Source organism: Flavobacterium sp. XS2P24 (genome assembly GCF_030010285.1).
In the GTDB taxonomy this organism is placed as follows: Bacteria; Bacteroidota; Bacteroidia; order Flavobacteriales; family Flavobacteriaceae; genus Flavobacterium; species Flavobacterium algoritolerans.
The window spans coordinates 1-53,789 of sequence record NZ_JASCRU010000021.1 but is presented as its reverse complement, the minus strand read 5'-3'; the positions used below and the strand labels follow the sequence as shown (position 1 = coordinate 53,789).

47 protein-coding genes and 1 tRNA gene are annotated in these 53,789 nt (G+C 32.9%); 21 read left to right on the top strand and 27 right to left on the bottom strand.

Features of this window, described 5'->3' with window-relative positions; genetic code table 11:
- Positions 1–148: 148 nt before the first annotated feature.
- The 6 genes from QLS31_RS12585 to QLS31_RS12560 form a co-directional block, all read right to left on the bottom strand.
- A complete protein-coding gene (locus QLS31_RS12585) occupies positions 149–2,245 on the bottom strand; it encodes a peptidylprolyl isomerase (RefSeq protein WP_282744162.1) in 2,097 nt (698 codons plus the stop codon).
- A gap of 108 nt (positions 2,246–2,353) precedes the next feature.
- Positions 2,354–3,613 (bottom strand): hemolysin family protein, encoded by a 1,260-nt coding sequence (locus tag QLS31_RS12580; protein WP_282744161.1) that lies wholly within the window; start codon positions 3,611–3,613, stop codon positions 2,354–2,356.
- Positions 3,614–3,616: 3 nt separating this feature from the next.
- Positions 3,617–3,811 (bottom strand): hypothetical protein, encoded by a 195-nt coding sequence (locus tag QLS31_RS12575; protein ID WP_282744160.1) that lies wholly within the window; start codon positions 3,809–3,811, stop codon positions 3,617–3,619.
- 12 nt (positions 3,812–3,823) lie between these two features.
- Positions 3,824–4,378 carry an LPS export ABC transporter periplasmic protein LptC gene (gene lptC, locus QLS31_RS12570; protein WP_282744159.1) on the bottom strand — a complete coding sequence of 185 codons (555 nt, stop codon included), beginning with the start codon at positions 4,376–4,378 and terminating at the stop codon, positions 3,824–3,826.
- Positions 4,379–4,425: 47 nt separating this feature from the next.
- Positions 4,426–5,676, bottom strand: a complete 1,251-nt coding sequence (locus tag QLS31_RS12565) for a hypothetical protein (RefSeq protein WP_282744158.1) — start codon at positions 5,674–5,676, stop codon at positions 4,426–4,428.
- Complete coding sequence (locus QLS31_RS12560; RefSeq protein ID WP_282744157.1) at positions 5,669–6,403, bottom strand: type III pantothenate kinase; 735 nt, start codon at positions 6,401–6,403, stop codon at positions 5,669–5,671. The genes QLS31_RS12565 and QLS31_RS12560 overlap by 8 nt, the downstream gene beginning before the upstream one ends.
- Positions 6,404–6,501: 98 nt before the next feature.
- Between QLS31_RS12560 and QLS31_RS12555 the strand changes: the two genes are divergently transcribed.
- Positions 6,502–6,574, top strand: a tRNA-Phe gene (locus QLS31_RS12555).
- Between the two features lie 104 nt (positions 6,575–6,678).
- Here the strand turns inward: QLS31_RS12555 and QLS31_RS12550 are convergent.
- A complete protein-coding gene (locus tag QLS31_RS12550; protein WP_282744156.1) occupies positions 6,679–7,152 on the bottom strand; it encodes a thermonuclease family protein in 474 nt (157 codons plus the stop codon).
- A 106-nt stretch (positions 7,153–7,258) separates the two neighbouring features.
- On the opposite strand from QLS31_RS12550, the gene QLS31_RS12545 reads away from it, so the two are divergent.
- The 4 genes from QLS31_RS12545 to QLS31_RS12530 all read left to right on the top strand — a co-directional run bounded on the left by QLS31_RS12545 (position 7,259) and on the right by QLS31_RS12530 (position 11,400).
- Positions 7,259–8,062 (top strand): hypothetical protein, encoded by an 804-nt coding sequence (locus QLS31_RS12545; protein WP_282744155.1) that lies wholly within the window; start codon positions 7,259–7,261, stop codon positions 8,060–8,062.
- 1,710 nt (positions 8,063–9,772) lie between these two features.
- Entirely contained in the window at positions 9,773–10,120 is a 348-nt protein-coding gene (locus tag QLS31_RS12540; RefSeq protein ID WP_282744153.1) for a helix-turn-helix transcriptional regulator, read from the top strand.
- Complete coding sequence (locus QLS31_RS12535) at positions 10,113–10,859, top strand: ImmA/IrrE family metallo-endopeptidase (RefSeq protein ID WP_282744152.1); 747 nt, start codon at positions 10,113–10,115, stop codon at positions 10,857–10,859. Before QLS31_RS12540 ends, QLS31_RS12535 begins: the two co-directional genes overlap by 8 nt.
- Positions 10,852–11,400, top strand: a complete 549-nt coding sequence (locus QLS31_RS12530) for a hypothetical protein (protein ID WP_282744151.1) — start codon at positions 10,852–10,854, stop codon at positions 11,398–11,400. Before QLS31_RS12535 ends, QLS31_RS12530 begins: the two co-directional genes overlap by 8 nt.
- A gap of 48 nt (positions 11,401–11,448) precedes the next feature.
- Here the strand turns inward: QLS31_RS12530 and QLS31_RS12525 are convergent, their stop codons facing one another.
- Positions 11,449–11,874: a hypothetical protein gene (locus QLS31_RS12525; RefSeq protein WP_282744150.1), complete on the bottom strand. Its 426-nt coding sequence runs from the start codon at positions 11,872–11,874 to the stop codon at positions 11,449–11,451.
- 144 nt (positions 11,875–12,018) lie between these two features.
- On the opposite strand from QLS31_RS12525, the gene QLS31_RS12520 reads away from it, so the two are divergent.
- The 6 genes from QLS31_RS12520 to QLS31_RS12495 are packed head-to-tail and all read left to right on the top strand — an operon-like array spanning position 12,019 to position 17,308.
- Positions 12,019–12,231, top strand: a complete 213-nt coding sequence (locus QLS31_RS12520; protein WP_282744149.1) for a helix-turn-helix transcriptional regulator — start codon at positions 12,019–12,021, stop codon at positions 12,229–12,231.
- A gap of 11 nt (positions 12,232–12,242) precedes the next feature.
- Positions 12,243–14,477: a DEAD/DEAH box helicase family protein gene (locus QLS31_RS12515; RefSeq protein WP_282744148.1), complete on the top strand. Its 2,235-nt coding sequence runs from the start codon at positions 12,243–12,245 to the stop codon at positions 14,475–14,477.
- 1 nt (position 14,478) lies between these two features.
- Complete coding sequence (locus QLS31_RS12510) at positions 14,479–14,688, top strand: hypothetical protein (protein WP_282744147.1); 210 nt, start codon at positions 14,479–14,481, stop codon at positions 14,686–14,688.
- Positions 14,689–14,690: 2 nt separating this feature from the next.
- Positions 14,691–16,868 (top strand): AAA family ATPase, encoded by a 2,178-nt coding sequence (locus QLS31_RS12505; protein ID WP_282744146.1) that lies wholly within the window; start codon positions 14,691–14,693, stop codon positions 16,866–16,868.
- A gap of 4 nt (positions 16,869–16,872) precedes the next feature.
- On the top strand, positions 16,873–17,115 hold the full coding sequence (locus QLS31_RS12500) for a hypothetical protein (protein WP_282744145.1): 243 nt from the start codon (positions 16,873–16,875) through the stop codon (positions 17,113–17,115).
- Positions 17,102–17,308, top strand: coding sequence for a helix-turn-helix transcriptional regulator (locus QLS31_RS12495; RefSeq protein ID WP_282744144.1), 207 nt, complete (start codon positions 17,102–17,104; stop codon positions 17,306–17,308). Before QLS31_RS12500 ends, QLS31_RS12495 begins: the two co-directional genes overlap by 14 nt.
- Positions 17,309–17,337: 29 nt before the next feature.
- Here QLS31_RS12495 and QLS31_RS12490 read toward each other — a convergent pair whose 3' ends face one another.
- The 9 genes from QLS31_RS12490 to QLS31_RS12450 all read right to left on the bottom strand — a co-directional run bounded on the left by QLS31_RS12490 (position 17,338) and on the right by QLS31_RS12450 (position 27,496).
- A complete protein-coding gene (locus tag QLS31_RS12490) occupies positions 17,338–18,198 on the bottom strand; it encodes a bifunctional class I SAM-dependent methyltransferase/HIT family protein (RefSeq protein WP_282744143.1) in 861 nt (286 codons plus the stop codon).
- Complete coding sequence (locus QLS31_RS12485) at positions 18,191–19,255, bottom strand: HNH endonuclease domain-containing protein (protein WP_282744142.1); 1,065 nt, start codon at positions 19,253–19,255, stop codon at positions 18,191–18,193. The genes QLS31_RS12490 and QLS31_RS12485 overlap by 8 nt, the downstream gene beginning before the upstream one ends.
- Before the next feature lie 68 nt (positions 19,256–19,323).
- Positions 19,324–21,456: an AAA family ATPase gene (locus QLS31_RS12480; RefSeq protein ID WP_282744141.1), complete on the bottom strand. Its 2,133-nt coding sequence runs from the start codon at positions 21,454–21,456 to the stop codon at positions 19,324–19,326.
- Positions 21,453–22,817 carry a DNA phosphorothioation system sulfurtransferase DndC gene (gene dndC / locus QLS31_RS12475; protein ID WP_282744140.1) on the bottom strand — a complete coding sequence of 455 codons (1,365 nt, stop codon included), beginning with the start codon at positions 22,815–22,817 and terminating at the stop codon, positions 21,453–21,455. The genes QLS31_RS12480 and dndC overlap by 4 nt, the downstream gene beginning before the upstream one ends.
- A gap of 238 nt (positions 22,818–23,055) precedes the next feature.
- Positions 23,056–23,961, bottom strand: coding sequence for a hypothetical protein (locus tag QLS31_RS12470; protein WP_282744138.1), 906 nt, complete (start codon positions 23,959–23,961; stop codon positions 23,056–23,058).
- Positions 23,962–23,982: 21 nt separating this feature from the next.
- Positions 23,983–24,264 carry a helix-turn-helix domain-containing protein gene (locus QLS31_RS12465; protein WP_282744137.1) on the bottom strand — a complete coding sequence of 94 codons (282 nt, stop codon included), beginning with the start codon at positions 24,262–24,264 and terminating at the stop codon, positions 23,983–23,985.
- A 3-nt stretch (positions 24,265–24,267) separates the two neighbouring features.
- Complete coding sequence (locus QLS31_RS12460; RefSeq protein WP_282744136.1) at positions 24,268–24,555, bottom strand: helix-turn-helix domain-containing protein; 288 nt, start codon at positions 24,553–24,555, stop codon at positions 24,268–24,270.
- A gap of 86 nt (positions 24,556–24,641) precedes the next feature.
- Complete coding sequence (locus tag QLS31_RS12455) at positions 24,642–26,180, bottom strand: hypothetical protein (RefSeq protein WP_282744135.1); 1,539 nt, start codon at positions 26,178–26,180, stop codon at positions 24,642–24,644.
- Between the two features lie 62 nt (positions 26,181–26,242).
- Positions 26,243–27,496 (bottom strand): tyrosine-type recombinase/integrase, encoded by a 1,254-nt coding sequence (locus tag QLS31_RS12450; protein WP_282744134.1) that lies wholly within the window; start codon positions 27,494–27,496, stop codon positions 26,243–26,245.
- A gap of 191 nt (positions 27,497–27,687) precedes the next feature.
- Between QLS31_RS12450 and QLS31_RS12445 the strand changes: the two genes are divergently transcribed.
- The 7 genes from QLS31_RS12445 to QLS31_RS12415 all read left to right on the top strand — a co-directional run bounded on the left by QLS31_RS12445 (position 27,688) and on the right by QLS31_RS12415 (position 36,366).
- Entirely contained in the window at positions 27,688–28,038 is a 351-nt protein-coding gene (locus QLS31_RS12445; RefSeq protein WP_349238940.1) for a GIY-YIG nuclease family protein, read from the top strand.
- A gap of 353 nt (positions 28,039–28,391) precedes the next feature.
- A complete protein-coding gene (gene nirB, locus QLS31_RS12440; protein WP_282744133.1) occupies positions 28,392–30,899 on the top strand; it encodes a nitrite reductase large subunit NirB in 2,508 nt (835 codons plus the stop codon).
- A 118-nt stretch (positions 30,900–31,017) separates the two neighbouring features.
- The gene (gene nirD / locus QLS31_RS12435) at positions 31,018–31,395 is read left to right on the top strand and encodes a nitrite reductase small subunit NirD (RefSeq protein ID WP_282744132.1); all 378 of its coding nucleotides are present in this window, start codon (positions 31,018–31,020) and stop codon (positions 31,393–31,395) included.
- 29 nt (positions 31,396–31,424) lie between these two features.
- A complete protein-coding gene (locus QLS31_RS12430; RefSeq protein ID WP_099713641.1) occupies positions 31,425–32,012 on the top strand; it encodes a DUF4202 domain-containing protein in 588 nt (195 codons plus the stop codon).
- Between the two features lie 12 nt (positions 32,013–32,024).
- Positions 32,025–33,833, top strand: coding sequence for an ATP-binding protein (locus QLS31_RS12425; protein ID WP_282744131.1), 1,809 nt, complete (start codon positions 32,025–32,027; stop codon positions 33,831–33,833).
- Between the two features lie 103 nt (positions 33,834–33,936).
- The gene (locus QLS31_RS12420; protein ID WP_282744130.1) at positions 33,937–34,596 is read left to right on the top strand and encodes a response regulator transcription factor; all 660 of its coding nucleotides are present in this window, start codon (positions 33,937–33,939) and stop codon (positions 34,594–34,596) included.
- 288 nt (positions 34,597–34,884) lie between these two features.
- A complete protein-coding gene (locus QLS31_RS12415) occupies positions 34,885–36,366 on the top strand; it encodes an MFS transporter (protein ID WP_282744129.1) in 1,482 nt (493 codons plus the stop codon).
- Positions 36,367–36,900: 534 nt separating this feature from the next.
- Here QLS31_RS12415 and QLS31_RS12410 read toward each other — a convergent pair.
- The 5 genes from QLS31_RS12410 to QLS31_RS12390 all read right to left on the bottom strand — a co-directional run bounded on the left by QLS31_RS12410 (position 36,901) and on the right by QLS31_RS12390 (position 42,569).
- Entirely contained in the window at positions 36,901–37,707 is an 807-nt protein-coding gene (locus QLS31_RS12410; RefSeq protein ID WP_099713645.1) for an ABC transporter ATP-binding protein, read from the bottom strand.
- A 227-nt stretch (positions 37,708–37,934) separates the two neighbouring features.
- Positions 37,935–38,822, bottom strand: coding sequence for a nitrate ABC transporter permease (gene ntrB, locus QLS31_RS12405; RefSeq protein ID WP_282744128.1), 888 nt, complete (start codon positions 38,820–38,822; stop codon positions 37,935–37,937).
- 28 nt (positions 38,823–38,850) lie between these two features.
- Complete coding sequence (locus QLS31_RS12400) at positions 38,851–40,080, bottom strand: CmpA/NrtA family ABC transporter substrate-binding protein (protein ID WP_282744127.1); 1,230 nt, start codon at positions 40,078–40,080, stop codon at positions 38,851–38,853.
- A gap of 26 nt (positions 40,081–40,106) precedes the next feature.
- On the bottom strand, positions 40,107–41,558 hold the full coding sequence (locus QLS31_RS12395) for an alginate export family protein (RefSeq protein ID WP_282744126.1): 1,452 nt from the start codon (positions 41,556–41,558) through the stop codon (positions 40,107–40,109).
- Positions 41,559–41,864: 306 nt separating this feature from the next.
- The gene (locus QLS31_RS12390; protein WP_099713648.1) at positions 41,865–42,569 is read right to left on the bottom strand and encodes a Crp/Fnr family transcriptional regulator; all 705 of its coding nucleotides are present in this window, start codon (positions 42,567–42,569) and stop codon (positions 41,865–41,867) included.
- Between the two features lie 180 nt (positions 42,570–42,749).
- Between QLS31_RS12390 and QLS31_RS12385 the strand changes: the two genes are divergently transcribed.
- From QLS31_RS12385 to QLS31_RS12375, 3 genes are all read left to right on the top strand, one after another.
- Positions 42,750–46,262, top strand: coding sequence for a nitrate reductase (locus QLS31_RS12385; protein ID WP_282744125.1), 3,513 nt, complete (start codon positions 42,750–42,752; stop codon positions 46,260–46,262).
- 76 nt (positions 46,263–46,338) lie between these two features.
- Complete coding sequence (locus QLS31_RS12380; protein WP_282713165.1) at positions 46,339–47,778, top strand: rubredoxin; 1,440 nt, start codon at positions 46,339–46,341, stop codon at positions 47,776–47,778.
- 32 nt (positions 47,779–47,810) lie between these two features.
- Positions 47,811–48,359, top strand: coding sequence for an acyl-CoA thioesterase (locus QLS31_RS12375; protein ID WP_099713651.1), 549 nt, complete (start codon positions 47,811–47,813; stop codon positions 48,357–48,359).
- Between the two features lie 69 nt (positions 48,360–48,428).
- Here QLS31_RS12375 and QLS31_RS12370 read toward each other — a convergent pair whose 3' ends face one another.
- The 5 genes from QLS31_RS12370 to QLS31_RS12350 all read right to left on the bottom strand — a co-directional run bounded on the left by QLS31_RS12370 (position 48,429) and on the right by QLS31_RS12350 (position 53,690).
- Entirely contained in the window at positions 48,429–48,752 is a 324-nt protein-coding gene (locus QLS31_RS12370) for a cupin domain-containing protein (protein ID WP_282744124.1), read from the bottom strand.
- A gap of 5 nt (positions 48,753–48,757) precedes the next feature.
- Positions 48,758–49,720: a bifunctional helix-turn-helix transcriptional regulator/GNAT family N-acetyltransferase gene (locus QLS31_RS12365; protein ID WP_282744123.1), complete on the bottom strand. Its 963-nt coding sequence runs from the start codon at positions 49,718–49,720 to the stop codon at positions 48,758–48,760.
- Between the two features lie 182 nt (positions 49,721–49,902).
- The gene (locus QLS31_RS12360; RefSeq protein ID WP_282744122.1) at positions 49,903–51,213 is read right to left on the bottom strand and encodes a M20/M25/M40 family metallo-hydrolase; all 1,311 of its coding nucleotides are present in this window, start codon (positions 51,211–51,213) and stop codon (positions 49,903–49,905) included.
- Between the two features lie 352 nt (positions 51,214–51,565).
- Complete coding sequence (locus QLS31_RS12355) at positions 51,566–52,132, bottom strand: transposase (RefSeq protein WP_282744121.1); 567 nt, start codon at positions 52,130–52,132, stop codon at positions 51,566–51,568.
- A 76-nt stretch (positions 52,133–52,208) separates the two neighbouring features.
- A complete protein-coding gene (locus QLS31_RS12350) occupies positions 52,209–53,690 on the bottom strand; it encodes a hypothetical protein (RefSeq protein WP_282744120.1) in 1,482 nt (493 codons plus the stop codon).
- Positions 53,691–53,789 lie beyond the last annotated feature (99 nt).

Sequence of the window (53,789 nt, the reverse complement as noted above, 5' to 3'; positions counted from 1 at the left end):
GTACCGAATGTTGCTTGAAAACGGGTTGCATAATCTTTGTTTTTAGTACTTAAAAATACTAATAATCAAGATTAAAAACAAAAAAACTGTCCGAAAATTACCTTTTCGGACAGCCTCTTTTTATTTTGATTAATTACTTCTTATGAAATTAATAATTGAAATCTATTCTGTTGTCTTCAATTTTAGCATTAGCTTTCAATGCAGGAATTACTCTATTTGCATCTGAAGCGCTTTGTGCTTTTAATTTAGTCACATAAGCAGCATGGCTTTTCAAAACCGGTGCTTTTACTGTGCTCATATTTTTTACCACATAAACTCCTGTATTTCCTTCGATTGGAGCAGATAATTTGTTTACTGCTAATGCAAATGCATTCCCAACTACTTTTGGCTCTTGACCCACACCAGGTAACATAGTGTTTTCCATAGTAAGAGCAGTCGCTTGTTGTACTGTTCCTCCTACTGCTTTTGCAATTGCTTCAAGAGAAGAACCTGACATTTTTGCTTTGATAAGTTCTGCTTTTTTCTTGTTTTTAAGAATTGGCTCCACATAAGGTCTAACTACTGAAACGGCTACTAAACCAGAATCGTCAATACTTTTCAGTTTTGCAATAACGTGACCTACATTAGCTACTTCAAATCTTTTTACAGCTCCTACTTTAACTCCATCTTCAAAAGCCCATCTTACAATTGTTCTTTGATTTCCTAATGTTCCAAAGTTCTCATCCATTCCTTTTACAGAAACAGCCGGAGCAACTTTAAGTGCCATGTCTTTTGCTACTTTATTAAAATCTTTATCAGCAGCATCCATTTCTAATTTAGTTGCCTGAGTAAATATTTTATCAGAAGTTGCTTCTGAAGCTTCAATTTTTTGCGCTACAGTCGCCAAACGAATTCCGTCTTGTTTGTCCGTAATTTTAATAATATGAAAACCAAAATCAGTTTCTACTAAACCAACTTTACCGATAGCACTATTAAAAACAAAATCATTAAAAGGTTTTACCATTTGGTTTTGACCAAAATAACCTAAATCACCACCTTGTTGTGCTGATGAATCATCCGAATTTGTGAAAGCCAACATCATGAAACTATCTGGATTAGCATTTACTTGTGCCAAAATACTTTCTGCTTTTGCTTTTGCTTGTTCTTTTGTTCTTTTTTCTTTTTGATTAGGAGTTTGTGTTCCTTCGTAACTAATTAAAATATGACTTGCTTTAGCATTAACTCCTGATTTCATTCCCATAGATTTTGAGATACAGTAGTATTTTCCAAACATGTAAGGTCCATAAACTGCACCTGGAGCTAGGTTAAATAATTTATCAGCATCTACAGCCGGCAAATCTTTCTTAGCGATATAAGTAGAATCATAAGGAACATCTGAATTTGAATTTACAAATTCTACAGTGTTTGTAGTAGTTCTAAACCCTGGCAATGTATCGTTTTTACCTGTAGCTTGGTTGTAAACCACACTTCCAGTTAACAACGCATTTATTTTTGTTTTAACTTCAGTTTCATCAGCAGCAGAAGCTTTGTCTTCGATCAAAACATATTCTACTTCACGAGACTCGTCAGCTTTGTATTTTTTTTCATTTTTCTTCATGAATTCAACAATCTCAGCATCAGTAATTTTTACTTCACTGTCTTTAATTGTAGAATATAAACCTGCAACGTAAGCAAAGTTTACTTTGTTTGCTTCCATTTCATATTTTAACTTTCCTTCGCTTTCAGTTGTGTAAACCGCTGCTTTAATCAAAGTATTATACATTTGGTATTTAGCATTCAAATCAGCATCCTTCTCTCTATCTTTCAAGAATTGAGCTTGTGCAGGATTTGCTTTGAAGTATTCTTTGAATTTTACAACATCAAAAACACCGGCAGCATTTAAAAACAATGGATTTCCCCCAATATTTTGATCCGCTTTCAAAACTTCCAATAAGTGTTTTTCACCAACTCTAAGTCCCAATTTATCAAATTCAGAAGTTAATAAGGCTATAGAAACTTCTTGTTCCCAAACTCTGTTTGCTGCTTCAGTTGACGTAATCCCTTGACCACTTTTTTCAACATTACTTACTTTAACTCTAAAATCTTCGAATGAAATATCTTTTCCATCAATGCTTCCTACATCTTTTGATGTACTGCTGAAACCACCGCTATTGAATATATCACCTATGATAAAAGCTAATAAACAAAACCCGATAACGAGTATCAGAAGAAGTGAACGTTGTCTAATTTTTTGTAAAACTGCCATTTTATTGTTGTTAATTTTTATATTCAGTTTGCGAAAATACAATTATCTAATTAATAATTATACTAGTAGCGTTTTATTTTGCAAGAAATTTTATTTTCCTAAAAAAAATCAGTCTTGTACGGTCATTTTTACTAATTCTATTTTCTTATTTGTGGCTTCTTCAATTATAAAATGATAATTGCCTATAGAAATCGCATCGCCTTTTTGAGGGATTTCTTTTGTAAAATCGACAATAAAACCGCCAAGTGTTCCGTAAGAATCATTTTCAGGAATAGCCAATTTATAGGTGTCGTTTAAGTATTCTACATCAAAACGAGTTGAAAAAACAAAAACTCTGTCCCCTAATTCTTTTTCTATCAATTCTTCGTCTGAATCGTGTTCGTCTTCAATTTCGCCAAAAAGCTCTTCTACAATATCTTCTATGGTAATAATTCCTGACGTTCCTCCGTACTCATCTAACACTACTGCGACACTTTTTCGCTTTTTAGTAAGCAAATTCATGGCGTCTTTTATGAATATTGTCTCCGGAACAAACTCAACCGAAATCACAATTTCCTTGATCTTATTTGGTTTTTTAAACAAATCAAACGAATGTACATAACCAATAATATCGTCCAGTGAATTTTGATACACCACAATCTTAGAATAACCCGTTTCGATGAATAATTCCTTGAGATTTTCTATTGAGTCAAACACCTCAACTGCAATAATTTCGGTTCGGGGACTCATCACATCTCTGGCTTTCACACCGGAAAACTCTAATGCGTTTTGAAACATTAATATTTCAGAATCCACCATTTCATTATCCTCAACACTACTCATTTGTTCGGTAATGTAATTCCCAAGTTCTATTTTACTGAAATACAACTGAATATTATCCCCTTCCGTTTTGAAGAATTTCTTCAAAATAAAATCAGAAATTCCAATAAAAAAAGTAGAAATAAAATAGAAAAACTTATAATAAACATACGCCGGAACTGCAAAAATCTTAATTAATGAGTTGGCATAGATTTGAAAAAAAACTTTAGGAAGAAACTCGGCAGTGATCAAAATCACTAGTGTCGAAACCAGAATTTGAAGCAGTAAACTGAACCAATCCGACAAATGATATCCTAAAGCCGCAAACCTGCGTAATAACAGTTCGCCCATAAAAAAACCATACACCACCATCGCTATAGTATTGCCAATAAGCATGGTTACTATAAAGTTAGTTGGTTTTTCAGTAAGCTTAGTAAGTATTTTTGAAACGAAATTATCTTGTTTTTTTTCAATCTCAAGATATATTTTATTAGAAGAGACAAAGGCTATCTCCATTCCTGAAAAAAAAGCACTTAGTATTAGACACAATATGATAATACTAATCTCCATTAATTAGGAATTTTTGTTTCGATCATCAAATTTTTTGGCAAATTTCCTTCTAAAGAAAAACATAAAAATAGCCAATCCTGCAATCATGAAACTCAACCAAAACGTTCCTTCGGGCTCATTTAATTTAGTGACACCATCGTAAATGAAATAGGCTCCAAAAACAAGGTAAACGTATTGTGTATATTTTAGGTAATTCATAATGTATTTATATTAATCGGCGGATTCTATTTCGCCAGTTATTTTTTGAGAATTAATCACTTTGAAATCTTTACTAAAATCGATTCCTTGTCCATTTGAAGTTCCTTTTGGATCTGATAATTTAAATTTTCTTTCTGTAAAGAACCATTCATTTTTTTGATCAAAATACAATTGCTCGGTTTCTAAAGTCTGACCATCTTCCGTGAAAATTTTTACTTTTCCCTGTAAATCGATAATGTTTGTGCTTTTATACGAAATAGCATAATTAGACTTTATAAATGTTTTCTTCGCTTTTTTATCGAATAAAGTAACATCGATTCCTTTTGGAAATTCCGTAAAGGGAAAATCAACACTAGTATAATCTAGCATTTTAGCACTTACCAGAATTGCCGTAATTCGTCCTGAATCAGTGTATTTCAAATTTACCAAATCAGCGTCACTATTTGGAATAAATTCCGAAAAATTAATCTTCTGAATTTCCTTAAAATTACTTTCGCAACCAAAAAACAGTGTCACAGCAAAAACTGTGACAACTGATTTAAGATACTGTTTTTTGACTAAAGTCATACGCTGAACTTGACCAAGATATTTGGCACTACTACCAATTCTTGTTATTAGTTGAATTTTCGTTTTTCAAACCATTTGTCATTAAGTGAAAAACTCACACTTAAGTTTGCATAGTTCTCCTGAACAAGATTTGCTTTTGTAGTTCCTTTTTTTCCTAATTCGAAACCAAAATTCACATTTGAGAAACTACCTGTTATAGGAAGTCCCAAACCAAAAGTTAATCCCATATCATTTATAGATTCAGAGTTTATAACCAATCCTGTTTTTTCATATTTAAGACCCGCTCTGTAAACAATTCTTTTTGCATAATTAGAAAACGAATTGTAATTAGGAATGTAATATCCTCCTAAACTAACGCTGCCATATTTTCCATAACCTACATTAGCTGCATCATTGTATTCATTTGCCTGACCTGAAGTTTTACCGTAAGCTATCTTACCACCAACAAGCCATTTTCTAGCCTCTCCAATTCCTGCGCTCAACGATATTTTACTTGGCAATGTTAAACTAGCCTCTGTTTTGACATCATCAAGAGCATCAACAACAGCCAAATCAAAATTTGAATTATAGATTACTGTCGAAATATTTCTAGTGTTTTTAGATGTCAAAGTACTTTCCAATGAATAAGTCAAACTACTGAAAACAGATATTTTTTTGTAAATCTTAGTTTGATACATCATTCCAAGATTAAAATTCACTCCTGATAAATCTGCTGAATTCAATTCGCGTGTCCCAATAGGAACTCCAGTAATGAATTCAAGGTTATTGCTTTCAATTTTTCCAAAATTATAATTCACATCAGCACCAATGTTAAAATTTGGAGCAATTTTATATCCAACACCAAAAAAAGCTTTATTCAAACCACCTGTACCATTAAAACGTTTGTTGTTTTCTGTTCCACTGTCCGAAATAGATTCAATTTTATAACCAACAGAAGAATATGGAATCAATCCAAAACCAAAACCAAACTTACCCAAAGGCAGACCAACTGCTAGATAATCCAAAGTAGTTCTTGTCGCATTAGCTGATTCAGTATTGTTTTTTAAAGTTGTAGTCCCGTAAGTTCCTCCTAAAGTAAACGTAGTTAATTTAAGATTTGCGTAACTGGCTGGATTTTGTAAGTTCATGTGTATACTATCCTGCTCAACAGCCACTCCTGCCATAGAGCGGTTTTCAAGCGTTCCTTTGAACCTTACATCCCCAATTCCGTAAAAAGAATATGGAGAAGATGTTCCTTCTTGAGCAAAAGACACTAATGATAAAAGCAAACATGCGCTTATTATAATTTTTTTAATCATTTTTGATTTTATATTGAAATGTTTGATTCAAACTTTCCAGAAGAAAATTTGAATTGGCAAATATGGTATTTTTTAATCGTTTAGCCAAAAAATCTGTGTCGCCACCCGTTAAAATTATTATAAAATTTGAATACCTTGCTTTATATTCATCGATAAAACCGTCAATCTCATAGACGAAACCGTTCACCACGCCAGAATGAATCGATTCAGAAGTGGAAGTTCCAATGAAATCTTTTGGACTTTCTAATGATAACAAAGGAAGTTTGGCCGTAAAATTATGCAACGCTTCGTAGCGTAATCGCAATCCTGGCGCAATGGCTCCGCCCAAATAATTATTCTCTTCATCAATAAAATCGTACGTAACACACGTTCCGGCATCAATAACCAACCGATTCTGATTTGGAAACTGAAGCGTTGCTCCTGCTGCAAGAACCATCCGGTCAATTCCCAAAGTTTTAGGAGTCGCATAGCAATTTTGGAACGGAAAAGGATCTTCATGAGACAGGAAATGCACATTAAGCACTTCATTATAGACTAAAAAAGACTGTTTTTCGACATCTCCTACAGAGGAAACGACCAAATCAGTTATTTTTTCGAAAATTTTTAAAATATTTTCAATATTTTTTTGAAGTTCTATTTTAGAAAAAACAAAAATTTCAAAAAGGGTAGCATCCTCAAAGACAGCCGCTTTAATTCTGGTATTTCCAACATCGACAACTAAAATCATAATTTGGTTTTTGATGTTGCGAAGGTACGAATTGATTTTTTTTAAAAAATGTTTTGGATAAACTAAAAATCATTCTATATTTGCACCCGCAATAGCGAGGTACCTTAGCTCAGATGGTAGAGCAATGGACTGAAAATCCATGTGTCCCTGGTTCGATCCCTGGAGGTACCACTTTAAAAATCCGTAACATACTTGACAAACAAGGAGTTACGGATTTTTTATTTATATTTTGTACGATTACTGTACGGTAAAATCTATTTGTATTGTAATAATATTTAAAACCTGTCTACTATGGAATACAATCCTTTTAAGTTGGCTTTAGCTTTTAAATTCCATTCCTGATACATTGGAAGCATTTCGCAAAAAACTTCACTATACGGCTTCGCATAACCTTCTTTTATCATAATTTCGTTCAAAACTCTACCATCATTTAGAATTAAATAGCCTAAATGTCTACCGTATTTATCTACTAAATTATTTTCTTCCTGTACTAACGTGCAAACGTCACCCAAATTAATTTGATCCTTTAAGAAATTAAAAGATAAAAAACCTAATTTAATTAATAGTGCTGCTGGTATTTGAAGCTCTCTTTCATCTTTTTTAATCTTGTTGCAATAATTCATCTCAGGAGCATCAATCCCATATAATCTAATTTCAAATTCCTTTTTGGTAATAAAATCTTGAACAATCAAACCATCGCCATCAACAAATTTTTTAGTTTTCAGAAGAACATTTTTTGTTATTGTCATAATTACTTTAAATCGCCTTGTATTGCCTCATTTATGTTGTTGCCTGTCAATTGTTTAGAGTGTAAATTTACTAATAAAATTGTATAACTGTTAAAACAAACAACAAATGGCAAGACAGAAAGGACATATTAAATATGTCGGAACTCTAGGGGAAGTAAGACACTTCAAAATTAAAGGTAACGAAGGTTACTTTGCAGGTCTAAAAGGTGGACCAACTGCCGAGCAAATAAAAACCGCTCCTGGCTTTATTCGTACTCGTGAAAATATGAGTGAATTTGCAGCTTGTGCAAATGCAGGTAAATCATTAAGAGTTGGTTTATCAGCATTAATGAAACAAATGTCTGATAGTCAACTAACAGGACGACTTACTGCCATTATGAAGAAAATAAATATTGAAGATGGTTCAGAAGCGAGAGGGCAAAGAGCTGTTTTGGTTTCACAACAACCACAATATTTAAAAGGTTTGGATTTTAATCGTAACATTTCTTTTAATGGTGTTTTTAGAGCTCCATTTACATTAACTGCTACGGTTGACAGAAACGAGAGTACATTAAGCATTCCAGAGTTTAATCCTCTTAATTTTTTAAACATCCCATCAGGTGCAACACACTTTAGAATTATCAATGCTTTGTCTGTTGTTTCAGACACTGTTTATAATCCTATTACTGGAGCTTATGAACCTGCTGAACCTACTTTAAATGAAGTGTCCAACATTGCTTATTCGGATTATACTCCCGTAAATGAAGGTACATCATTGATTGATGTTACCGCTGCCCTACCTAATGCTCCAACAATGACAATCAATGTGGCTGTTTTGGGTAGTATTGGAATAGAGTTTTATCAAATGGTAGGTTCTAATTATTACCTATTTAATGCCGGTAATGCTTTAAAGATCCAAGAGACTTTCTAAAAAACCATCAGTTTGCAAAGTTGCAAATTAAGCCCTTTCACTTGAGAGGGCTTTTTATTTTGCGCTAATTTATCTATAACGGGGACTTATATGTGAGATATAGTGCAAATAACTACGGAATAAAGATTAAACAAACTACTGTTCTACATTTTGTAATAACTATGTAAAATCGCACTTCTCAATTCATTTATTAAAGTCAAGTTCTTTTGAAAATGTTGCTCTTTTTGTTCTAATAGCCTCAATGTGTTTACTTGTTTTTGATGCAGCTCAAAATCCAAAATCATTTCAGAAACCTTTGGATTAAAGTTTTTCTTAAATTCGGGAAGGCGTAAAAAAGGAATTACGGAACCGCAAAGCGACTGATGCCAGAATTTAGCTTTCCAAAGGCTATAAGCTAACCAATAAACCGTTTCGGCATCTTCTTCGTTTTGAAAAATAATTACAAAACTATTTGTAAATGGTTTTTTCTGTGGCTTTCCACTATTCCTTTGTTGAGAATGTAAATTTGATCTCCTGAGTAAACAACATCCTTTCTGTGAGTTTTGACAATGAAATTCGGCATAGTTTCGGATTTAAAATGATGCTGTCGCTACGCTCCGCACCATATCATTTTTAAAAGAAAAAAAGAAAAAAAAGAAAGTCGTCGTATCAGTGGAGGTTTCAAAAGAAGTCAAGTTTTTTTGAAAAAATACTACCCAACTGTTCTTATGGAATGAAATCGTCATCGTATAATCAAACGTTGAATTGAAAATGTAAGGGTGGAGATTTTTTCAAAAACCCGTAGGGCTTGAACTTTACTTTTTGAAACCGGAACTTACCTTTACTTTCTTTTATTTATTTTTTTTTGTAGCAGGATGTTTCTTGTGTGGTCTTTTTTCTGGGATGCTTCTTTTGAAATCGGCAATCAAACACCCCCAAGCACCGCAACAAAAAATGGAGTTTTTACGGAATTTTTTGTGAGGAGCGAAGTTGGCGGTGTTGCGGCAATCGAACAGCCACGCTAGACCGAGAACGAAACGTAGCTTTTTGCGAAGTGTAGTGAAGGGATAGCAGCGTGTAACGGCGGGAAAAAAACATAAGTCAGCCTTTGGCGTTCCTTGATTTAGGGCAAAGTGAAGTTTTTACTGAACGGAGCTAACCCCGATGGCTGTACGAAAGAGCAACCGCTGAAAAAATAAAGGGCGGCAGACATAATACTGCTGGAATGTAGTGTAGCGTAGTTTACGAAGCGAAACGGAATGAAGCGGTATTGTGGATGCATTAGCCCTGCCGAACGTAGGGTAGAGAACGCGTGAAGATGAGGAACGAAACAGCGCAAAAAAAATAGCTGCTGTTTTTCAAGCTGCTGTTTTTTTTTAGTGCTGTGTAGTGCCTGTGGAACGGAGGAAGGAGGCTTTTTCTGCCGACGACCGACTGGAACAGCCGAACGGAACAAAGAGAACGACCGAAGAGAGACCGCTTGATTGCCCTTGTTGTTTGTAACGGAAATGTTGTTTGATATAATTATTTCCCTTAATATTTCAAAACATTATTTTTGACACTTTGAGTTAAAGAATACTTGGACTAAAGGCAGTTTTTGTGCAGATGAATGAGTTAATTGGTATTAAAAACAAAATATTGAAATAGAGAAAGATGTCACGTTTTATTTATTATTGATAAATAAGCATTACTTTTGTGACAACTAAATTAAATTAACTTAAATCAAATATTATGACTATTGGACAAATTATAGGTAAAAATATAATTGAATATAGGACTAAATTAGGTTACACTCAAGATCATATTGCTAGTTATTTAGGAACTGAAAGATCAATTATAAGTAAATATGAAAGTAATGAGCGAGAAATTTCTATGCCTTACTTAAATAAATTAGGAGATTTATTTGGTATTGATTTAGAAGATTTAATAGAAGAGAATTCTGTAAAAAAAAATGCAACCCTTGCTTTTGCATTTCGAAGTGACGGAATGATTGTGGAAGATATGGAAAGTATTGCATCATTTCAAAAAATAGTTAAAAGTTATTTGAAAATGAAAGATATTCAGAATGAAAATGAATAAATTACAAAAACTTGAAATTCAAAATAAAGCAAATTCCTTTAGAAAAGATTTTGGATATGGAGAAACCGACCCTATAAGATTAGTTAGCTTTTTACTCAAACAAAATATACTAACGGTATTTAAGCCATTATCAAATAATCTAGCTGGAATGGCAATCAAGGCTAGTACAAATGATTTGTTTATAATGATTAATCAAAATCATATTTTAAGCAAACAACATTTTACTATTGCACACGAACTATATCACTTATTTGTTCAAGAAAATTTTACTTCCCAAAGATGTGTGACTGGTCTATTTGACAAGCAAACTGATATTGAAGAGGAAAAAGCAGATTGTTTTGCAGCTAATTTATTATTACCTCAACTTGGAGTTTATGAGTTAATACCTGATAATGAGAAAAAAGTAAAAAACAAAATCTCAAAAGAAACCATTTTTAAAATCCAAGACTATTATAGTGTTTCAATAAATGCAGTAATTTATAGATTGGTTGATTTAGAATTGGTTGATAAAACCTATTTTGAAATCTATAATCAATTAAGTAAAAAGCAACTTGCACGATTATTAGGATATGACATCAGACTATACGAAAAAGGAAATATTGATAGAGTTATCGGAAATTATGGCACTATTGCCAACAAACTTTTCGAAAAGAGCCTAATTTCGGAGTCGTTCTATTTTGAATTACTCAATACTATTGCCATTGACCCTTTTAATAAAGATGACAAAGAAGATGAGTAATACCGCTGTTTTAATACTTATTGATGCTGATGTACTCATTCATCTTTTCAAGGCAGAAAAAGTATCTCTTTTAAATGAATTATTTCCAAAACGATTAAGAATGCTTGACATCGTATTGAATGAACTACGAAACAATAGAACAATACGGAATAATGTCGATAGTATTTTTCTATTTTCTGGAATAACTGAAATACCATTACCTACAACTTCAAATCCCGAATTATTAAGAGAATATGTAAGCTTGTCAAAAACTATAAAAGGTGATGGAGAACGAGCAACTTTACTTTATTGCAAATATTACAAACATATTATTGCAAGCAGCAATACCAAAGATATTATTCCGTTTAGCAAAGAACATTCTATTGCCTATTTGACAACTTTAGATATTTTTGCAATAGCCATAAAAAGAGGTTTATTAACTAATGCGGTGGTAAATACTTGTATTTTAAAAATAACTCATAATAATGAAAGTTATTTAATGTCAAAAACTATTGAAGAGTATCTTACTACTCATTTTAATACGGAAAAGTATTTGTATTAAATAGATAAGGATTTTGTGCAGATGAATGCGGTTATGGGTTTTATCTAATTATTTTTTTGATTTATCTAAAATATCAAATATCGTTTCCCCAGAAGCAACCAGTGCTTTTAAAATGTCATCCTCGCTAACTTCTGCTTGACCACGGTTATTATAAGTTACATTTAAACCATTTATAGCTTTTTCAATAGTAAAAGGACAAAGCTTTATTTTTTCAAGAAGGTCAATATTTATATAAGCATCTGGAGTACTACCTTTGTCTTTTGCAAATTCAACCCCTTCTCGTGTCCAAGTTTTGAAAAAGATATTTACAGGACTTATAGTTTTAGTTCCTGAATTATCAACTAAATAAATGTCTTTTGCAGTTACAATTTCAGCAGTATACTTTATTAAAGGCAATGTAAGATTAAATAGACTTGGATTATACAAAGATTTTGAGCAAATGAATGAGGTGAAACTTTTATTTATTAATATCAAAATATATGGTTTAATTTTAAACAAATACTTGATATAAAATATTAGTTTTGGAATTATTGAAATGAATTATAAATCCTATTAAATACAAATTCAAGTAGACTATCGTCTATTGTACAATTGTCTACTAAACACGAATTTGGTGCAATGAAAGATATTAGAACTAAATTTGGTGTAAAAGTTAAAGATTTGAGAATATCTAAAGGATATTCTCAAGAGAAGTTAGCTGAACTTTCCGATTTAGACCGCACCTATATTCCGGGTATTGAAAGTGGTAAAAGAAACGTTTCTCTGGTTGTAATTGAAAAAATAGCCAAAGCATTTAAGATACGCTTATCTGAATTATTAAATGATTTGTAATATTTGATCAATTGAATACTAATTTTAAAACAACTAAATTTCCTGTAACTTTAAAAGTGTCATCAACGAGTGATATGATTCCTTTTGAGTTTTTTGGAGAAGTTATTCCAATATCAAAGAAAATCCAATTCAAATTGGGTTATTTTAGTTCAACTTCAATAAGCACATTATCTTATGGCTTTGCTCAATTTATCTATAATGGGGGTACGATAGATTTTTTAATAAATCATTTTGTTTCTGAAAATGATTATAAATTGATTAATGACGAATTCGTTTTGGAACCTGATTTTTATAATTCAATTCAGCAAAATATACTTAATGATATTGAACGACTTAATGATGTTCTCACAAAAAAACAGGTTAACCATTTTTATAATTGTTTAAGATATTTGATTGACAATAAGAGAATAAGTATTATTCCAGTGACCACAAAAAACGGAGAGATTTCACACTATAAGGAAGCCTTGTTTTGGGACAACGAAGACAATGTAATTAATATTGTTGGCAGTTGTAATTTTACTTATAAAGGTATTGTTTGCAATGGCGAAAGCTTTGTTATCAATCGTTCTTGGGGAGAAGCATCCGAAAGAGCCAACATAAAAAATGAGATTAAAGATTATGAAAAAATCTTTAAAAAAGAATCGAAGGATTTTATTTATTTAAATCCGGAGAAACTAATCAATATTATAATGCAAAAATCTATTTCGCTTGATGAAAAGCAACTTTTAGATGAAGAGTTGAATCTTGTTGAATTAAATAGCGAAGCATATACTGAAGAAGAACATAAAATTAAAAAAGTCAATAATACTCTAAAAGAGAAATTTAACAAAACCGTTTTTAAAATTGTTAATGAACCTCGATTTCCACCACCTTACAAGCCTAGAGAATATCAAGTTAATGCCTATAATAATTGGGTTGACAATGATTTTACTGGTGTTTTTGGTATGGCAACTGGAACTGGAAAAACAAAGACTTCTCTGAACTGTGTGCTAAATGAGTATAAAAAAAGCAACAATTATTTTGCTATTATTTTAGTACCATCGATAGCATTGCTTAATCAGTGGGAAGAAGAAGTTTTGTCTTTTAATTTTCTCAACATTATTAAAATTGGCGGTGGCAATAATTGGGAAAAAGAGTTTTCTAATTATGTCAGTAATTTTAATGCCGGATTAAGAAAAAACATTGTTATAATTTCGACTTATGCGAGTTTTACTTCGAGTAAATTTCAAAAGTATTTCAAAAAAGTAGAACAAGAATTTATCTTGATTGCTGATGAAGCTCACAATATGGGTGCTAAAAATATAAAAGCAGCAATGAATAAATCATTAATCAAAAAACGAATTGGTTTATCTGCAACACCTAAACGAATTTATGATCCCGAAGGAACGGAATTTATAGATCAATTTTTTAATGATAAAGAACCATATACTTATAGCTTTTCGATGAAAGAAGCTATGGAAAAAGATTTCCTGTGTAACTATAAATATTACCCTGTAATTGTCGAGTTAAACGAAGATGAATTAGAAAAGTATATTGAAATTTCAAAACAGCTTTTGAGGTATTTTGATTTTGAAAAAGGTGTTTTTAAAAATGACCCAATAGTAGAGATTTTACTTTTAAAACGAAAAAATATCATTCATAAAGCAAATAATAAAATAGAGTGTTTTAGAAATATTTTACTTGAATTAAAACAAATAAATAAACTGAAATATATTTTCACATATATACCTGAAGGATATATTTATGAGGATGACGGTACATCTGAACGAATGCTAAACAAATTTTTAGTTGCCGGAAATGAGACTCTACCAAATTTAAAAATGAATTCATACATAGGCGGTGAGCAAAATTTGAATGATTTGTTAAGAGGTTTTTCCGAAGGAAAAATTGATATGCTATTTGCAATGAAAATGCTAGATGAAGGTGTTGATGTTCCAAGAGCAGAAGTTGGAATTTTTGCGAGTAGTACCGGAAACCCAAGACAATTTATACAGCGAAGAGGTAGATTGTTAAGAAAACACGATGATAAACCTTTCGCAACAATTTACGATATGGTAGTAATACCGAGATTAAATGACAACAATGTTGAACTTTATAAAATGGAACGAAATCTTGTTCATAATGAATTGCGAAGAGTTGGCTATTTTGCAAGTTTAGCGTTAAATTTTTATGACTCAAAACAAGCTTTAGAACACGTTTGTTTTAAATATGATTTGGATTTAGACACAATAATAAACGAACTATAAAATGGATAGAAATAAAGTATTAAAAGAGATATTGGCTGACGAAGAACTTTGCAAAAAATATAAAATAAAAGAGGTTGAAAAACTAACTACTAGTGGACCTTATCATAATAAATTAGTTGAAATTCTATCCGTTATTATAAACGAAAATGACAATAATTTGAGTGATTCACAGATTTACAAAAAGATTAAAAACATTCATAACATAGGATAATTATGGCATCAATTATTAATAGTATTTCATTTAAGAACTTCTTTAATTATTATGGAGATTATTTTGAAACTCGATATGATTTTGAAGAAGGAGTTAATATTATTGTAGCTGATAATGGAGCAGGAAAATCTAAATTTTTCAATGCTTTTTTATGGCTTTTCTATGACCAAATATTAGATTCGGACGACAAAATAAAGAAAGGTATAAAAGATATTGCTGTAAAAATTATATCCGATAAAGCTAAAAATGAAACTCCTATTGGAGATAGTATTGAAACTGGAATTCAAATAGAATATTCAAATGGAAGGTTTAAATATCAAATAACAAAGTCTTTTACAGCAACTCGTATTAGTGAAAGTATAACATCATTTGATAGTTGGCAAATTACAATCAACGATGTGGAAGTAAATCGAACCGACCACGTTTTACCGAAATATACTCCTGTTTATGATGCAGATGAAAAATCAAGCATAATAAAACAACTTATTCGTCCTGATTTAAGACAGTATTCCTTTTTTCAAGGAGAGGAAGTTGACAGTATAATTGATTTTAGCAAAAAATCAAGTATTGAAGAGGCAGTAAGGACTTTAACGGATATTAGTAACTATGAGGAATTAGTAGCCTTAACTAGAGATTTTAAAGAAAAGGCTGAAAAAGACTTGAATAAGCAAACTAAATCTAATTCAGACCATAACGAGAGATTAGATAAAGCAATCAAGTTTAAACAAGATGAAGAGGGAAAATTAGCTATCGAAAATATTAAGCTCGGTGAGTTTGAAAAATTATACGATGATGCTGAACACGAAAAAAATGACCTTGAACAGAACTTTTCTAATGCGGAAAAGAGAAATGAATTAGATACTAAAATAAAAGAGAAAAATAGAAAATATACTGAAGTCGGTAATGAATACAATACTTTTTTAGACAGTATCAATAATAGATTTTTTGATGGCAATTTTTCTTGGATATCATTAGGATTTGATTCAGTATTAGATGATTTTCAAAGTAAAATTCAAAAGTTTAGAGATATTCATTATGAGAAAAAAGCATTATTGAATATCAATAATGATCCGAATAAGCATTTTCATTTCTTACCTGTAAATTCTCCTGATAGTGTTTCTCTAAAAAGTATGATTGACCACGAACATTGCTATGTTTGTAATCGACCTGCACCAGCAGGTTCCGAAGAATATGATTTTATAGTTAGACTTAAAAATAGACCAGTTGAAATTAAAAATGAAACTGAATATGTAAAAAATAATTTGGACAGTTTTTTTAGTGATTTACAAATCAATGCCCAACCTTTTTACAATAAAATTTCAAACATAGATGATAGTATTCTTCAAACTAGAGAAAAAGAGACTGCTTTAAATGATAGACTAACCAAACTGAAAAAAGAACTAAAATCATTAAAAGACCAACGAAAAGACATTCTTATTTCTGGTAGTAATGGAGAGGATTCATTAACTATTATTAACCGATATAAAGGTGCCATTAGACGAATCGCAGATTCTTCTAATCAGATAGAGCGATTAAAAGATAATATCAAAAGATTAAAAACTAATATTCATAATACTGAAAAAGAAATACAATCTCTTCGACCTAGTAATATTCCTGAAGGTTATTTGTTGAATTATGAAATTTGCTCTGATTTAGCGGATGCCACTGAAAATGCAAAAGATAGAGTTTTTGATAATATGGTTAGTTTACTTGAAAAGTATGCTAATGAACACTTTCATAGCTTGATTAAATACAATGATTTAGCCGGTGGAATATTGAAGTTTGAGAAATCGCCTTCCGGTTCAATTTTGTTTAATTATATGGACAGTAAAGGAAATGTTGTACACGGTAGTTCAGAAGGATTTCAACGTATGAAGAAATTTTCCGTTGTAATGGCTGTTATTTCAGCGAACACAGCAAAATATAATTACCCTTTGTTAGCTGACGCTCCTATTTCTGCTTTTGGAGAAGGATTTACAGAAGGATTCTTTGAGGCTACAGGAAATGTTTTTCCACAAAGTATCGTCTTGGTTAAAGATTTATACAAAGGAAATGATAAAATGAAAATTAATGATTTGGGTAAAAAATTATTGAAAGATCCATTGGTAAAAACTATGTATGTAAATCAAGTAACAGAAGGAGTTGAACAAGTGGATTTAATTACAACTAAAATAAATTAAAATAATGACAAGTCAAGAATTTAAATCGAACCTTTTAATAAAAAGACCTCGTTATGCTAATAGTAGAATTCCAATTATTGAAATTCTAGCAAATAAAGGTAGTAGAACATCTGAATACAGCCAATTTGGGCCAATATATGAATTGTATATTTATGCTTTTATGTTAGGGCTAAAAAATAATTTAAGGCTGCCATTGCTTTTTAATTATGAATTAAATTTTAGTCTTGAGGATTATGGAAAATATTAAAATAAAATTTGGTCTAAAAATCAAAGAATTGAGAAAGGAAAAATCATATTCTCAAGATAAGTTAGCAAAATTAGCTTCAATTGAAAAATCTTATATTTCTAATATCGAAAACGGAAATAGAAACGTTTCATTAGAAATTTTGAATAAACTTGCTAAAGCATTTGAAATTAAAATACATCAATTTTTCGACTAACAAATATCTAAATTCTAAATCTTGTAAGATTAATATTCTTTCTTACTTGGAATAACTCCACGAATTCCGCCTCTTGGATTTTCAACATCGCCTTTATATCTGGGAATTATATGAATATGAGAATGTGAAATCGTTTGCCCTGCATCTTCATTTACGTTTATTCCAACATTAAAACCATCAGGATTGTATTTTCCTTGAAGAATGGTTTTTACTTTATTGGCAACAATCCAACAAGCAGTTTGCTCTTTTAAAGTCAAATCAAAATAATTTGAAACCAACCTCTTTGGAACAATCAAACAATGACCTTTTGAAACTGGAAATTTGTCATAGAATGAAAATACAGTTGCAGTTTCAAGAATTAATTCTCTGGTTTCATCTCCAATCAAAAACGGACTTAAATTTGCGTTTCCTTTGTTTAAAGTTGTGTAATGCTCATATTCGTATATTTCACAGTTTTCGTTCTTAAAAACGGACAAATAAGCCAACTTTATCAAACATTGATAAGTTTCTTTCTTGTGAATTTTATGAATTCTAAATCCTTCGTATTGAATATCTCTGCGAACAGCAAAATATGCTTTTCCGTTTGGTTTTAAAAGATTTGAAACGTTCATTAAAACTTCTGCTTGTTCTTCTGGAAGCAAAACATTTAAAACATAAAAGCACAAAATTGTATCAAATTTTTCTGTTGGAAATTCTGGAAAATAAAATGGATCATATCCAATAATATCAATTCCTTTGAATTTCAATAATTCAACATCTTTACCAATTCCGCAACCAAAATCAAGAACTTTACCAATAATTTTCTTTTGATTTAAAACAATTCTTGCTGGATATGAAAGTGAAGTTCTTTCAATTGCTGTCAAATGACTATTGGAATTTTGATTATTCATTTTTCATATACAAAAACCCATTATTACTAGCAATTGTTATTAAAGGCTGAATTGTATTTGAAAATTTTTCTTTTTCAAAACTATCAATATTTGGAAAAATAGAAAGATATTCATCCATATATTTACTTTTTGAATTATGATGTTTGTTAATTTCAAATGCTACTTTTTGCAAATCATAAAACTTGTCAAAATGTTGATTAAAAAGTGGAAGATTATCACTTTTCTTTGAATTAGTAATTTTTTCAATTGGAATTAAATTCCAAATTAAATCGTGTGAAACAAATGCGTGTGGAATAAAATGGTCAATGGCGAAATTCTTTTCATCAAAATACAATTTTGTTCCTGAAAAAATACATTCTATAGAACCCAATTCCTTAAAAACAATTTTCCAATATTCATTTGTTTGTTTTGTTAAACCATTTCTAACTGGCGGTTTAATGAGTTTATTAGGAATATCTGGAACATTTGGATTTCTTGTTTGCAGAAATAAGGATAAATTCCAATAACCGAAATCTTTGAGGATTTTAGCATTCGATTTTAGGTAATTTATCCAAACTGGATTTATTTCAATGAATTCATCGTGTAAAGCATAAAGACAATTATTTTCAAATTTTTGAGAAGATGAATAAATTCGTTTTTTATAATTTGAATTGTTTTCATCTTTCAACTTTGGAAACCAAGGCGATAAAAACCAATGTGGTACATTTAGATTAAAATGTTCAAGTGATTTTTTAGTTTCGATTTTTTTAGAATTTTCTAAAATTGAAATCAGATTATCTTTCTTGATGTCGATTGCTAAACTTTCAAATTTTAAAATATCTTCGACAGCATTTTGAATTAAATCTTGCTTTCCAAAAGAAACGTGAAAATAGTTTACTGTGTACCAAGAATTACTAATCATTCTTGAAAAAACATCTCTTTTTTTGATACTTGTTTGACCATTTTCAACTAATTCAATAATCGCAATTAACCAATAAAATTTATACGTTGCAGAAGTATTAGCAAATGAAGATGCTAATTTATTGGTTGGTAAATTATCTGAAAAAGGTAAATTCATAAGTGTTTAAATCAATTATTTTTATTGCGGCAAATAGTTGAATTAGCAATTAATATTTAATGGAAATATTAACTAATTTCTCTCGTTTTTCTTCTTGGAATAAAATTTGTATAAACATCAGTATCTTGCTTTAAATGATGAAATAATTGGTCAACAGCGAATGATTTAAAACTGGAACCTTCTTTGTTATTTTCGATAACAAAAACTTTATTAACCGATGGTTTTAAAAACTCATATTCCAATTCCGACAATTCTTTTTCCAATAATGGAAATAAAACTACCTGTTCAGAAATTGCAGGATAAAACTCTTTAATTATATTTTTAGAATGGTATTTGTCAAATTTTTGTAATGGACTGTCAATAAATACAGGAAATTTAATTCCAGATTCATCAACTAATGCTTTTAACAGTGCTGTTGCGTATAGTTGTTGCTCACCTTTGGATAGAGAATCTTTGTCTATTATTTCGTCATTTTTATCTAATAAATCAATATCCATAACATCATCTACTACATTTACTCTCACATTATAGATAAAGTCGCTTTTGTGCATTATCTTTTTTAAACCCAGCATTATTGATTTTTGCAACGAATACTTTTTATCATCCTTAATCTTATGGATAATTGTATTTATTTTTATCAAAAGATTTTCTGTAACCTCATATTTTTTCTGGTCAGTTTTTATCAATTTGAAATTCTTTTCATATTCAGATAATACTTTACCATTAGAAGCTAATCTTGTTTTCAAGCTGCCTAATTCTTCAGTTAGAACATTTTTATCATTATTCAGAATAATAATTTTGGCATCGATAGCGATTTTCTCTTCTCTTAATTTTTGAGCAAGATGATTGTCTTTTCTAGCTTCCGCTTGTCTGATTTTTTGGAATACCCTTGATAATAAGATGCGATTGTTTTTTTCTTCTTGAACAACTGCATTGAATTGACTTGAAAAAGCTCCTTTTATGTTGTTGTAAACTGCTTCAAAATTGCGAAACTGTTCATCATTAAAATCAAGTAATACTTTTTCTGTTTTTGATTTTACGGTGCCTTTCTGTTTTTCGGATAATGTCAATTTTAATGCTTCCTCAACTTTTGCCTTTGAAATTGTATCAAGATTTAGTACGTTCAAATTTTTCAATATTGATTTAGAGAAAGCACTTAATTCTTCAATTAAATTACCTTGATTTAAAGTATTAGAATGAAACTTTTGTTCATAAACTAACTGATTATTTAAAGCAACTAATTTTTTCCCTGCCAAAACCAATGGCACAATATCCAATAGTTTTTTTAGTTTATTTTTAATTTCAATTGATTCCAGTTTAAAAGTATCACGTTCTTTCTTCATCACTTGAAGTTCCGCAACCGTGATACCATTTCCTTCTCGGATTAGCTTTTCTTGAAGATTGTCGCTATTCAATTTATGATTCATTATTTCTTTGTCAATATTTGATTGCTTGTCTTGATTCATTTCGATTAGACCTAACAATTCTTTTTCATTATCAACAAGAGAGAATAGTTTTGTTTGTTGCAATGGAGATGCACCACTTCTTTTCAATTTTGTTAATAGTGTTTCTAAATTCTTTTTTAAGTCCTCATACTTTTTAATTCCGAGAACTTCAGAATAGGCTTTACTTAAATTTTTTAATTCTGCTTTAGATTTTGCTTCCGCTAATGAAACTATCTTTTCAGCATCAAAAAAGAAAAATTTAGCAATCTCCCTAGGTAAAATAAAATCATTAATAAAAACTTCATAACCCACTTCTTTGGTTAATTCGTTTTCAAGACCATCAATAAATATTTTTAAATCTTCCGTTTCTGTTCTTAAATCATAAGATCTTTTCAGTACAACCGATTTACAAGGAATAGAAGGAATTAATAAATCTTTAAGTTCAATTTCTACGGATAATATTGGTGAACTATTGGCATTGTTTTCAAACTCTGATTTTACATCACGATTTAATAATGTTTTTAAGAATTTTTCATATCCTCCTGCGTTTTTAATGTCCTTACGGTATTTATCTTCGACTTCGCTCATCATCTTACCATAGAACACCCAAATTAAAGATGTTAAAAAAGTAGTCTTACCAAAACCGTTTTTACCAGCAATGATGCTAATGTTTTTGGAAGAATTCGGAGAGAAAATAACTTCGTTATTTCCTCTATAAATTCTAAAGTTTTGAAACATTATTTTGTTTATTTTCATATTTCACTTTCATTTACAAAGTTTTCAATTCTTTTCTCAACATCATTATGAAGTCCGTATTTTGAAATCATTAAAGTTTTGGTTTCCTGTAATGCTATCAAATTATCTATTAAATGGTAATATTCTGGCTCATCTTTGCATACGTCCCTTAATATTCTTCTTTCAGTATCATCAAGGGTTTTAATATTGTTAGTACTGATGTCTTTATTGAAGATTTCTTTGTATAATTCTCCAACACTTAAATCAAAAATTCCATCTCTATTCCAGGTTACTTGTATCGCAATTAACTCCTGATTGTTGATTAACGTGATGTGTGGTCTTTCTTTTTGAACTTCTTTTTGAACTAATAATAAATCTTTTAGAATTTGGTATCTGTAATGAGCGTTGTAATTTCCATTAAAAGAACCGTCTTCTCTAACTGCTTCTTGACCGTTTCTTCTGGTTTCGGAACGATTTTCAGTAAGGTTTCTATTTTCAACCAATCGATTTCTAAAGTCCAATAAAGGTTGCATCCAATTTTGACCATTGTCAACCAAAGCTGTCATTGATTTATCGCTTTTTACTACTGTACAAGTCCAACAACCAAATCTACTTTGTCCGCAAGAGCTGTGTTCTTTATTTACTACAACTGTTGGACACTCGTAATCATCAGCACTCGCATCGGAATATATTTTAAAAAGAATGGAATTATCGAAACCCCAAGGCGATTGAACGGTATTAATAATGTACCATACTTCCTCTAAAAACATATCTTTTATTGGCGCATAAACATAGGTGTTTGCAGTGCTATTGTGTTTTGACAATCTACTACCAGTCACCTCGTGTTTTCTCATAGAACGCTCTCTAGTTGCACTCTCTTCGTATCTTGTTCCAAGTAAAACAATTGCTTCGCCTTTCTCGTCGATTTGATCTAAAAGAAAATTTGATGTTGGTCTTATTTTAAGTTTGTCTGTACACCATCTAAAAGCATTATTTGGGACAGGGTAACCTTTTCCAACTACATTAACCCAAAAAGTTTCTTCTAATTTTGGAATTGTTTTTTTTACAAAAATTGGTAAATCTTGATTTCTAGCTTCCTCACTTATTTTTGATAATACATCATCAACATAATTTGATATGATTGGATTTTCAACCATTGTATCGTTACAAACTATATAAACAGGTCTTCTTAATTGATATGGGAAAGGCAAATCTTTTCTAATTCTTTGAAGTGCAATCCAAACTAATGTTAATAAAACAGTAGAATCTTTACCTCCGCTAAAACCAATTATCCAAGGTCTATCTGAAGTGTCAGCATAGGCGTATTGGTCAATGATTTCTTCTATTATACCTTCAACTTTTTTATTTCTAATGGGAGTCATTGTAAAATTTTAGATTTTATAAAAAATATATTTTTATGCAAATTCAGTTTAAAATTATATTTTATATGGTAATCTTCAAAAATACTATTTTAATACTATTTTTTGTTGTTTTTACATTCTTTTAGTTTAACTTTTCATAAAAGCTGTAATTTGCAGTAGAAATTAAGTTTTCGAACATTCTATTTATTATTCCAATTTTCATATAATGTCTTCACATTATGATTTTAATCAATTCCTTTTATGAAATAGAAAAGAGATTAAATAAAATCTTTACCTGTGCAGTTTCCACCTTTGTAATAGTTGGAATATGCACACATTTTAAATATTTAGTTCTTCTTTCTATAATTTTTCTAATGTTGGCGTGAAGATTATCGGCACCTAATTTTTTATGATAAAGCTTCTTTTGATTGTTGAATTTATTCCGGCTTCCGTTTTTAAGAATATCTTCCCAAAAGTTGGTGTTGAAAAATTTAGTGTCAATATCTTTGGATAAATCGAATAGCAAAACATTGTCCCATTCTTTGAGTAACGAAGCTATTAGCACATTATAGTTGTCAATATTGGTTAAATCTTGCAACGTGAATAATCCTAGACTGTGAATGAATTTAGCTTGTCTTGTTCGTATTTCAAATCTAAATGTATTTTCACATTCGTGTGGAAATTGCACACTTTTATCATAGGCTTTTATTTGTTTGTAGGCTTCATTTCCTGCTTGCTTAAAGTCAAAATATGTTGTGGTTCTTGCAAATTGTCGTTTTTCGTGGTAGATTAAATTATGGATTAAATCGGAAACTTTTATTCTTGGATTGATGTTTACACCGTATTCAAGATTAATAAGATAGCATTTATTCAAATCAAGGTTAAATATATTCTTGATTTGAACAATAGCGTTGATACAATATTCTATATAAAAATCGTCGGCATTGTGTAATTCATCATTAAAAAAATAATGAATACTTCCGCTGATTTCTAATCGGTTTTGGTGTTTTGTGAAATAAATATTTTTGTACTTCTTGGTTTGCTTTTCTTTAATTTCATCACTATACAATCTTTCCGATTTGCCAACATATTCTAATAGATCGTTATTCCAAACGGTCTCTATTAGAATTTCATCTATAATTCTGAATTTTAATAAATCTAGCATCTTTAGGATTTATTAATTCAATTATTTTTTATTACCTGGCTTGTAGTTCTTGTTTAGTAATTCTTGAATATCCTTAAGGCGAAAATAGATTTTATTCCCAATTTGAATAAACCCGATAATTCCCGTGTTTCTCCAAAACTGTGAAGTTCGTCTGCTGATTTTCATTATTTTAAGAAACTCTTCGTTATCACAAAACAAGTCGTCCGGATTGAGTAATTGGGATTTTGTTAGAATTGCTTTTAGATCTTTTAGCTGTTCTTTTATTTCAAGAAACGTTTTTTCGTTTGGTTCGTAAAATGGCATACCTTACTTTTTCAATAAGGTTAAACATTCCAATAACTCACTCCTTTTGTAATAACGTCTCGCTCCTATACCATAAGCAATAACTTTTCCTTTATTTGTCCAAGCCCATAGAGTGCTGCTGTCGATTTTGAGGAATTTACAGGTTTCTTCTCTTGTAAGAAGTTCTTCTGCGTTGTCTTTCGCTTGGAGTTCTTTTTGTTGGTTTTGAATTCCGTTTTTGATAGATGTGTCTATCATTTTTTGAAGTTGCTCTACTGATAGGTTTTCGAGCAAGATTGAATTGGTTTGCATATTGAATAATGTTTAATATTATTCTGCAAACATTGGAAGTGTATTCGGTGGTTGAAAAAGTGTTTTTAGTGCATTAGGTGTACACCTTACCTTGCTGGGTTTGTCGTGAATGCTTTGTAAAGATTTGACTTTCTGAAATTATGTTCTTCTACCATTTCATTCGCAAATAAATTAATGTTGGTCTTAGCAAACAAAAGATAATCGAAAGAAATTGATTCGGTTTTTTCACTTTGATAAAGTGTTTTTAAAGCGAAACCTACACGTTTTTTATTAATTTTTTTAAAGTTTATTTTGGTTGCCAATATTGGAAATATGCCATTTGTAAAATATTCAAATAATGCTTTTACAAGTATTTCATAACCATTGTTGTTAATTTCTTCTTTGAATTCTTCTAGATAATCTTCGATAGTTGATTTTAAATGATTGTTTGGACTTGTATCTTCTGTAACTTCAATTTCATCAATTGTTTTTGATACTATAAATTTTGAAAATAAAGGTTCAAATATTAGAGGGTTATTCAATATTATTTCCCAAGCTTTATAATATTGCCCTCCTTTGTAACCCCAATCATACATATCTTCATTAGATACATACATTCCTTTTTTATTCTTTAACTCTTCAATGTTTTCATATTCTCCACCAAAATATCCATTTTTGTATTTTGAATTTAGTACATACGAAAATATTTTAAGTGCTTTTTGTTCTTGGGTGTCGGAAATTAAAGTTTGATTTTGATTTAGTATTGTTTCAAATTCAGAGTAGGCAAGTATGAACGCTTTTGCGTATTCATAAAGATATAAATCAATAGGAAGATTGTCAAAAAACACAAACGTACTGTCTTCTATTTTTGATAATAAATTCAAATAATTACTTTCTATACAATAATAATCAATTAAAATATCACCCTCAATATTAGTAAATGGCTCAACATCGTCTAGATATACATTTTTAATGGTTTTGCCCTCAATTTGAGTAATGAATAAGGATTTAATATCGCCAATGTTATTATAAGCGTTTATAATTGATTGGGGTAAAATATCTTTGTTTTTTGAAAATAAATCATCTAAATAAGTAATATCAACTTTATCACTACTAAATATTTTTCTACTTTTTTTTACTTTTTCAAATTCATCTTCAGCTACTTTTTTGTCAGTCTTATCTAGTGATAATTTATAATACTGATAGAAATACATATTACAAACACCATTGATATAATCTTGTATAAATTCATAATTGAATCCATACGATGTTGTTAAATCTTCAAGATCTAAAATTTCTGAAATATCTATGTTTTCTTTAACTAAAATCTGTACCAAGTCATCATAATAATCACTTATAAAATATTTAGTTACATTTCCTTGCTCTAAATAATAGTGACCATTTTCAAAAATATCTGCTAATTCAATTAAATATCCAGCAATCTCTTCTCTGCAATTATCAATTTCCTTTTTAAACCTTTTTACTTTTTTTTTGGTAATTTTCTGTTTATCCTCAAAATTGGAGCATAATAAATAATCAAGTTTGCTTTTGTCTTTTATGTTAAATTCAATTGAGACAATCTCCCCACCTATTAAGTTTACCAGCCTATCAGTTATCTCAATCTCTTTATTTACAAACTCATCCATTTATTTAATTTAAGTTTCAGAATGTGAAAATATTAAAATAAATCCAAACTAACCAAAACCTATCAAAAGTAGTTCACTAATTCCATTGCCAAATCTTTGTTGCTTTTTCCGATATAAGTCAAAAACATAGTTTCCGTACTGTGTCCGGTAACATAAATAAGATAGGTTGTTGGAATTTTGCCATAAAAGTTAGTTGCAAAAGAACGTCTTCCAATATGAGAAGTTACTAATTCCCATTTTTTAAAAGTTCCTGTTTCTTTGCGATAAATTCCGCTGTCTTCTTCCGTTTCTGATTTTTTACTTCCAGATACTTGTTCTTCAATTTCTGCTATTTCACAAACCTTTTTAATGTAGGCATTGTATTTCTGGTCAGATATGGCATAAGGAAATTTGCCTTTCCTTTTTTTAAGGATTTCCAATACTTTTTTATGTAATGGAACGGTCATATTTTTACCTGTTTTTACCTGGGTAAATTCTAATAAGCTTTTACCGTTTTCAACTCTTATTTGCTTGTCGGTAAATCTCATAAAATCCGAAATTCTTTGACCAGTGTAGCAGCTAATAATTAACCAATCTCTAGCATTGAGTAAACTATCTGTAAACTTCGTTTTATCTGTTTTCTCAATTTTATCCAAATCATCAAATGTCAAATAAACACTATCTACTTTTGTTTGCTTGATTTTTATATTGCTTAATTGAACACTTATATCCAATCCGTAAGATTTTGCGTGATTGCAGATTGTCTTAATAAATTTCAAAGCCGTTGCAATAGTATTTGGAGCATAAAGATTTTCTAAACAATAGGCCTCAAAACTCATTTTGAAATTGCCATCAACATCGGTAAGGTTTAAAGGTTTTTTAGTATAATCAACATAACGAATTAAAAGCTGCTTGATAACATTGATTTTCTTTTTAGTGTTTGGAGTAATCTCATTTTTCTTAAATTCAAGATACTTGTCAAAATAACCAATTAGATCATTTGGAAGTTGTTCAGCCGGAACTGGTGGATTGTAGTATAACCCTATTTGGTTTTGCAACCATTCTTTATTAACAACACCAATACTAACGCTATTAAAAGCCGTTAGAACGTGCTTTTCAATCTTATTGATTTCTTCTGTAACTTCGTGCTGCTTGTTAACTACAGTCAATTCTTTTGGCTTTTTAATGTCGTGCTGTTTTGTCCAATAGTGCTTTGTAACAACATACTGGGTATTAGTTGCAAATACATAATCAGTATTATTATTCCTGAATAACAATCTTACAGTTAAAGGAGCTTCTTCTTTTGTTGAACGGAATAAAAAATTGATTGTTGCCATCTTATTATATATTTAATTATACACAAATATACAAAATTTGTACGGTAGTTGTACGGCATAATCAAAATACACACAAACTAATCCAAACCTATACAACCCAAATACACTCTGTAAAGTACTGGTTTTATTGACTTTATTAATTTTTATCAATGATTTAGGAAGTTTATTATAATTGGCTTTTTTGGGTAAAAATGGTACTGGAGGTACCACAAAACCCGAATAGAAATATTCGGGTTTTTTGTTTAACATCATTTCTAAAGATGCATTATCTCTATATTCTTTATTCAAAATCCACAACTAAATATTATGTTGGCGAAACACATAATATTGAAGAGAGACTAATAAAACACAATCAACACACCTATTCTGGATCATTTACAAAAATCGCTAATGACTGGGATTTAACCCTCCTTTTTAATTGTTCAAACAAAGAAGAGGCTATTTTTCTTGAAAGATTTATCAAGAAAATGAAAAGCAGAATTTTTATCGAAAAAATAATTAAAAACCCTTCTATTCTTGAAGACATTTTATCCAAAAAATAGTCCATGCATCCCTGGTTCTCCCGAAGCCTCGGGACTGGAGGTACCACAAAACCCGAATAGTCCCGAAGCTTCGGGATTCGGGTTTTTTGTTTTTAGACAATTCCCAACCAGATACTCCTTTTAGCTACCAGCACTAAACATCTCCGACTCATTTCCCACAAAATATAACGATTTTAAAATTCTGCCAAAAGCTGAAATCATTCCTAATGTTCTAATTATTTAAAAGAATAATAAGACAAAAACCACCTCTATCCCCTTTTTTAAAATTACTTAGAATAAAAAAATTTAAATTAAGTATTTAAATATAAGTATTAATACTTATATTTGCGTAATAATACTTAATTAATTAGATTATGATTAAAGTAATAGTAGTCGGAAACGGCATGGTAGGTTACAAATTTTGCGAAAAATTCATTGCGAAATCAGGACATGAAGAATACCAAATCACCGTATTTGGAGAAGAGCCAAGACGCGCATACGACAGAGTTCACCTAAGTGAATACTTTGCAGGAAAAAGCGCTGACGACTTATCATTATCAACATCAAATTGGTATGAAGAGCATAACATTACCCTAAACACCTCTGAATTAATTACTGATATTAATAGAGAGCAAAAAACAATACATACTCATTTAGAGAAAACGCATACTTACGACTACTTAGTTTTAGCAACGGGTTCAGCCGCTTTTGTGCCACCTATAGAAGGAGTGGACAAAGAAGGTGTTTTTGTGTACAGAACCATTGAAGATCTGGATGCAATTATGGCTTACGCCAAAAAAATAAAACGAAATGGCGCCACCGAAGCTGCTGTTCTGGGTGGCGGATTATTAGGATTAGAAGCCGCTAAAGCAGTATACGACTTAGGATTAAATCCTCACGTAGTCGAATTTGCTCCTCGATTGATGCCTAGACAATTGGATAAAGGCGCCAGTGCCATGCTACAATCAAAAATCGAAGAACTTAATATTAGCATTCACCTTAACAAATCAACACAATATATTGCTGGAGAGCATGCTATTACAGGAATGATGTTTGAAGGAGATGATTTACTTAAAGTAGACATGCTGGTAATTTCTGCAGGGATAAAACCACGAGATGAACTAGGAAGAGTTTCAGGGCTGGAAGTGGGCGTACGAGGAGGAATTGTAGTAAACAACCAGATGCAATCTTCGGATCCTTTTATCTATGCGATAGGCGAAGTGGCACTTTACAACCATATGATTTATGGTCTTGTGGCTCCCGGATATGAAATGGCCGATGTTGCCGCTGAACAAATCCTGAAAGGAGCTAAAACAATGAGAGACACCATCGACATGTCGACACAATTAAAATTAATTGGCGTTGAAGTGGCGAGTTTTGGAGATCCATTTATAGAAAATGAAGAAGTAACCGCTATTGTTTACGAAAACAAATTAAGCGGAATTTATAAAAGAATCAACGTTACTAAAGATTCCAAAACCTTATTGGGCGGGATTTTAGTTGGCGATTCCAGTGATTACAATTCATTGTTCCAAATTTACAGCAATGCCATGCCGTTACCAAAAAACCCGGAAGATTTGATTCTTGGTTCGAGAGGCGGAGAAGCATCTTCTTTTGGAAGTGCAATGGATTTACCGGATACTGCCGTAATCTGCTCTTGTGAAAACGTAACCAAAGGCGCTATTTGCTGCTCTATTGTTGATGAAACTTGCGCTACTTTTGGAGATGTTGTCAAACACACTAAAGCAACAACAGGCTGTGGCGGATGTAAACCGATGGTTGTTGACCTAGTAAAAGAAACTCAAAAATCATTAGGAAAAGAAGTCAAAGATGTCATTTGCGAGCACTTTGCATACAACAGACAAGAATTATACGACATCGTAAAAATCAATAAATTCACGAACCACGATGAAGTGTTAGGAGTTGTAGGAAAAGGAGATGGATGTGAGGTTTGCAAACCTATTTTATCTTCAATATTTTCCAGTATTTACAATGACACTGCCAATAAACACATCACAGCACAGGATTCTAATGACAGATTCCTCGCGAATATTCAACGCAACGGAACCTACTCTGTAGTACCAAGAATTGCCGGTGGAGAAATTACTGCTGACAAACTTATCGTTATCGGTGAAGTGGCCAAAGAATACAATTTGTACACTAAAATTACCGGAGGGCAACGCATCGATTTATTTGGGGCGCAACTCAATGATTTACCTAAAATTTGGAAAACTCTAATTGACAATGGTTTCGAAAGCGGTCATGCGTATGGAAAATCACTACGTACTGTAAAAAGCTGTGTGGGTAACGCTTGGTGTCGCTACGGAATGGACGAAAGTGCCGGTTTTGCTATCGAATTAGAAAACAGATACAAAGGACTTCGTTCGCCTCATAAAATAAAAGGTGGCGTTTCTGCTTGTATTCGCGAATGCGCCGAAGCCAGAGGAAAAGATTTCGGATTAATCGCAGTTGAAGGTGGCTGGAACTTATACGTCTGCGGTAACGGTGGTGCAAATCCTAAACATGCCGTATTATTGGCCGAACAAATTGACAGAGAGACCTGCATCAAATACTTAGATCGTTTCTTGATGTTTTACATCCGTACAGCGGGTCCATTAGTGCGAACTTCTACTTGGCTGGAAAAACTGGAAGGCGGATTAGATTACCTAAAAGAAGTAGTTATCGATGACAGCCTGGGAATTGTAGAAGCATTAGAAACAGAAATGCAAGGTTTGGTAGATACTTTCGAATGTGAATGGAAACAAGCGATTGAAGATCCTGAAATGATGAAACGTTTTAGCCATTTCACTAATTCTGACGAAGCCGATGACAACATTGTTTTTGTACCGTTAAGAGATCAAAAAATGCCTAAATCTTGGTAATCAGTCATTTTAAAATAAAAACAACTACTACACAATACACAACTAATTAACTGTTTTTAGCCTTTGATTCCTCTCCTTTGGAGAGGGCTTGGGTGAGGAAAATTAAAAGATTATTCAAATGGAAAACATTCTAAATCAATACGAAACCGTAAATTTAAGCGAAGTAAAAGTATGGTTCAAAGCAGGAAAAACTGTTGATTTTCCCAGCAATGGTGGTGGTTGCATCAAATACAAAAACAAACAAATCGCCATTATAAAATTTGATCGAAGAAACGAATGGTACGCTTGCCAAAACTTATGTCCTCACAAAATGGAAATGGTACTTTCTAGAGGAATGATTGGTTCTGCTGATGATATTCCTAAAATTGCCTGTCCAATGCACAAGAAAACATTCTCTCTTGTAGACGGATCAAATTTAAATGGAGATGATTTAAAAATTGCCACCTATCCGGTAAAAATTGTTGAAAATGAGGTCTTCGTAGGCTTTTTGGAATAATTATGTATCTTTGATTTTTAACTTTTCAAATGACAACAACTCCATTTCAAAACGCCAGCGCATGGATTGATGCAGAAAATGCACAAGATCCAAATCACGAAATCTATCAATCCGTTTCTCATCCAAAGGAACTATTGTATTCTAACAGAATGTACGAAAGGCTTATGGATTTTTATCCAAATGCATCCGAAGCTGTTCAGATTGCTTCCAAAGCACAACACATCTGTCGATGGAAAGTAGCCCGGGAATCCTATCCAATGGACCGTGTGGGATATTTGAAATGGCGCGAAGATTTGAAAAAATTTCATGCTAAAACTACGGCTGCAATTTTAGAAAAAGCAGGTTATTCCGAAGAATTTATTGCACGGGTTTCTTTTCTAATCGAAAAAAAATTACTCAAAAAAGATGCTGAAACACAACTACTCGAGGATGTAATTTGTCTGGTATTTCTAGAATATTATTTAGACCCTTTTGTGCACAAACACGATAGAGAAAAACTGAAAAATATCATTCTGAAAACTTGGAATAAAATGTCCGAAAAAGGACATCAGGAAGCACTAAAAATCAACTTCAGCACAACAAACTTTCAATTGATAAAAGAGGCTCTTGGATTGTAATTCGATTTCTTTATGAAAAACAAAGTGGCAACATCCATAGATACCATTTCATTCAAAAACTTAAGGCGATTGTATTTATTCGCCTTATTGACGATTGCAATAACGGTATTATTGAGCCAGCTTTTGATACAATACAACCTAAACAGTCAGCGAAGCGATTCGCGAATAATCAACATTTCCGGAAAACAAAGAATGTTGAGCCAGAAATTGACAAAGGAGATTTTAATTCTGAATTTTATAACAGACACTTCCAAAAGCAAGCAGGAAATCATCCGAATCAATGAAATAATCTCACTCTGGAAATTCAACCATAATGCCTTGGAAAAAGGAAATGACAGCCTTGGTTTTCCAAAAGAAAAAAGCCCCGCACTCACTAAATTATTTGTAGCTATCAAACCCAATTTTGACACTATACTTAATGCTGCAACCCGACTTTTAGAAAACAAAAATTCACATACAAAAGAACAGGAGAATCAAAAATTAGTTCAAACTATTCTTGAAAACGAAAGTATTTTCCTTTCGAAAATGAATGAAATTGTTGGTGAATATGATAAAGAAGCCCTCGAAAAAGTAACGTTGCAAAGCAAAACGGAATATGCAATTTTACTGTTTACACTCTTGGTTTTGCTATTGGAATTCATTTTTATTTTCAAACCAACCAACAAAAAAGTAGAGACACTTATTTTTAAACTTTTGTTCTCCGAAAAAAAGGCTTTGAAACTCGCCCACGATACCGAAATCATAAGCGAAATAAAAGAAAACTCCGTCAAAGAATTGAAATCACTCAATTATGCGATGGAAAACACCTTGCTCTATTGTCGCGTTTCACCCGATGGAAAACTGATACACATTGGAGAAAAATTCTCTAAACTACTGCAATACAATCCCTTTATTTCTGATAAAACGTTCTCACAAGTCGTAACTCCAATAGAGAAAGAACAAATCGGTATTGACCGGATTATTGCTGAAAAACAGCGAAGTGGCTGGCAAGGGGAAATCAACATTACCAATAGAAACGGGGAATCGATTTGGCTGGACTTATCAATGGTTCCGGTAACCATAAAAAAAGAAGAATCCGAATTATTGATTATCTGTTTTGATATTACTGAGCGTAAAAAAGCAGAACAGGAAGTCGAGCGATTGAACACTGAAAATGTAACCGATAAAATCAATCAGCAGAAGGTTATTTCGAGTAAAATTGTCGAAAACCAGGAAAACGAACAAAATAGAATTGCACGAGAAATCCACGACGGAATTGGGCAAATGCTCACCGGATTAAAATTCAGTTTGGAAAGCATTAATCTGGACGACAAAGAAAAAGCAGCCCAGAAAATTGAATACCTCAAAAAACTGTCTTTGGATATTATAAAAGGTGTTCGCACCGCCACATTCAACTTAATGCCACCGGAATTAAGCGACCACGGAATAAACTCTGCGCTTGCAAAACTTACTCAAGAATTATCAAAACTGACCGGAAAGAATATTCTTTTTTACAACAAAACTAATTTTGATAAACGCCTGGATTCTTTAATTGAAATAAATATTTACAGACTTACGCAGGAGGCCATAAACAATGCAATTAAGTATGCCGATTCTTCTCATATTATCGTACAACTTTCGCATAGCAATTCTATTTTGAGCATTACAATAGACGACAACGGAAAAGGTTTTGACATTGAAACGGCAGAAAAGAAGCGAAACAGCGAGTCTGGGATGGGATTGCTTTTTATGAAAGAAAGAATACAATATATTAATGGTCGTGTTTTCTTTAACTCCATTCCTGATGAAGGAACCCGAATCACATTCAATATTCCTATATAAAAGATAAATATTAGAATTTGGACTTTATTTTTAAGAATTACGTATCTTAGCCTACTTTTTAGGTTTTTATACGTAAAAATTAGATTTTAAAATTAAGTAAATTATGAGTAATACTATTCGAGTTGTATTGGCAGATGACCATGTATTTGTGAGAGACGGAATCAAATCATTATTGGAAAACGAAGCAAATATAGAAGTTGTCGGTGAAGCGACCGACGGTCTCGAAGCATTAAAAATAGTAGAAAGCTGCAAACCTGATTTATTAATTTTAGACATTCGTATGCCTAATATGACAGGAATTGAAGTTGTTGAAAAACTACGAAGTCAAAATAATTTGGTAAAAATTGTTATGCTGTCCATGCATGAATCAGAGGAATACGTATTAAAATCAATTAAAGCCGGAGCCGATGGATACTTACTAAAAGGATCCAGTAAAGAAGAATTCCTTAAGGCATTACAGACTATTGCTAATGGTGGAAAGTATTTCAGCGGCGACATCTCATCCATATTAATTGGACAACTGAACAACTCCACTTCTATTCAGGAATCAAAACCAATGCAGGACGAAGAGCAGTTGATTACCAAAAGAGAACGAGAAATTCTTAAACTTTTATTGTCAGGTAAAGGAAACAAAGAAATTGCCGAAGCTTTAGACATCAGCAAAAGAACTGCCGAAGTACATCGTTTTAATTTGATGAAAAAATTAAAAGTCAAAAATTTAATGGAACTTTCCAATAAAGCTAACGAGTATTCCTTGATATAAGTACAATTACAAAAACACTTATTTTTCAAGAATACGTATGTTGTTTTCTTTATTTGTTGTTTAAAACAATCCAAACTCCATATTTAAAAATCTTTTTTTAGGCAACTAAGTATTTTTTCAACCTTGAAAAGAGCAACTTGTTTAATGATTTCATAATATATAAGCCCAATAATAGCTATTTAGAAATAAATACCTCAAATTTTAAAATATTGACATAAATACGTATTTTTACGTATAATTTACTTAAATTAAGTAATAGTACTTATATTTGTAAAAAATATAGGTACGATGAAAACTTCAAACTCTTTATCCCAATCGCATAAAATTTTGTTTTTAAATACACTGGCATTCACGATATGTTTTGCTTGTTGGACTTTAAATGGTGTTTTGGTAACTTTCTTGGTAGACAACGGTATCTTCAAATGGAGCGTTGTACAAGTGGGATGGCTTCTGGGAATTCCGATTCTTACGGGTTCCATTATGCGATTACCAATTGGAATTTTGACTGATAAATTTGGCGGAAAATACGTTTTCTCCATACTACTCCTTCTCTGCTCTATTCCCTTATTTCTACTGCCATTAGCGGATAGTTTTTTTATGTTTGCCCTTTTAAGCTTTTTGTTTGGTATGGTAGGAACAAGCTTTGCCGTTGGTATTGGCTATACTTCTATTTGGTATCCAAAAGAATGGCAAGGTAGAGCATTGGGGATTTTCGGAATAGGAAATGCAGGAGCTGCCATAACTACTTTTTTGGCACCTTCGTTATTGAATCATTTTTCAATTGAAGACCCGCAAAATGGTTGGAAATTATTACCTGTTATATATGGTTTTGCTTTAGTCGTTATTGGGATATTTTTCTTGATTTTTGCTAAAAACAAAAAAATAGAGAACCACACCAAAACTGTTTCTCAAATGCTGCAATCCTTAAAAAGTGTGCGTGTTTGGCGATTTGGAGCCTATTACTTCTTGGTTTTTGGGTGTTTCGTTGCCTATTCACAATGGTTGCTGCCTAACTTCATGAATGTATACCAAACGAGTCTTGTCATGGGTGGATTATTCGCCACCATGTTCAGCTTGCCGTCCGGGGTGATTCGCGCTTTTGGAGGCTATTTATCCGATAAATTTGGTGCTCGAAAAGTGATGTATTGGGTATTGGGTTCCTCAGTAATCCTAAGCGCGTTGTTGATGATTCCAAAAATGGATATTACCACAACGGGACCCGGAGTTTTGGCCACCAAAAAAGGAACAATCACAATGATTTCTGACTCGAAGGTGAAAATTGGCGATACTGACTTTGCCATTGCTCAAAAGACAATACAACCGCAGCAAAGTTCTATTTTTCCGGTTCGAACATCATGGCAACAAGTTGTTGTGAGTCAGAATCAAGATGTCAAGAAAAAGGAATTGATTGCTAAAGGAATTACCCACATTCGTTTTGATGCCAATATGTGGGTGTACTTAGTTTTGGTGATTCTGATTGGTATTTCCTGGGGAATTGGCAAAGCTGCCGTTTACAAACACATTCCGGAATATTTCCCGACAGAAGTTGGCGTTGTTGGTGGAATGGTAGGAATGATTGGAGGATTAGGCGGTTTCTTTGGACCAATTATCTTCAGTTATTTATTGACAGCCACCGGCATTTGGTCCAGCTCTTGGATATTCATCCTGTTATTTTCAGCTATTTGTTTGATTTGGATGCACTATACCGTAACGAAAATCATGAACGAAAAACAACCTACGCTATCCCGAGAAATGGAACGTAAAAAATAAAAATATACTTTTTTGAATGGGTTATTTGGGTTAAAGAAATTGTTATTCATACACAAAAACCACCTTTAAAAAAGTTTCCTAAACTTTCGATTCCTCTAGAAAGTTTTTACTTCATACACAGATATAAGACTAATTTTCCTATTACGGTTTTATGTCTTGTGTAGAAGCTAAAAAAAGTATTCAACCGCAGATTCACAGATTTTATGTTTGTGATTTGCGGTTTTTGTTTCTAATTAAATGTGCCAAATCAACCACGGATTAGCGAATTAACAATCATTATTTTAATTGCATTTGAGATTCATTTTAAATTAAGTCAATATTTGAGATTGATCATAAACACTACGATCTAAAAACCCAATTAACCTGTTTATCGTATCGTAGAGACGCACTGCAGTGCGTCTCTACGTGCGTCTCTACAATGTGGTTATGTCGTACGTCTTTACAATGTCCCCTATTTAAATATATATATCCAACAAAAATCCCCGTAACATTTTAACATTACAGGGATTTTTCACTCAAAAAAATTAAATAAAACTAACTTTTATACACCATTCCCATATCTTCGATGGAGAATTTATCGGTTAAGAGATGTAATAATTTATCTCTTAGTTCAATATATTCGGGCATTTTTACGATTTCGATTTTGTTTCTGGGTCTTGGCAAATGGACTTCTACAATTTCCCTGATAGTGGAAGCTGGGCCGTTATTTAATACCACAATTCTATCGGATAGGAATAAGGCTTCTTCGATATCGTGCGTAATCATTACGATGGTTTTCTCTCGGTTGTTTAAATTCCATAATTTCAACACTTCCAGTTGCATCGAACCTTTGGTTAAGGCATCCAAAGCGCCAAAGGGTTCGTCTAATAACAACACGCCCGGATTGATGGCAAAAGCTCTGGCAATAGCAACTCTTTGTTTCATTCCACCCGATAATTGTCCCGGTAATTTATCTTTATGCTCGTATAAATTAACCATTTTCAGGTTTTTTTCTACGATTTCCAGTTTCTCTTTTTTGGAGCAATCCATAACAGAATCTACCGCTTGAAAAATGTTTTGTTCAACAGTCATCCAAGGTAAAAGCGAATAATTTTGGAAAACAATTCCGCGATCCGGTCCCGGTCCTTTTATTTTTTTATTGTCTAATGCTACTGTTCCTCCTGTTGGCGTAAGCATTCCCCCAATCGCATTCATGATGGTTGATTTTCCACAACCGGAATGTCCAATGATGGAGATGATTTCCCCTTTTTTGATGGACAGATTGATATCTCTTACGGCAATATATTTTCCTTTTGGTGTTGGAAATGAAATTTCCAAATCTTTGATTTCTAAATAACTCATGATTTCTTTATTTAATGATTTGAAGATTGGCTCTAAAAATCGATGTTATTTTATAGTGAATTCTTTATGTATCGGGTTTGCGTGAGTGATGGCAGTGGAGCTCTTTTTTGAGCCGATTTTTTTCGGCTTAAAAAAAGCGGGAACGTACAGCACGACCCAAAGTTGCGAGGCGACAGACGAAGCAATCTGAAGGGGCACGCCCAAAAGAAAAACTTCCTGATTTTAAACTACGCTTTGTAAGCTACTTTATTTTCGATAAAAGTGAAGATTCTATCAAAAAGCAATCCTACAATTCCGATGATAATAATGGCCGAAATTACTTTTTCGAGACTTAGCGCATTCCAGCTGTCCCATACAAAAAACCCGATTCCTGCGCCACCAGACAACATTTCACCCGCTACAATTACCAACCAAGCGACGCTGATACTCAATCGTAATCCGGTAATAATGTGTGGTAAACTGTACGGAATTAAGATTTTAGTGAGGTAACGCATTTTTGAAAAACCAAAAGCTTTGGCCACATTTTTATGATCTTGCGGAATCGAAGCCACTCCAAAAGAAGTGTTTATCAACGTGGACCATAATGAGGTGATGAATACGATAAATATGGTTGCCATTCCGGTATCTTTGAAAACTACCAAGCCAATTGGGAACCAAGCCAGCGGCGAAACGGGTTTGAGCAATTGAACGATTGGATAAAAAATTTGTTTGCAAATAGTGCTTGCTCCCATTAAAATCCCGATTGGAATTGCGATTAAAGAACCCAACAAAAACCCGGAAAGTACCGTTTTGATAGAGCTGAATAATTGCAATCCAATTCCTTTGTCATTTGGCCCGTAATCATAAAACGGATCGCTTAACATTTCTTTTAAAACAGTCAAAGTAGCCAATGGTCCCGGAAGTGCATCTTGTGTAAAATAACTCAATACGCTCCAAAAACCTCCAAAAATTACCAAACCAATCCCAGCAAAAAAGCCTGATTTTGATTTTTCAAGTAGTGTATTTACGGCTAATTTGAGTTTATAATTTTCTGCTGCGACACTTTTTTTGCTTTCTGTCGACACATTGATGGATGAATCTAATGCATCAATAGTTAGTGTGTTTTTATCAGACATGGTTCTAAAATTTAGTTTAATAATTCATTTATCTTTTTACAACTTTCAAATAAGCCGCAGGATTTGAAGGGTCAAAAACCGTTTTGTCCATTGTAAGTGCAAATGGTTTCATATCGTCATTTGGCACTTTAATTTTCATGCTTGCCGCAACTTCTTTATACAAATCATCCAAAATCAATTTATCTGCAATGGCAGCATAATTTGGTGCTTCTTTCAAATATCCGAATCTAACAAACTGTGCCATCGCCCATATTGCGTGTGATTTACGAGGAAAGTTCACCATCCCGCCTTTGTGAAATAACATATAATCTTTGGCATACACTTGTGTTCCTTGGTTGCAACCCAAATCATAATTTCCCATCAATCTGTTCTCGATTACATCAGCCGGAGCATTCACGTATGGCGCTCTACCGATAATCGCCGCTGCTTTTTTACGATTTACAGGATTGTCTAACCAAATGCAGGCTTCCATAACGGCTTTCATTACTTTCACTAAATCGGCTTTGCGTTTAGCACTGAAATCCTTGTTTACCACCAAAGCTTTTTCTGGGTGATCTTTCCAAATATCCTGGGAAGCCACTTGTGTAAATCCAATTCCTTGTTTTACTGCAACGCCGCCCCAAGGTTCACCTACACAAAATCCGTCCATATTACCCACTTTCATGTTGGCAACCATTTGAGGTGGTGGAATTGTAATGATTTTTACTGCTTTTTGATTCAAACCTGCAATTGACATCCAGTTGCGTAACCATAAATCGTGTGTTCCTCCAGGAAATGTCATTGCAAAAGTCACTTCTTTTTCGGCTTTTAGTTTAGCCGCAACAACCGGAGTCACTTTATTCATTTGTTTGAATCCTACTTTTCCACAAAAATCTTTTGAAAGCGTAATCGCTTGTCCGTTTACATTCAACATCATTGCAATTTTCATTTCGGAACCTGCTTTTCCACCTACTCCAGTGTATACTGAAAAGGGCATGGAATACAAACAATGTGCTCCGTCTAATTCTCCTGTCAGGATTTTGTCACGAACATTCGCCCAAGACGATTCTTTGGTTACCACAACCTCAACACCGTACTTCTTGAACAAACCCAATTCTTTTGCCATAACTATTGGCGAGCAATCCGTAAGTGGAATAAATCCTAATCGCACCGGATCATTTTGGGCGGTTATTGTTGTAAAAGCGGAGCTGAATATTACTAAAACCATCAATAGTATGGTTTGGAAAGTCCTTGTTATTTGTTGATTTGATTTTTTCATTTTAAAAAGATTTAAAAGTTGTTTTTTTATTTTTTAGCTAAAAAATTAGGTTTAACATTGACCATCACATACGCAAATTGCGGACTTAAATCTGGAGTTGTAACATTTTTAACCGCTGCAGAAGCCATGGAATTTGTAGCTTTCATGATAGAATAACCCGCTTCAATATTGATCATTTTGGTTAAATTGTATTTCACTAACAAATCCACCTCGGTTCCTAAATAAGAACTTAATTCTCCTCCGGCTCCGTTAGATAATTTATCCGCAGCTTGAAAACCATGAACATCTAAAAAGAGACTCAAATTATCTTTTACATTGTATTTCACTTTGAAGAAATAGTTTAGCAATCCTTGTTTTCCAAAGCCATTCGCCGCATAGAAATAATCCATGCTTCCCCAGAATTTATGTGGTGTTCCGTAAAGCGGATCAAAACGATTATTATCTGACGTTGCCGTTACTGTTTTTGTACCGTCATCACCCGATAAATAATCGATTCCGGGACCTACAAATAATTTTCTTCCCACTTGTAAAGTTGAAGTAATCGAAGCCAGATTGGCACTTATAGAACGACCATCTTTGTCCTTTCCGCCTTGATGGTAGAGACTTCCGGTAAGATTCAGTTTTCTGGTTATGGCGGAATTAAAATAAAATCCGGTTGTATTGCGGCTCCAAACTCCTTCTCCATATACTTTGGTAGTTACCGCTGGAGTTCCTGAAGTTACATTAGTGTATTTATTGAAATCATCTTTGAAGAACAGAAAAGACACGTCTCCAAAGAAGAATTTTCGACCTAAATACGCATACTGAAAGGATTTATACATTGTTCCAATTCCGTTTGTACCGGCACCATAAGCAGGATTTGTCCCGTTATAAATGGTGCTTGTGTTTAGTTCTTTATTTTGGTTAAAAGCAGCTCCAACATCAGCAATCCAACCTTTATTTGCAAACTTAAAAACAACAGCATCGTGTCTTCTTCCTTGTTGCAACCAGTCTAAACCGCCCAATACTTTTTGGTCATCATACGAGATTTCCTGGCGTCCAAACTTTACGGATAGATTCAGGATTTTACTAATCGTATCATTCAACATAATCTCTCCCCAAGCTTCATGCAATAAAATTCCGTTATTCGCTTCAGTAGTTGTTCTGTTTATAGTTGAAGCATCTTGACCCCAAACGCGTACGTCTTGCAAAGCCATAAATACTTTAAAACGATACCCTGTATATCCTATATTTAATCGCGCTCTTTGAGAAGTAAACAAACCTGCTTTATCATCTTCTTTCTGCAACGTTCCTTGTCCTGCTCTAAGTTCTGTTCTTTCTCTTACTTGTCCTGTTGCTGTTAATTGCGCTTTGGTTTCGTTATAACTTAAAAATGTTAAAGCAATGCCTAAGAAAATAGATTTCGAAAGAGTTCTACTTGACATTTTTTCTTTGCTTAATCCTTGAATACGTAATGATGTGGTTTTAATCTTTTGCATAATCATCTGTTTTAATTAGTATGAAGCAAATTTACGTAAGTATAAATACTTACGTATAATATAAAAAACAGCTGTAAATAGCTTTTTAATACCAGAAAAAAAGTAGTTATGTCAGTTTAATTTCTGCCTTTTAGCAGTAAATAGCAGCAAACCCAGCAATCGCTTGAGGTGAGCTGAATTGAATACGTAGAAAAGGAAGTGGAAACTTCTGGGATTTTCTGGAGAGGCATTTTGATAATTGACTTTTAAAGACTTTCGATGTCAATTAAATGGAAAATGGTGGTGGATACAATCTGAAATTGAGCACTAAAGGTATTTGTGTTCTTTTATTTCAGATTTTAATTTGTCGGTGTTGACTAATCCTATTTTCTTACCGATGGTTGTAATAAGGACTTCTTTCTTTAAACTTGAAATCACTCTAATTACTTGCTCATCAGTAGTTCCTGCAAAATCGGCAATTTCTTTTCTGGATAAATCCAAATCGATAACACCGTTAAGCTGACCGAATTTTTTATGAATATACAATAAGGTATCAATGACTCTTTCCCTTACGTTCATTTGGGCAATTTTTCTAATGTTATTCTCGCTTTTATTCAATTCTTCTGCGTAGAACAACATTAAATCAAAGGTGAATTCGGGAACATTATGAAGTATTTCCAGCATGTCTTCATTACTGAAATTACACAACATCGTATCTTCTAAAGCGTACGCTCCAATGTGGTAGCGCTTGCTCGTACCGAAGCCTCTAAAACCAACTGTATCGCCATCTTTGGTCAAACGCACAATTTGTTCTCTGCCGTGAATGCCTGTTTTGACAGTCTTTACTTTTCCTTTGTAAATAAAATACAAGCCTTGGATTGGCGCTCCTTCAATTATAAATTGTTGCGATTTTTTACAAGTGAAACTTCGATTTTTATCAATGTACTTTTTCATTTGTTCTAAATGAAGATGCTTTTTTATAAAACAATTTTCATTTACGCAACTGGTACAAGTGGCTAATTCTTCTTTCATACGTAGCTAAAATTTAAAAATCGTTTACAAAATGATGGGATGCATTCATTTATTTTAACCAAAAATATAAAATAATATTCATTTAATACGTATTAATACGTAAAAATACTTATTTTTACATTTCAATATCTTAGTTAGCGCTCAAATACAGCCTTTCATTATTAATAAAGAAATTCGATAATGCAAAATTCAGAAATCAAAACTACGTGTTCCTATTGTGGAGTAGGATGCGGAATTATAGTAACCAATGATTCTAAAAATGGAGTATCGGTAACTGGCGACAAAAACCATCCTGTCAATAAAGGAATGTTATGTTCCAAAGGAATGAACCTGCATTATGTAGTCAATGACACTTCTGACCGAATCCTATATCCGGAAATGCGATGGAGCAAATCACATCCTATGGAACGTGTGAGCTGGGATACGGCTTTGGAACGTGCAGCGGCAGTTTTTACCTCTATCATAAAAAAACACGGTCCTGACAGCGTTGGATTTTATATTTCTGGACAATGCCTTACTGAAGAGTATTATTTGGTAAACAAGCTCGTAAAAGGATTTCTGAAGACCAATAATATCGACACCAACTCTCGCCTATGCATGAGTTCAGCAGTGGTGGGTTACAAAAAAACATTTGGTGAAGATGCAGTTCCCATCGCTTACGACGATATTGAACTCGCCGATACCTTTTTGATAACAGGTGCCAATCCGGCTTGGTGCCACCCAATTCTTTTCAGACGTATCGAACAACACAAAGAAAAGAATCCAAAAGTAAAAATCATTGTAGTTGACCCCCGAAAAACAGATTCGGCCTTAAACGCCGACTTGCATTTACAAATCATTCCGGGGACTGATATTATTTTATACCATGCTTTGGCCAAAAGGCTCATCGAACAAGGATATGCCGACACTGATTTCATTAAAAACCACACTGAAAATTTCAAACTATATAAAGATTTAGTTCTTGCAAGCTCGCTAGAGAAAGCATCAAAACTTTGCGGAATACCCGTAAACGATATCAAATTAGCCGCAGACATCATTGGCAAAGCCAAAGGATTTCTTTCGCTTTGGGCTATGGGACTCAACCAAAGTGCTATTGGCGTAGACAAAAACACCGCTTTACTCAACCTTTCTTTACTCACCGGACAAGTAGGAAAACCGGGCTCTGGGCCTTTTTCATTGACGGGTCAACCCAATGCTATGGGCGGTCGTGAAGTGGGCGGAATGGCAAATTTACTCGCAGTTCATAAAGAATTGAACAATCCTGTTCACCGAAAAGAAGTTGCTGATTTTTGGGGAGTGGAAGACATCTCCGAAAAACCGGGATTAACGGCAACTGAAATGTTTGACGCCTTAGAATCTGGAAAAATGAAAGCGATTTGGGTTATTTGCACCAATCCGTTGGTGAGTTTACCCGATTCCAGAAGAGTGGAAAAAGCATTGGCTAATGCCAAATTTGTTGTGGTTCAAGAGATTTCTCATAATGCCGATACCTCAAAATTTGCCGATTTATTATTACCCGCTGCGGGCTGGTTAGAAAAAGAAGGTACGATGACAAATTCTGAAAGACGAATTTCCTATTTACCAAAAGGCATCAATGCTCCGGGAGAAGCACTTCCCGATGTGGAAATCCTGACTCGATTTGCTAAAAAAATGAATTTTAGCGGGTTTAATTTCAACACCACCGAAGACATTTACAAGGAATATTGCCTGATGACAAAAAACACCAGTATTGATATTTCCTTTTTAAATTACAATCGATTAAAAAACGAAGGTACTTTCCAATGGCCGGTTCCAGATTATGGACATCCCGGAACGCCTCGTTTATTTACGGATAAAAAATTCTATACGCCTTCGCAAAAAGCAATTTTTAATCTGCCGACAGCGATTGAAAACACCTCGGAACAACCCAGCAATCAGTTTCCGTTTATTTTAACAACGGGACGCATTAGAGACCAATGGCATACGATGACCAAAACGGGAAAAGTATCCCGATTGATGACGCATATCCCAAGTCCGATGCTGGAAATAAATCCTATTGACGCCTACAAAGCAACCATAAAAAGCGGCGATATTGTAGTAGTGACGAGCAAAAATGGGACTGTTCGCGTAAAAGCAAAAGTATCTGATTCTATTAGGGAAGGTGTCCTTTTCTTGCCGATGCACTGGGGAAAACAACTGGAAAATGATTTGAACAGAACCAATAATTTGACCAACACCGTTGTAGATCCAACCTCGAAAGAACCTGATTTTAAGTTTACCACCGTTGCTGTTGCCAAATATGTGAAACCTTTTGAGAAAATCGCAGTCGTTGGCGCTGGAGCAGCCGCTTTCCGATTCATTCAAAACTACAGAGAAATTAATACTTCGGATGAAATTATTGTGTTTTCGAATGAAGAAAATCCTTTCTATAACCGCGTTTTATTGCCGGAATATGTAACGGCAGAACTTTCGTGGGAACAGCTTTTGAAAATCAAAGACGAAGCCTTGAGCAAGCTCAACATCACGATGAAATCAAATGTTTCAATTGATACCATCAACACTAAAGAAAATACAATTCTAGATAGTGACGGCATCGTTCATACTTTTGATTCCCTGATATTAGCAACCGGAAGCCGACCTTTTATTCCTGAAAATGCGCAATTGTATCTGCCGGGACGCTTTACCATAAGAAAAAAAGAAGATGCAGACCGATTGAAAAACTATCTGGATGACACTAATTTGCCTCCCGAAGAGCAGCATGTTGTTATTGTAGGCGGTGGATTATTAGGATTGGAATTGGCCGCAGCCTTGAAACACAAAAAAGTAAAAATCACGATAATTCAAAGGGCTTCCCGATTAATGGAACGTCAATTAGACCGAATCTCCAGTAAATTACTGGCCGAAGAAGTACAGCTTCGGGACATTCAAATTTATTTTGATAATGAAGTCAGCACGGTATTCGAAACAGAAAATCCGAACGAAATTGAAATTGCCCTGAAAAGTGGTCGAATTATTACTGCCAATGCCATCGTGTACACCATTGGAACCATCCCAAATATAGAATTAGCCAAAGAATCCGGAATTTCCTGCGGGCGTGGCGTAAGAGTAAACCAGTATTTACAATCGTCGAAACCAAATATTTTTGCCATTGGCGAAATAGCCGAATTCAACAATCAGTTATTCGGAATCACCTCAGCGGCTGAAGAACAAGCGGATGTTTTGGCAAATTTTATGGCCGGCGACATCAGCAGTTTTTATAAAGGTTCCGTTTTAATGAACATCCTGAAACTCGAAGACATCAACCTATGCAGCATTGGAGAAATTGAAATTCCAGAGAATGATGATTCCTACGAAGAAATTGTGTTTTCTGATTTGGGAAAAAGATACTATAAAAAGTGTATCGTCAAAAACGATTTGTTAGTAGGTGCTATTTTGATGGGCGATAAAAATGAGTTTGCCGAATTCAAAACCATGATTGAAAGCAAAATCGAATTATCGGACAAGAGAAATACGTTGCTGAGAGGAAGTTCGAATGTGAAACCCGTTTTAGGAAAACTCGTTTGTTCTTGCAGCCAAGTGGGAAGCGGCAATATTGAAGAAGCCATAAAAAGCGGCGTGACTAATTTTACCGAATTATGCAAAACCACCGGCGCCGGACTGGGTTGTGGAAGCTGTAAAACCGAAGTAAAAGAAATTTTAGCAAAAAATAAATAATAGTGGTCAGTGATCGGTGGTCAGTTTACAGTCAGTAACTGAACACTAATTACTGAATACTGAACACTAAATAAACATGGAATTGACAAGACTAATAGTAAAAGGAGGCGTGATTTCACCAGGTGAATTGCGAGAAATTGTAAATATGGGTTTAGAACAAGGGCTGGATTCCATCTCCTTTGGTTCTCGACAAGATATTATATTTCCAAAAGATTTTACGGCGGTAGATAAGGAAAAAGTAGGTAAAAATCTTTTTGTACATCCCAATGAAAAAAGCGGAAATAACATTGTTTCGTCCTATGTTTCCACCGATATTTTTAGGAATACACCTTGGCTTACGGGAAATAAATTTTTATATATTTTAGAACAATTCAAGGAACATCCCAAGCTAAAAGTTAATATCACCGACCCAAAACAACAGTTGGTTCCTTTGTTTACAGGACACATCAACTTCATTGCTTCGGATCACGAGGACTACTGGTTTCTATACATTCGTTTGCCAAAATGGGACAAAATGGAAATGTATCCCGTACTGATTTACAGCTGGAATATTGCTGAAATATATTATGAAATTGAAAAGAAACTTATTGAAGAACCAGATTCAGTTGAAATGATTTTTCAATTGGTCAGCGATGCTTTGGACACCAATAACAGAACCATAGACAAGCCCTTGAACATTCCTTTTTACCCATTTCCGTATTACGAAGGCATGAACCGATTGGGAATTGACCAATATTGGCTGGGTTTGTATTGGAGAAATAACCTTTATGATTTAGACTTTTTGAAAGAAATGTGCGATTTGTGTTTTGATTGTAAAATTGGAAAAATATGCATCACGCCTTGGAAATCATTTATCATAAAAGGGATTCCAAAAGACAGAAAATTAGACTGGGAAAAATTCCTGGGCAAAAAAGGAATTAATGTGCGTCACTCCTTATTGGAACTCAACTGGCATTTACCCGTTGCGATGGAATGGGCGTTGAATCTCAAAACTTTTCTGGTTCGAACGCTGGATCAGTTTGACATCAGTACGTACGGACTTACTTTTGGAATATCAGAATACAACCGAGATGGACATTATTTCACTTCGATTATAGTAGAAAAAAATGAGTTGCCAAAAGACTTGGAATCCATAAAAATTAGAGACACCTATAATGTTTTGTATGCTAAAAATTTTGACCCAAATACCAAAGAATACATTGTTCATGCGCAAGATGTTGACAAACTGGAATTGCCAACCATTTTGATTGAATTGAGCAGAAAATATTTTGATGAATTAGGAAATCAAATTGCCGAAGTACCTGCAAAAGCTACTAAAAAAGAGACAACAACACAAGATATTCATCAATGTCCGGAGTGCTTGACTTTATACAATTCTGAATACGGCGATGTTATTCAAGGCATTGAAAAAGGAGTTTTATTCAAAGATTTACCCGAGGATTACTGCTGTTCTTTATGTGAATCTCCAAAAATAAACTTTGTCGTATTAGCCGGAGAAAAACTGGGCACTTTGTAAAAAGCCATTTGTAAAAATAAATAACGCATCTAATGAACACTACTTTCAAAACGGTAAGTTCCTCACATATCACCATTTCAGAATTAATGCTGCCTTCGCACACTAATTTTAGTGGTAAAATTCACGGAGGTTACATTTTATCCTTACTCGATCAAATTGCTTTTGCCTGCGCTTCCAGATTCTCCGGGAATTATTGCGTAACGGCTTCTGTAGATACAGTGAATTTCTTAAAACCTATTGAAGTCGGCGAATTGGTAACCATGAAAGCCAGCGTAAATTATGTGGGAACGAGTTCTATGATTATTGGCATTCGAGTAGAAGCCGAGAATATTCAAACCGGAGTCGTAAAACATTGCAATTCGTCTTATTTTACGATGGTTTCCAAAGACAAAGAAGGAAAAAATGCTCCTGTTCCCGGATTAATTTTAACCAATCTAAAAGAAGTGAGCAGGTTTCAAAACTGCGTGAAACAAATCGCTTTGAAAAAAGAAAGAGAATACCAAAGAAGCATTGCGACTTTTGGATCTATTGAAACTATTTTGAGTTTAAATCAGTATAATGTCAAGGTGGAATTGCAGTAATAATTAATGATTATTAAAATAAAACTGCAACTTCCCTCAATGTTGTATGCTATCGTTATCCTATACAATTTATAGATAATCCTGTCGGATGGGTGTAAAAACATCAACTACCTGACCAGCTTCAATAATTTCAATAGAATGTTCCATATTGGCAGGAATCGAATAAGTATCTCCTTCAGATAATAAAAATTCTTCTCCAGAGAATTTCAATTTGTATTTCCCGGAAATAACATAACCGCTCTGTTCGTTAGGATGTTTATGAAAAGGAACAAAATCAGTTGACTTATACAGCATTTTTGTAACCATGGAGTCTTTACCAATGGAAAGAACGACAAAATCAACTCCCAAAAATTGTTTTGAGACGGCATTTTCTTTTTTTACTATATTTTTCATATTCTCTACAATTGATTGTTTAAATTTAATTCCATTTGGATATTACAGCGCTTGTAAGGTGTGGCTAGCCCAACTACTTTCTGGAAGCCTAACTTATGATATAGATTTATTGCGGGTTTCAGAATGGTATTACTTTCCAAATATAATTTGGAAGCACCCAATTTCTTCGCAGCATCCACAACTGCCTGACCAAGCAATCCTCCGATGTTTTTGCCTTGTGCATTTGGTGAAACTGCCATTTTTGCCATTTCAAAATCATAGTTGGCATGATTCATTTTAATGAGTGCGCAAACTCCAACTGGTTCATTATTGTATAACGCAACGAAAATCTTCCCGCCTTTGTCCAGAATATATTCTTTTGGATTATCCAAAGCTTTATAATCGGCTTCTTCCATTTCAAAGTATGTGGAAATCCACTCTTCGTTTAGCGATTTAAAAGCGGACTGATATTGAGGAGTGTATTCCATAATCTGGACGTCTTTACTTTCACGCAGTTTTTTTTGCTCCTGTACTCGTCTAAACAACGACTTTTGTTCCAACAAAAATTCCCATTCTTCAATTGCTTTCCAAAGGTTGTGTGTGGCTTCCGTTATAATACCTTCAATTGCGGCATCAACATCAGTACATTGCACCTTAATTTTTTCCGAAAGCAATGTTCCTTTTTGGGTTAACCCCACGAGAGTCCTGCGTTTATCCTTTGATTTTAGATTTTCCTGAACCAATCCGGAAACCGTCATTTCTTGAATGATTTTAGTAACCGATGGTTGAGAATGTCCTATTTCATTAGCGATCTCGGTAATGGTCTTTTCGCCCTCTTCTGAAAGGACAAAGAACACGGGAAACCATTTTGGAGAAAACTCCACTTGGTATAATTCATAAATTTGGGCTGCGTTTTCGGTTACTGTAGCGGTCAGTAAACGTAACCGACTACCCAAAGCCATTTTTCCTGTTTTTTCGAATATTTTCATGTTGTATAATTAATTACATAACTAGTTATGCAAATATAAAAATTAATCTTTATTCTCAAAATTTATTTTTAAATTCTTGATAAACAAAAAATGGGTAATTATTTCACAATCAGATTGTAAAATAATTACCCATTACTACTATATAGACTTTACTTATCAAGAAAGAAAGCCGAAGAACTATGCTACTTTCTACTCAAAGCACTGCTGTCCACTCTTGATGGCGTATCTTTTCCGTTTACTATAGTAGCAGAACTGATGGCAATGGCTTTAATGATTTGTGTCATATTCACCATATCAAGAGTTTCTATTTCATCACTTACTTTGTGATAATTAGGTTCGCTGTCCATTTTAGACGTCGATATCGTATGTGCAGGAACACCTAGTTTTGCTAGAGTCGCATTATCGGAACGATAGAATAATTGTTGTTCAGGATAAGGATCTGGATAAAACTTAAACGCTGATCCTTGTAAATTTTTCTGAAGAATTTCTCCCATACTTGATTTTTCAAAACCAGTAATATAAGCCGAATTTTTACCCCATTTTGATTCCGTTCCAATCATTTCCAAGTTAAACATAGCCACAACTTGCGCTGGGTCGAGTTGTTTCGAAAAATATTGCGCTCCATAACCGCCAATTTCTTCTGCGACAAATGTGGTAAACAATATCGTACGCTCATTATTGTTTAGTTTCTTGAAATACTTGGCGAGCATGATTACGGCTGTAGTACCGGCGGCGTCATCATTGGCACCATTATAAATAGAATCGGTAGCATCGTGCTCCACTCCTTCAGCTGGAGAACCAACACCTAAATGGTCATAATGTCCGGAAAACACAACATATTCATTGGGTTTGCTTTTGCCTTTCAAAACGCCTACTACATTATTTAATGCATTTTTTGTAATTGTATTGGTGCCTTCTATTGAAAATTGAGTCGCATCAGTTGGACCAAAAACAAACACCACCGAATTTCCTCCAGGACTAGCAGTCATTTGTGGAATGTGTCTCATATTTGGGATTCGGGGTTTAAAAGAAGCATCCACAAGAACCAAAAGATTTTTTTCGCTCTGATAATATTCGTAAAACTTTGGGCCAAATTTATCTCCGGCATTTATTTTCACAACCTGAACATCACTTTTTTCAGTCATAGCAAGTTGCGGTTGGTAGGAAAAAGAAACCACATCCGCTTTATCTATCGCTTTACCATCAATCAGCACATTTAAAGAAACATTTTTAGACTCCGTCATAGAAAATTCCTGCTTGAAATCTTTGGCTCCGTTAAATGTTTGCAGTCCTATTTTCTTAAATTCAGATTCAATATAAGAGGAAGCCTTATCGATACCCGGAGTAAACGCTCTTCGGCCTTGCATATCATCCGCCGAAAGCACTTTCTCTATCTTGGTAACGTCTTTTGTATTGATAATTTTATTGATGTTCTGGGCCTGCAACATACAAGTTGAACAAAGTACAACGGCACTTAAAACAATTTTTTTCATAAAGTATAGCTTTTAATAACAATAGGTTCTACAGTAAGAGTGCAGTATTGAAATTGTGTTACAGTAAAACTAATAAAAAGGTTTGGCCCTATTTACAATTTGGAGCAGAATGATTGCCTTTTCAAGAACGAAACCTCCTGCTGTCCGCTGTATCTCTCCACTGCGTTACGAGGATGCCGCTACCATCAGGGCTAGGAATCACGAACTTTTTTCATAATGACATTTTCACAATCTGTTTATTATCAACGCTACCGCACGAATCCTTTCGTGTGGTTCGTTATCATTAAATAGTAAACATTCTAAAAACAACTACCCCGCTACCGCACGAATCCTTTCGTGTGGTTCGTTATCATTAAATAGTAAACATTCTAAAAACAACTACATCATCAATTAACCCTTTTTGACCTGAATAATCAATAGCACTACTGTATACATAATCTTCTGCTTTATAAACTAAGCCTCCTTCTACAGGATTATTGTGTACATAATCTATCTTTTGTTGAATAACGGCATTGCTCCACAACTCAATAGGTTGATTATCAAGACGCCAAAATTGATAGTGTTTTACATTTGAACTTTTTTCAGCTTCTTTTTTAAAAAAATCCAATAAGAATTCTTTTCTGCTCTCTCTTGGATTTTCTTGTATACTTTTTACAATTGATTGACTGGTAAACCGTTTTAAATCACCAATCAATAATTCAGGCTTCTGATCCTTTATACTTCTAAAAACTAAATGCACATGATTACTCATAATGCACCAAGCATGAACTTCTAATCCTTTGTTTTTTTGACAAAATGCTACACTTTCAAGAAATAAATCTTTGTACTCATTACGAGTAAATACATCTAACCAACCTACCACTGCAAAACTTATAAAGTACAAACCCTCTGGATTATGAAATTTATAATTTCTACTCATCGTTACTGTTTTTAAGATTAAGTTTAGTTATAATTTACACGAACCACACGAAAGGATTCGTGCGGTAGCGGGGGTATTATAGATACTCCATTATTTCAAAAGTATCATGTAATATTTCGTTTAATGATTTATCGTGTTCTTTTAATATTGATTCTTTGTCTATAGAATTACCAATACAAATTAAGTTTGTATCCGTTTTGAAAAATTTTTCTTTGAAAAATTCAATTTTTGTGTCTTTGGATTTATTGTCAGCAACTGAAATTATTGTTTGAGTATCATTTGGACGATTTTTACAGATAAAATCTAAAATTTTTTCCTTGTTATTCCCATCTAAATCTTCTTTAAAAATACTATCTAAAATCAATGGAAGTCTATGAATGTTTTCTGTTTCATTTATAACTTTGTTGAATGCAAAATGATAGCTTAATACAGCTAAATGTAATTCTACACCTTGAAATGGAAAACTTGATAATTCATAAACATAGTTAAATCTGCTGTCTTCAGTTTTAGGAACATCAAGTTTTATATTGTTTATATTATAAAATTCTTTGAATTTTTTATTCTTAATAAATCTTTCGCTTTGAATGTCATCGTCGTCTTTAAAGGATTGTAATTCTTCTTTTAAGTCATTGATTTCTTTTGCTAATTTTCCAATATTTTCATTTATTGATGTATCTAATTTAATATTAGCTTGAGTCTTTATCCATTCATCAAGAGTAATATTTTTGTCTGAATAGATAATATGTTTATGATAATCTTTTGCTAACAAACTTCTTAATTCTTCTATTTTCTTATTTGTAGAATTTAGTTCAGATTGAATTTTTTTATTTTCAGATTGAATTTTTTCTTTAATTTTTATTGTATCATTTTCTTCCTGATAGTATTCATAAATCTGCTTTGTATCAATAGGTAATATTTGTTGACAAATTGGACAGTTGTCTTTACCTGGGAATTGATGATTGTGATTTCTAGAAACTTTTGAAATTACTGATAATCTTTGGCTGTTATAAGTTAATTGGTTTGATTGCTTTACATATTTGTTCTCAAGTTCTAACAAACTTGCCTTTCTATTGGTTAGCTCATTAATAAATTCTTGTCCTTTGCCTTTAAAAGAATCATCAAGTAATTTTGAACTTTCAATAACAGTATCATTTTTTTCGAAGTTTAAATAGAAATTATATTTTTGATTTTTATCTGCTAATTGAATTTCTAACGCTTTTCTTTTTTCTTTATCTTCAAGTTTGGTAATACCTAAATAATAATCTAAAAAATCTTCCTTAAAGTTTTTGTAGAAATCTAAATTACTAAAAGATTTTCTTAAATAAACCCAACCAACATCTTGTGAAACATAATACGGTAAAAATATTGTTTCAATTGGTGCTTTTGATATTCCATTTTTAGTTTCAAGTAGTAAATCAAAGTTTAGCAAACTATTAAAGAATTCTTTAAGTTTATAATGTTCTACAGAACTATTTCCGCCTATTCCGTTATATGTTGTAACTTTATTTGTTTTTGAATCTTTGATGAATAAAGTTTCATCTTTTTTGATTGTCCGCAATTACCCATAATTAAATAAAAGGCTTATATTTGATAAAAAAAGAGCGATGAATCTATTCAATTTTACAGCAAATTTTGGGAGTGAAGAGTCTTGTAGACT

Excerpts from the sequence above, each read along its gene's own strand:
- QLS31_RS12585 (WP_282744162.1), bottom strand. The coding sequence starts at position 2,245 with ATGGCAGTTTTACAAAAAATTAGACAACGTTCACTTCTTCTGATACTC.
- QLS31_RS12580 (WP_282744161.1), bottom strand. The coding sequence starts at position 3,613 with ATGGAGATTAGTATTATCATATTGTGTCTAATACTAAGTGCTTTTTTT.
- QLS31_RS12575 (WP_282744160.1), bottom strand. The coding sequence starts at position 3,811 with ATGAATTACCTAAAATATACACAATACGTTTACCTTGTTTTTGGAGCC.
- lptC (WP_282744159.1), bottom strand. The coding sequence starts at position 4,378 with ATGACTTTAGTCAAAAAACAGTATCTTAAATCAGTTGTCACAGTTTTT.
- QLS31_RS12565 (WP_282744158.1), bottom strand. The coding sequence starts at position 5,676 with ATGATTAAAAAAATTATAATAAGCGCATGTTTGCTTTTATCATTAGTG.
- QLS31_RS12560 (WP_282744157.1), bottom strand. The coding sequence starts at position 6,403 with ATGATTTTAGTTGTCGATGTTGGAAATACCAGAATTAAAGCGGCTGTC.
- QLS31_RS12550 (WP_282744156.1), bottom strand. The coding sequence starts at position 7,152 with ATGACAATAACAAAAAATGTTCTTCTGAAAACTAAAAAATTTGTTGAT.
- QLS31_RS12545 (WP_282744155.1), top strand. The coding sequence starts at position 7,259 with ATGGCAAGACAGAAAGGACATATTAAATATGTCGGAACTCTAGGGGAA.
- QLS31_RS12540 (WP_282744153.1), top strand. The coding sequence starts at position 9,773 with ATGACTATTGGACAAATTATAGGTAAAAATATAATTGAATATAGGACT.
- QLS31_RS12535 (WP_282744152.1), top strand. The coding sequence starts at position 10,113 with ATGAATAAATTACAAAAACTTGAAATTCAAAATAAAGCAAATTCCTTT.
- QLS31_RS12530 (WP_282744151.1), top strand. The coding sequence starts at position 10,852 with ATGAGTAATACCGCTGTTTTAATACTTATTGATGCTGATGTACTCATT.
- QLS31_RS12520 (WP_282744149.1), top strand. The coding sequence starts at position 12,019 with ATGAAAGATATTAGAACTAAATTTGGTGTAAAAGTTAAAGATTTGAGA.
- QLS31_RS12510 (WP_282744147.1), top strand. The coding sequence starts at position 14,479 with ATGGATAGAAATAAAGTATTAAAAGAGATATTGGCTGACGAAGAACTT.
- QLS31_RS12505 (WP_282744146.1), top strand. The coding sequence starts at position 14,691 with ATGGCATCAATTATTAATAGTATTTCATTTAAGAACTTCTTTAATTAT.
- QLS31_RS12500 (WP_282744145.1), top strand. The coding sequence starts at position 16,873 with ATGACAAGTCAAGAATTTAAATCGAACCTTTTAATAAAAAGACCTCGT.
- QLS31_RS12495 (WP_282744144.1), top strand. The coding sequence starts at position 17,102 with ATGGAAAATATTAAAATAAAATTTGGTCTAAAAATCAAAGAATTGAGA.
- QLS31_RS12490 (WP_282744143.1), bottom strand. The coding sequence starts at position 18,198 with ATGAATAATCAAAATTCCAATAGTCATTTGACAGCAATTGAAAGAACT.
- QLS31_RS12485 (WP_282744142.1), bottom strand. The coding sequence starts at position 19,255 with ATGAATTTACCTTTTTCAGATAATTTACCAACCAATAAATTAGCATCT.
- QLS31_RS12480 (WP_282744141.1), bottom strand. The coding sequence starts at position 21,456 with ATGAAAATAAACAAAATAATGTTTCAAAACTTTAGAATTTATAGAGGA.
- dndC (WP_282744140.1), bottom strand. The coding sequence starts at position 22,817 with ATGACTCCCATTAGAAATAAAAAAGTTGAAGGTATAATAGAAGAAATC.
- QLS31_RS12470 (WP_282744138.1), bottom strand. The coding sequence starts at position 23,961 with ATGCTAGATTTATTAAAATTCAGAATTATAGATGAAATTCTAATAGAG.
- QLS31_RS12465 (WP_282744137.1), bottom strand. The coding sequence starts at position 24,264 with ATGCCATTTTACGAACCAAACGAAAAAACGTTTCTTGAAATAAAAGAA.
- QLS31_RS12460 (WP_282744136.1), bottom strand. The coding sequence starts at position 24,555 with ATGCAAACCAATTCAATCTTGCTCGAAAACCTATCAGTAGAGCAACTT.
- QLS31_RS12455 (WP_282744135.1), bottom strand. The coding sequence starts at position 26,180 with ATGGATGAGTTTGTAAATAAAGAGATTGAGATAACTGATAGGCTGGTA.
- QLS31_RS12450 (WP_282744134.1), bottom strand. The coding sequence starts at position 27,496 with ATGGCAACAATCAATTTTTTATTCCGTTCAACAAAAGAAGAAGCTCCT.
- QLS31_RS12445 (WP_349238940.1), top strand. The coding sequence starts at position 27,688 with ATGGTACTGGAGGTACCACAAAACCCGAATAGAAATATTCGGGTTTTT.
- nirB (WP_282744133.1), top strand. The coding sequence starts at position 28,392 with ATGATTAAAGTAATAGTAGTCGGAAACGGCATGGTAGGTTACAAATTT.
- nirD (WP_282744132.1), top strand. The coding sequence starts at position 31,018 with ATGGAAAACATTCTAAATCAATACGAAACCGTAAATTTAAGCGAAGTA.
- QLS31_RS12430 (WP_099713641.1), top strand. The coding sequence starts at position 31,425 with ATGACAACAACTCCATTTCAAAACGCCAGCGCATGGATTGATGCAGAA.
- QLS31_RS12425 (WP_282744131.1), top strand. The coding sequence starts at position 32,025 with ATGAAAAACAAAGTGGCAACATCCATAGATACCATTTCATTCAAAAAC.
- QLS31_RS12420 (WP_282744130.1), top strand. The coding sequence starts at position 33,937 with ATGAGTAATACTATTCGAGTTGTATTGGCAGATGACCATGTATTTGTG.
- QLS31_RS12415 (WP_282744129.1), top strand. The coding sequence starts at position 34,885 with ATGAAAACTTCAAACTCTTTATCCCAATCGCATAAAATTTTGTTTTTA.
- QLS31_RS12410 (WP_099713645.1), bottom strand. The coding sequence starts at position 37,707 with ATGAGTTATTTAGAAATCAAAGATTTGGAAATTTCATTTCCAACACCA.
- ntrB (WP_282744128.1), bottom strand. The coding sequence starts at position 38,822 with ATGTCTGATAAAAACACACTAACTATTGATGCATTAGATTCATCCATC.
- QLS31_RS12400 (WP_282744127.1), bottom strand. The coding sequence starts at position 40,080 with ATGAAAAAATCAAATCAACAAATAACAAGGACTTTCCAAACCATACTA.
- QLS31_RS12395 (WP_282744126.1), bottom strand. The coding sequence starts at position 41,558 with ATGCAAAAGATTAAAACCACATCATTACGTATTCAAGGATTAAGCAAA.
- QLS31_RS12390 (WP_099713648.1), bottom strand. The coding sequence starts at position 42,569 with ATGAAAGAAGAATTAGCCACTTGTACCAGTTGCGTAAATGAAAATTGT.
- QLS31_RS12385 (WP_282744125.1), top strand. The coding sequence starts at position 42,750 with ATGCAAAATTCAGAAATCAAAACTACGTGTTCCTATTGTGGAGTAGGA.
- QLS31_RS12380 (WP_282713165.1), top strand. The coding sequence starts at position 46,339 with ATGGAATTGACAAGACTAATAGTAAAAGGAGGCGTGATTTCACCAGGT.
- QLS31_RS12375 (WP_099713651.1), top strand. The coding sequence starts at position 47,811 with ATGAACACTACTTTCAAAACGGTAAGTTCCTCACATATCACCATTTCA.
- QLS31_RS12370 (WP_282744124.1), bottom strand. The coding sequence starts at position 48,752 with ATGAAAAATATAGTAAAAAAAGAAAATGCCGTCTCAAAACAATTTTTG.
- QLS31_RS12365 (WP_282744123.1), bottom strand. The coding sequence starts at position 49,720 with ATGAAAATATTCGAAAAAACAGGAAAAATGGCTTTGGGTAGTCGGTTA.
- QLS31_RS12360 (WP_282744122.1), bottom strand. The coding sequence starts at position 51,213 with ATGAAAAAAATTGTTTTAAGTGCCGTTGTACTTTGTTCAACTTGTATG.
- QLS31_RS12355 (WP_282744121.1), bottom strand. The coding sequence starts at position 52,132 with ATGAGTAGAAATTATAAATTTCATAATCCAGAGGGTTTGTACTTTATA.